50 protein-coding genes (1 of these 50 only partly in view) are annotated in these 55,686 nt (G+C 73.6%); 23 read left to right on the top strand and 27 right to left on the bottom strand.

Translation table 11 applies throughout. From position 1 onward, the window contains the following. The 3 genes in view from iolD to iolC are tightly spaced (at most 9 nt apart) and all read right to left on the bottom strand, a layout consistent with a single transcriptional unit that may run on beyond the window. Positions 1-1,370, bottom strand: partial view of a 3D-(3,5/4)-trihydroxycyclohexane-1,2-dione acylhydrolase (decyclizing) gene (gene iolD / locus ACFYZY_RS13345; protein WP_388692970.1) — the 5' portion only. Its footprint begins 484 nt before the window's first position; 1,370 of the gene's 1,854 nt are visible here — the first part of the coding sequence; the start codon lies at positions 1,368-1,370; its stop codon lies off the left edge, out of view. Next, positions 1,367-2,224, bottom strand: a complete 858-nt coding sequence (iolB, locus tag ACFYZY_RS13340; RefSeq protein WP_388692969.1) for a 5-deoxy-glucuronate isomerase — start codon at positions 2,222-2,224, stop codon at positions 1,367-1,369. Before iolB ends, iolD begins: the two co-directional genes overlap by 4 nt. Before the next feature lie 9 nt (positions 2,225-2,233). Further along, on the bottom strand, positions 2,234-3,187 hold the full coding sequence (iolC, locus tag ACFYZY_RS13335; RefSeq protein ID WP_388693210.1) for a 5-dehydro-2-deoxygluconokinase: 954 nt from the start codon (positions 3,185-3,187) through the stop codon (positions 2,234-2,236). 482 nt (positions 3,188-3,669) lie between these two features. On the opposite strand from iolC, the gene ACFYZY_RS13330 reads away from it, so the two are divergent. After that, on the top strand, positions 3,670-3,867 hold the full coding sequence (locus ACFYZY_RS13330; RefSeq protein WP_388692967.1) for a helix-turn-helix transcriptional regulator: 198 nt from the start codon (positions 3,670-3,672) through the stop codon (positions 3,865-3,867). Between the two features lie 157 nt (positions 3,868-4,024). Then, positions 4,025-4,249, top strand: a complete 225-nt coding sequence (locus ACFYZY_RS13325) for a heavy-metal-associated domain-containing protein (protein WP_388692965.1) — start codon at positions 4,025-4,027, stop codon at positions 4,247-4,249. 862 nt (positions 4,250-5,111) lie between these two features. On the opposite strand, the gene ACFYZY_RS13320 is transcribed toward ACFYZY_RS13325, so the two are convergent. The 4 genes from ACFYZY_RS13320 to ACFYZY_RS13305 form a co-directional block, all read right to left on the bottom strand. Beyond that, positions 5,112-6,401, bottom strand: coding sequence for a citrate synthase (locus tag ACFYZY_RS13320; RefSeq protein ID WP_388692963.1), 1,290 nt, complete (start codon positions 6,399-6,401; stop codon positions 5,112-5,114). 179 nt (positions 6,402-6,580) lie between these two features. Further along, positions 6,581-8,806 (bottom strand): ATP-dependent RecD-like DNA helicase, encoded by a 2,226-nt coding sequence (locus ACFYZY_RS13315; protein ID WP_388692961.1) that lies wholly within the window; start codon positions 8,804-8,806, stop codon positions 6,581-6,583. Positions 8,807-8,874: 68 nt separating this feature from the next. Next, entirely contained in the window at positions 8,875-9,624 is a 750-nt protein-coding gene (locus tag ACFYZY_RS13310; RefSeq protein WP_388692959.1) for an HNH endonuclease, read from the bottom strand. Next, positions 9,621-11,009: an AAA family ATPase gene (locus tag ACFYZY_RS13305; RefSeq protein WP_388692957.1), complete on the bottom strand. Its 1,389-nt coding sequence runs from the start codon at positions 11,007-11,009 to the stop codon at positions 9,621-9,623. The genes ACFYZY_RS13310 and ACFYZY_RS13305 overlap by 4 nt, the downstream gene beginning before the upstream one ends. Positions 11,010-11,206: 197 nt before the next feature. On the opposite strand from ACFYZY_RS13305, the gene ACFYZY_RS13300 reads away from it, so the two are divergent. Next, positions 11,207-11,671 (top strand): DUF937 domain-containing protein, encoded by a 465-nt coding sequence (locus ACFYZY_RS13300; protein WP_388692956.1) that lies wholly within the window; start codon positions 11,207-11,209, stop codon positions 11,669-11,671. A 38-nt stretch (positions 11,672-11,709) separates the two neighbouring features. Here the strand turns inward: ACFYZY_RS13300 and ACFYZY_RS13295 are convergent, their stop codons facing one another. The 3 genes from ACFYZY_RS13295 to ACFYZY_RS13285 are packed head-to-tail and all read right to left on the bottom strand — an operon-like array spanning position 11,710 to position 14,806. Beyond that, the gene (locus ACFYZY_RS13295) at positions 11,710-12,483 is read right to left on the bottom strand and encodes a sugar phosphate isomerase/epimerase family protein (protein ID WP_388693208.1); all 774 of its coding nucleotides are present in this window, start codon (positions 12,481-12,483) and stop codon (positions 11,710-11,712) included. A 26-nt stretch (positions 12,484-12,509) separates the two neighbouring features. Beyond that, on the bottom strand, positions 12,510-13,658 hold the full coding sequence (locus ACFYZY_RS13290; RefSeq protein ID WP_388692955.1) for a dihydrodipicolinate synthase family protein: 1,149 nt from the start codon (positions 13,656-13,658) through the stop codon (positions 12,510-12,512). Continuing rightward, positions 13,655-14,806, bottom strand: coding sequence for a Gfo/Idh/MocA family protein (locus ACFYZY_RS13285; protein WP_388692953.1), 1,152 nt, complete (start codon positions 14,804-14,806; stop codon positions 13,655-13,657). Before ACFYZY_RS13285 ends, ACFYZY_RS13290 begins: the two co-directional genes overlap by 4 nt. A 120-nt stretch (positions 14,807-14,926) precedes the next feature. On the opposite strand from ACFYZY_RS13285, the gene ACFYZY_RS13280 reads away from it, so the two are divergent. Together ACFYZY_RS13280 and ACFYZY_RS13275 are read left to right on the top strand one after the other, a co-directional pair. Further along, positions 14,927-15,973 (top strand): LacI family DNA-binding transcriptional regulator, encoded by a 1,047-nt coding sequence (locus ACFYZY_RS13280; protein ID WP_388692951.1) that lies wholly within the window; start codon positions 14,927-14,929, stop codon positions 15,971-15,973. A gap of 41 nt (positions 15,974-16,014) precedes the next feature. After that, on the top strand, positions 16,015-16,581 hold the full coding sequence (locus ACFYZY_RS13275; protein WP_388692949.1) for a Uma2 family endonuclease: 567 nt from the start codon (positions 16,015-16,017) through the stop codon (positions 16,579-16,581). A gap of 83 nt (positions 16,582-16,664) precedes the next feature. Here the strand turns inward: ACFYZY_RS13275 and ACFYZY_RS13270 are convergent, their stop codons facing one another. The 3 genes from ACFYZY_RS13270 to ACFYZY_RS13260 all read right to left on the bottom strand — a co-directional run bounded on the left by ACFYZY_RS13270 (position 16,665) and on the right by ACFYZY_RS13260 (position 19,106). Beyond that, entirely contained in the window at positions 16,665-17,273 is a 609-nt protein-coding gene (locus tag ACFYZY_RS13270; RefSeq protein WP_388692947.1) for a phosphotransferase, read from the bottom strand. Between the two features lie 31 nt (positions 17,274-17,304). Continuing rightward, complete coding sequence (locus tag ACFYZY_RS13265; RefSeq protein ID WP_388692945.1) at positions 17,305-17,886, bottom strand: hypothetical protein; 582 nt, start codon at positions 17,884-17,886, stop codon at positions 17,305-17,307. A gap of 260 nt (positions 17,887-18,146) precedes the next feature. Beyond that, complete coding sequence (locus tag ACFYZY_RS13260; protein WP_388692943.1) at positions 18,147-19,106, bottom strand: EamA family transporter; 960 nt, start codon at positions 19,104-19,106, stop codon at positions 18,147-18,149. Positions 19,107-19,208: 102 nt separating this feature from the next. Here ACFYZY_RS13260 and ACFYZY_RS13255 point away from each other — a divergent pair, with 102 nt between their 5' ends. Next, positions 19,209-20,120 (top strand): LysR family transcriptional regulator, encoded by a 912-nt coding sequence (locus ACFYZY_RS13255; protein ID WP_388693206.1) that lies wholly within the window; start codon positions 19,209-19,211, stop codon positions 20,118-20,120. A gap of 254 nt (positions 20,121-20,374) precedes the next feature. Next, positions 20,375-22,228, top strand: a complete 1,854-nt coding sequence (locus tag ACFYZY_RS13250) for a glycoside hydrolase family 3 protein (protein WP_388692942.1) — start codon at positions 20,375-20,377, stop codon at positions 22,226-22,228. Positions 22,229-22,286: 58 nt separating this feature from the next. Here the strand turns inward: ACFYZY_RS13250 and ACFYZY_RS13245 are convergent, their stop codons facing one another. From ACFYZY_RS13245 to ACFYZY_RS13235, 3 genes are all read right to left on the bottom strand, one after another. Then, positions 22,287-23,744 (bottom strand): aminopeptidase, encoded by a 1,458-nt coding sequence (locus ACFYZY_RS13245; protein ID WP_388692941.1) that lies wholly within the window; start codon positions 23,742-23,744, stop codon positions 22,287-22,289. A 99-nt stretch (positions 23,745-23,843) separates the two neighbouring features. Then, positions 23,844-24,260 carry a hypothetical protein gene (locus ACFYZY_RS13240; protein ID WP_388692939.1) on the bottom strand — a complete coding sequence of 139 codons (417 nt, stop codon included), beginning with the start codon at positions 24,258-24,260 and terminating at the stop codon, positions 23,844-23,846. Between the two features lie 199 nt (positions 24,261-24,459). Continuing rightward, positions 24,460-28,233 (bottom strand): ABC transporter ATP-binding protein, encoded by a 3,774-nt coding sequence (locus ACFYZY_RS13235; protein ID WP_388692937.1) that lies wholly within the window; start codon positions 28,231-28,233, stop codon positions 24,460-24,462. Between the two features lie 212 nt (positions 28,234-28,445). Here ACFYZY_RS13235 and ACFYZY_RS13230 point away from each other — a divergent pair, with 212 nt between their 5' ends. Then, the gene (locus ACFYZY_RS13230) at positions 28,446-28,817 is read left to right on the top strand and encodes a hypothetical protein (RefSeq protein WP_388692935.1); all 372 of its coding nucleotides are present in this window, start codon (positions 28,446-28,448) and stop codon (positions 28,815-28,817) included. Between the two features lie 33 nt (positions 28,818-28,850). Here the strand turns inward: ACFYZY_RS13230 and ACFYZY_RS13225 are convergent, their stop codons facing one another. From ACFYZY_RS13225 to speB, 4 genes are all read right to left on the bottom strand, one after another. After that, positions 28,851-29,273: a PIN domain nuclease gene (locus ACFYZY_RS13225; protein ID WP_388692933.1), complete on the bottom strand. Its 423-nt coding sequence runs from the start codon at positions 29,271-29,273 to the stop codon at positions 28,851-28,853. Further along, complete coding sequence (locus ACFYZY_RS13220) at positions 29,270-29,479, bottom strand: type II toxin-antitoxin system VapB family antitoxin (RefSeq protein ID WP_388692932.1); 210 nt, start codon at positions 29,477-29,479, stop codon at positions 29,270-29,272. The genes ACFYZY_RS13225 and ACFYZY_RS13220 overlap by 4 nt, the downstream gene beginning before the upstream one ends. A 72-nt stretch (positions 29,480-29,551) precedes the next feature. Then, positions 29,552-31,234 (bottom strand): thiamine pyrophosphate-binding protein, encoded by a 1,683-nt coding sequence (locus ACFYZY_RS13215; RefSeq protein WP_388692930.1) that lies wholly within the window; start codon positions 31,232-31,234, stop codon positions 29,552-29,554. Positions 31,235-31,333: 99 nt separating this feature from the next. Next, positions 31,334-32,311, bottom strand: a complete 978-nt coding sequence (speB, locus tag ACFYZY_RS13210; RefSeq protein ID WP_388692928.1) for an agmatinase — start codon at positions 32,309-32,311, stop codon at positions 31,334-31,336. A 141-nt stretch (positions 32,312-32,452) separates the two neighbouring features. On the opposite strand from speB, the gene ACFYZY_RS13205 reads away from it, so the two are divergent. Beyond that, entirely contained in the window at positions 32,453-33,964 is a 1,512-nt protein-coding gene (locus ACFYZY_RS13205; RefSeq protein WP_388692926.1) for a PucR family transcriptional regulator ligand-binding domain-containing protein, read from the top strand. 25 nt (positions 33,965-33,989) lie between these two features. On the opposite strand, the gene ACFYZY_RS13200 is transcribed toward ACFYZY_RS13205, so the two are convergent. After that, positions 33,990-34,595, bottom strand: coding sequence for a hypothetical protein (locus ACFYZY_RS13200; protein WP_388692924.1), 606 nt, complete (start codon positions 34,593-34,595; stop codon positions 33,990-33,992). Positions 34,596-34,759: 164 nt separating this feature from the next. Between ACFYZY_RS13200 and ACFYZY_RS13195 the strand changes: the two genes are divergently transcribed. The 4 genes from ACFYZY_RS13195 to ACFYZY_RS13180 all read left to right on the top strand — a co-directional run bounded on the left by ACFYZY_RS13195 (position 34,760) and on the right by ACFYZY_RS13180 (position 39,033). Then, the gene (locus tag ACFYZY_RS13195; RefSeq protein WP_388692922.1) at positions 34,760-35,890 is read left to right on the top strand and encodes a helix-turn-helix domain-containing protein; all 1,131 of its coding nucleotides are present in this window, start codon (positions 34,760-34,762) and stop codon (positions 35,888-35,890) included. A gap of 76 nt (positions 35,891-35,966) precedes the next feature. Further along, positions 35,967-37,124, top strand: coding sequence for an acyl-CoA dehydrogenase family protein (locus tag ACFYZY_RS13190; RefSeq protein ID WP_388692920.1), 1,158 nt, complete (start codon positions 35,967-35,969; stop codon positions 37,122-37,124). An 84-nt stretch (positions 37,125-37,208) separates the two neighbouring features. Then, positions 37,209-38,060, top strand: a complete 852-nt coding sequence (locus ACFYZY_RS13185; protein WP_388693204.1) for an acyl-CoA thioesterase — start codon at positions 37,209-37,211, stop codon at positions 38,058-38,060. Between the two features lie 19 nt (positions 38,061-38,079). Beyond that, a complete protein-coding gene (locus ACFYZY_RS13180; RefSeq protein WP_388692918.1) occupies positions 38,080-39,033 on the top strand; it encodes a cation diffusion facilitator family transporter in 954 nt (317 codons plus the stop codon). A 16-nt stretch (positions 39,034-39,049) separates the two neighbouring features. On the opposite strand, the gene ACFYZY_RS13175 is transcribed toward ACFYZY_RS13180, so the two are convergent. Both ACFYZY_RS13175 and ACFYZY_RS13170 read right to left on the bottom strand, forming a co-directional pair. After that, a complete protein-coding gene (locus tag ACFYZY_RS13175) occupies positions 39,050-39,829 on the bottom strand; it encodes a phosphatase (RefSeq protein ID WP_388692917.1) in 780 nt (259 codons plus the stop codon). Positions 39,830-40,000: 171 nt separating this feature from the next. Then, positions 40,001-40,597: a TetR/AcrR family transcriptional regulator gene (locus ACFYZY_RS13170; protein WP_388692916.1), complete on the bottom strand. Its 597-nt coding sequence runs from the start codon at positions 40,595-40,597 to the stop codon at positions 40,001-40,003. A 103-nt stretch (positions 40,598-40,700) separates the two neighbouring features. Here ACFYZY_RS13170 and ACFYZY_RS13165 point away from each other — a divergent pair, with 103 nt between their 5' ends. From ACFYZY_RS13165 to ACFYZY_RS13150, 4 genes are all read left to right on the top strand, one after another. Next, positions 40,701-42,308, top strand: a complete 1,608-nt coding sequence (locus ACFYZY_RS13165) for a carboxyl transferase domain-containing protein (protein WP_388692914.1) — start codon at positions 40,701-40,703, stop codon at positions 42,306-42,308. Positions 42,309-42,376: 68 nt separating this feature from the next. After that, the gene (locus tag ACFYZY_RS13160) at positions 42,377-44,305 is read left to right on the top strand and encodes a biotin carboxylase N-terminal domain-containing protein (RefSeq protein WP_388693202.1); all 1,929 of its coding nucleotides are present in this window, start codon (positions 42,377-42,379) and stop codon (positions 44,303-44,305) included. 14 nt (positions 44,306-44,319) lie between these two features. Next, a complete protein-coding gene (locus ACFYZY_RS13155) occupies positions 44,320-45,237 on the top strand; it encodes a hydroxymethylglutaryl-CoA lyase (RefSeq protein ID WP_388693200.1) in 918 nt (305 codons plus the stop codon). 8 nt (positions 45,238-45,245) lie between these two features. Beyond that, positions 45,246-46,406, top strand: a complete 1,161-nt coding sequence (locus ACFYZY_RS13150; RefSeq protein ID WP_388692912.1) for an acyl-CoA dehydrogenase family protein — start codon at positions 45,246-45,248, stop codon at positions 46,404-46,406. A gap of 158 nt (positions 46,407-46,564) precedes the next feature. Here the strand turns inward: ACFYZY_RS13150 and ACFYZY_RS13145 are convergent, their stop codons facing one another. Together ACFYZY_RS13145 and ACFYZY_RS13140 are read right to left on the bottom strand one after the other, a co-directional pair. Then, positions 46,565-46,840, bottom strand: coding sequence for a hypothetical protein (locus ACFYZY_RS13145; RefSeq protein ID WP_388692910.1), 276 nt, complete (start codon positions 46,838-46,840; stop codon positions 46,565-46,567). Next, positions 46,837-47,304: a hypothetical protein gene (locus ACFYZY_RS13140; protein ID WP_388692908.1), complete on the bottom strand. Its 468-nt coding sequence runs from the start codon at positions 47,302-47,304 to the stop codon at positions 46,837-46,839. Before ACFYZY_RS13140 ends, ACFYZY_RS13145 begins: the two co-directional genes overlap by 4 nt. Before the next feature lie 95 nt (positions 47,305-47,399). On the opposite strand from ACFYZY_RS13140, the gene ACFYZY_RS13135 reads away from it, so the two are divergent. The 3 genes from ACFYZY_RS13135 to ACFYZY_RS13125 are packed head-to-tail and all read left to right on the top strand — an operon-like array spanning position 47,400 to position 48,692. Further along, a complete protein-coding gene (locus ACFYZY_RS13135) occupies positions 47,400-48,239 on the top strand; it encodes a Scr1 family TA system antitoxin-like transcriptional regulator (RefSeq protein WP_388692906.1) in 840 nt (279 codons plus the stop codon). Further along, complete coding sequence (locus tag ACFYZY_RS13130) at positions 48,236-48,445, top strand: DUF397 domain-containing protein (RefSeq protein ID WP_388692905.1); 210 nt, start codon at positions 48,236-48,238, stop codon at positions 48,443-48,445. The genes ACFYZY_RS13135 and ACFYZY_RS13130 overlap by 4 nt, the downstream gene beginning before the upstream one ends. A gap of 34 nt (positions 48,446-48,479) precedes the next feature. Continuing rightward, positions 48,480-48,692 (top strand): DUF397 domain-containing protein, encoded by a 213-nt coding sequence (locus ACFYZY_RS13125; protein WP_388692904.1) that lies wholly within the window; start codon positions 48,480-48,482, stop codon positions 48,690-48,692. A gap of 70 nt (positions 48,693-48,762) precedes the next feature. On the opposite strand, the gene ACFYZY_RS13120 is transcribed toward ACFYZY_RS13125, so the two are convergent. Continuing rightward, the gene (locus tag ACFYZY_RS13120) at positions 48,763-50,448 is read right to left on the bottom strand and encodes a beta-N-acetylhexosaminidase (RefSeq protein ID WP_388692902.1); all 1,686 of its coding nucleotides are present in this window, start codon (positions 50,446-50,448) and stop codon (positions 48,763-48,765) included. Between the two features lie 194 nt (positions 50,449-50,642). On the opposite strand from ACFYZY_RS13120, the gene ACFYZY_RS13115 reads away from it, so the two are divergent. After that, complete coding sequence (locus ACFYZY_RS13115) at positions 50,643-50,918, top strand: hypothetical protein (RefSeq protein ID WP_388692900.1); 276 nt, start codon at positions 50,643-50,645, stop codon at positions 50,916-50,918. A 75-nt stretch (positions 50,919-50,993) separates the two neighbouring features. Continuing rightward, positions 50,994-52,811 (top strand): glutamine--fructose-6-phosphate transaminase (isomerizing), encoded by a 1,818-nt coding sequence (glmS, locus tag ACFYZY_RS13110; protein WP_388692898.1) that lies wholly within the window; start codon positions 50,994-50,996, stop codon positions 52,809-52,811. 189 nt (positions 52,812-53,000) lie between these two features. Here glmS and ACFYZY_RS13105 read toward each other — a convergent pair whose 3' ends face one another. Beyond that, positions 53,001-53,522, bottom strand: coding sequence for a universal stress protein (locus ACFYZY_RS13105; RefSeq protein ID WP_388692896.1), 522 nt, complete (start codon positions 53,520-53,522; stop codon positions 53,001-53,003). A gap of 881 nt (positions 53,523-54,403) precedes the next feature. Between ACFYZY_RS13105 and ACFYZY_RS13100 the strand changes: the two genes are divergently transcribed. After that, the gene (locus ACFYZY_RS13100) at positions 54,404-55,570 is read left to right on the top strand and encodes a helix-turn-helix domain-containing protein (RefSeq protein WP_388692894.1); all 1,167 of its coding nucleotides are present in this window, start codon (positions 54,404-54,406) and stop codon (positions 55,568-55,570) included. The last annotated feature ends 116 nt before the right edge of the window (positions 55,571-55,686 follow it).

Here is a 55,686-nt window from a genome sequence, read left to right as displayed (position 1 = left end):
ACGGGCCGGCCGGGGGCGGCGAGGAGGACGCCGATCGCGGCGGGGATCTCGTATCCCATGCAGGAGTAGCCGTACTCGACGTGGTACTGGTCGGACGACCGGGTCCGCCACAGCCGGTGGAGGTCGCCGGGGAGCGAGCCGGCGGCGTTGACCAGGATGTCGCTCCCGTCCACCAGGGTGTCGAGCACGCCGAGGACCTGGGTCTGGGTGGGGCGGGCGTCCTCGTCGGGGACGGCGTAGGCGGCGTCGACGTGCTCCTGCCACTCCCGCTTGGAGAAGATCCACTGCGCCGCGTCCTGCCGGTGGCCGCCGAGCGCCCCGGTGAGGGCGGTCAGGCCCTCGCGGGCGTCGGCGACGAGCGGCAGCGCGTTCTGCTTGTGGGCGTCGAAGGCGGTGATGTTGAGGTTGAGGAAGCGGGTGTCCGCCGGGAAGAGGGTGCCGGAGGCGGTGGTGAAGTCGGTGTAGCGGGTGCCGACGCCGATGACCAGGTCGCTGGTGCGGGCCAGGGCGTTGCCGGTGGAGCTGCCCGTGTGGCCGACGCCGCCGGCCTCGCAGCGGTGGTCGTACGGCAGGACTCCCTTGCCGGCCTGGGTGGTGACGACGGGGATGCCGGTGCTTTCGGCGAAGGCGCGCAGGGCGTCCTCGGCGCCGCTGAACCGGACCCCGCCGCCCGCGACGACCAGCGGGCGGACGGCGGACCTCACCGCCCGTGCGGCCGCGTCGAGTTCGGCCGTGTCGGGGCGGGGGCGGCGGACGTGCCAGGTCCGGTCGGCGAAGAACTCCTCGGGCCAGTCGTACGCCTCCGCCTGGACGTCCTGGGGCAGGGCGAGGGTCACGGCGCCGGTCGCGGCGGGGTCGGCCAGGACCCGTACGGCTTCGAGGGCGGCCGGGACCAGGGCCTCGGGGCGGGTGATCCGGTCGAAGTACACCGAGACGGGGCGCAGGCAGTCGTTGACCGACACGTCCCCCGCGCGGGGAAGTTGCAGCTGCTGGAGGACGGGGTCGGCGGGGCGGCCGGCGAAGGTGTCGCCGGGGAGGAGCAGGACCGGCAGGTGGTTGATCGTGGCGAGGGCGGCGCCGGTGACGAGGTTGGTGGCGCCGGGGCCGATGGAGGTGGTGACGGCGTGCGCGGAGAGCCGGTTGGTCTGCCGGGCGTAGCCGACGGCGGCGTGCACCATGGCCTGCTCGTTGCGGCCCTGGTGGAAGGGCATGCGCGGGGCGTCCTCGACCAGGGCCTGGCCGATCCCGGCCACGTTGCCGTGGCCGAAGACGCCCCAGGTGGCGGCGATCAGGCGGTGCCGTTCGCCGTCGCGTTCCGCGTACTGGGCGGCGAGGAAGCGGACGAGGGCCTGGGCGACGGTGAGTCTCATGCGTACCCCTCCGGGTGCTCCGGGTGGAAGCGGATCTTCCACTCCCGTTCGGGCCCGGGACCCGCCATGACGTTGAGGTAGTAGAGGTCGTGGCCCGGCTGGGCGACCGAGGGGCCGTGCCAGCCGTCGGGGACGAGGACGGCGTCGCCGTCGCGGACCTCGGCGAGCAGGTCCGCGCCGCCGGGCCGGGAGGGGGTGATCCGCTGGTAGGCCAGGCCGTGCGGGCCGGCGACCTCGTAGTAGTAGATCTCCTCCAGGACCGACTCGGCGCCGGGGCGGTACTCGTCGTGCTTGTGCGGCGGATAGGAGGACCAGTTGCCGCCGGGAGTGACGACCTCGACGGCGATGAGCCGGTCGCAGGCGAAGGCGTCGGCGGAGGCGAAGTTCCGCACCTCGCGGGCGCGGTTGCCGCTGCCCCGGGTCTCGACGGGAACCTCCGGCGCGGGGCCGTAGCGGGCGGGGAGTCGTCGCTCGCACTTCGCTCCTGCCAAAGCGAAGCGGCCTCCCGCGCCGGAGGCGATCTGGGCGTGGGCGTCACGCGGTACGTAGGCGAAATCGCTCGCCCCGTCGAACACGCCCGCGCGGCCCCGGAGTTCGAAGGTCTCCCCGTCGACGCGCACGCTACAGGCACCGGCGAGGGGAAGCACCGTCCATTCGGAATCCCCGCTCCCGAAGGAGTGGGTCTCCCCCGGTCCGAGGACGAGGACCCGGAGCGCGGAGTACGTCCATCCGGCGCGCCCGGGGTCGATGTCCACCGAGTACGGGCCCCGGGCGGCGGTCCCGGCGGGGAGGTGGAGGGCGGCGGGCCCCTCCGGGGTGGAGGGGCGCTCGGGGTGCGGGTTCGTGCCGGACATCCCTCTCCCCTACCCCTTCTCCGGGATCGTGCCCGTGCCCCGGGCCAGCGCCTCCGTGATCTCCGCCGGGTCCGGCATCGCGGAGGAACAGGCCAGCCGGCCCGCGACGATCGCCCCGGCGGCGTTGGCGCGGCGCAGGGTCCGTTCCAGGTCCCCGCCGGCGAGGAGGCCGTCGACGAGCGCCCCGCCGAACGCGTCGCCCGCCCCCAGGCCGTTGACGACCTCCACCGGCAGCGGCGGCACCTCGGCGCGGGTCCCGTCGGCGGCGAGCGCGAGGACGCCCTTCGGGCCCCGTTTGACGACGGCCAGCCGGACGGTGCCGCCGGGGGAGGCGAGCAGGGCGCGGGCGGCGGCCTCCGGGTCCCGCTCCCCCGTGGCGACCTCGCACTCGTCGAGGTTGCCGACGGCGACGGTGGCGTGGCGCAGGGCCTCGGCGTAGTACGGGCGGGCCTCCGCCGGGTCGGTCCAGAACACCGGCCGCCAGTCCAGGTCGAGGACGGTCGTCCCCCGGCCGGACCTGGCCCGCAGGGCCTCCAGGGTCGCGGTGCGGCTCGGCTCGGCGCACAGGCCGGTGCCGGTGGCCCAGAAGACCCGGGCGGCCCGGATCGCGTCGAGGTCCAGTTCGTGCGGGTGGATCTCCAGGTCCGGGGCCTTGGGCAGCCGGTAGAAGTGGAGGGGGAAGTCGTCGGGCGGGAAGACCTCGCAGAAGGTGAGGGGGGTGGGGTACGCGGCGACCTCGGTCACCCAGCGGGCGTCCACGCCGAACTCCCCGAGCGCCCGGCGCAGGAAGGCGCCGAAGGGGTCGGCGCCGGTGCGGGAGACGAGCGCGACGCGGCGGCCGAGTCGGGCGGCGGCGACGGCGACGTTGGCCGGGGAGCCGCCGAGGAACCTGCCGAAGGTCTCGACCCGGTCGAGCCCGACCCCCGCCTGGAGCGGGTACAGGTCCACGCCGAGGCGCCCCATGGTGATCAGGTCGTACGGTTCGGTCTCCACGCGTCACCTTCCGCCCTCGGGCCCGCCCCAGGTCCGACCGTCCGGTCTAACCGTCCACCGGGAGGCGTGTCAACGACATGTTCGGACATCCGGACGACCGGACCGATCGCGCCACGCCCGGCGCCCCTCCCGCTCCCCGGCGCGCGGGCTCCCCCGGACGGCGCGTACGTACCGCCGACGCGTCCGCACCGCCGGCGCATACCCTCCCGGACCGTGACGGCACACGCGGACACGCCGGAGTCGTACCGCTCCCCTTCTGTCACGTTCCTCTCCCTTCCGTCACCCGTGTCTCCGTTGCGCGGGTTTCCCGTCACGGGTGCTCGACAACCGCTCCCCTCCCGTCTGAAGGGGCCGCCGCGAGGGGCAGGGGGCCTGTGATCACCGACGCCCGCCCGCAGCGCCCCCGAACGGCACCCCGCCGCCGCTGCGCGGTGCGCAGGGAGGCTCCAGGCATGACGGACAGAAGACTCTGGTCGTACAAGGACATCGCGGCGCACATCCAGGTGCGGCCGGACACGGTCCGCTCCTACCGGAAGCACGGGCTGCTCCCGCCGCCCGACCACGTCGAGTCGGGCAGGCCCTTCTGGTACGCGGGCACGATCCGCGCCTGGGTGGCGAGCCGTCCGGGCAACCGGGCCCGGCGCGACTGATCCCGTCCCGCCCGGTGCCGGGGTCCCGCGCCCCCTCGGGGCCCGGCACCCCGGCGGCGGATCTTCCGCGCGACAGGAACCGTCCCGAGTGGAATTCATACCCCCTAGGGGTATAACCTGATCCGGTACGGCCCGAACCCCCAGAAGGAGCAGCGCCATGACCGCAGAGACGAAGAACGAAGTCACCACCGTCTACCGGGTCAAGGGCATGACCTGCGGGCACTGCGAGGGCGCCGTCTCCGCCGAGATCTCCGCCCTCCCCGGCGTCACCTCCGTCACGGCCGTCGCCGCGACCGGCGAGGTCACCGTCGTCTCCGGCGCGCCGCTCGACCGCGAGGCCGTGGGCGCCGCCGTGGACGAGGCCGGTTACGAGCTGGTCTGACCGTCCGGACGGGCATGCCGCGCGGGGTCGTACCGTCGTCCGGGTACGACCCCGTTCCCGTAGGGGCCCTCAGGTTCCCGTAGGGGCTCCCGGGGGAGGCGCCCCGAGGCCCACGCCCGCCACCGCACCGGCGGCGGATCGCCCGCCCCCGACGGGCGCGGGGCGCGACGACCCTTTCGTCCGCCTTCGTCGCGTCCGGCGGCCCGCGACCCCGGCGGTTCACGTGAATTCACCTCGGCGTGACGCACAGAACCTTCACACCGAGATCTAGATCACAGATATTGTGGGGTAACCATCTGGGCTGTTCGTGGGTCTAAGTGGACGACGCCGAAGAACGTCTTGGGGGACGTTCGTGGGATGTCTTGGGGGACGTTCCAGGCAAGCGTCGGCCGGGGCACGTGCACCGGGGAGCTTTGAGCGGCCCTCCCGTACGTACCCCGGCGGACCGCGTCGCGCCCGACCGCGCGGCCTCCGGCCGACGCCGGCAGACGCCCGGCCCGGATCCCGTGGGGGGAATCCGCACCGGGGATATGGAAAGCGCCCCGCTCGCCGACCCGTGGGGGGATCGGCGGCGGGGCGCTTTCTCTTTCGCTTCCGCGAGGCTGCCGGGACTACCGGACGGCCGGTGCCACCGGACTACCGGAGACCGCCGGACCAGGGCGCGTGTCGAAAGGGGCGTCGTCCGCCCGGAGGGCGGGCCCGGCGGTGTCCGGTGCGTGCGAGCGCACGGCGGAGGGTCGCCCCGATACCGGATGTATCGGGGCGAGCCCGACAACGCCGCCGGGGGCACCCCCGTGCCCGAAGGGCCACGGGGGAGTGCGTGCCGGGCGCCGCCGGGCGGACGGGACTTTCGACACGCGCCCTAGCGGCCCTCGACCGGCACGAAGTCGCGCAGGACCTCGCCCGTGTAGATCTGGCGCGGGCGGCCGATGCGGGAACCCGGCTCCTTGATCATCTCGTGCCACTGGGCGATCCAGCCGGGAAGGCGGCCGAGCGCGAAGAGCACGGTGAACATCTCGGTCGGGAAGCCCATGGCGCGGTAGATCAGGCCCGTGTAGAAGTCCACGTTCGGGTAGAGGTTGCGCGAGACGAAGTACTCGTCGGAGAGCGCGTGCTCCTCCAGCTTGAGCGCGATGTCCAGCAGCTCGTCGGACTTGCCGAGCGCCGAGAGGACGTCGTGCGCCGCCGCCTTGATGATCTTGGCGCGGGGGTCGAAGGACTTGTACACCCGGTGGCCGAAGCCCATCAGGCGGACGCCGTCCTCCTTGTTCTTCACCTTGCGGATGAAGGAGTCGACGTCGCCGCCGTTGGCCTTGATGCCTTCCAGCATCTCCAGGACCGACTGGTTGGCGCCGCCGTGCAGGGGGCCCCAGAGGGCCGAGATCCCGGCGGAGATCGAGGCGAACATGTTCGCCTGCGACGAGCCGACCAGGCGCACGGTGGAGGTCGAACAGTTCTGCTCGTGGTCCGCGTGCAGGATGAGCAGCTTGTCGAGCGCCGAGACGACGACCGGGTCGAGCTCGTACTCCTGCGCCGGGACCGAGAAGGTCATGCGCAGGAAGTTCTCGACGTACCCGAGGTCGTTGCGCGGGTAGACGAACGGGTGACCGATCGACTTCTTGTACGCGTACGCCGCGATCGTCGGCAGCTTGGCCAGCAGCCGGATCGTGGAGAGGTGGCGCTGCTCCTCGTCGAACGGGTTGTGGCTGTCCTGGTAGAAGGTGGACAGCGCGGAGACCACCGAGGACAGCATCGCCATCGGGTGGGCGTCCCGCGGGAAGCCGCGGAAGAAGTTCTTGACGTCCTCGTGGACCAGCGTGTGCTGCGTGATCTCGTTCTTGAAGGTCGCCAGCTCGTCGACCTTGGGCAGCTCACCGTTGATCAGCAGGTACGCCACCTCGAGGAAGGTGGAGCGCTCGGCCAGCTGTTCGATGGGGTAGCCGCGGTACCGCAGGATGCCCTGCTCACCGTCGAGGTAGGTGATCGCGGATTTGTAGGCGGCGGTGTTGCCGTATCCGCTGTCGAGGGTGACCAGTCCGGTCTGGGCCCGGAGTTTTCCGATGTCGAAGCCCTTGTCGCCGACGGTGCTCTCGACCACCGGGTAGGTGTATTCACCGTCCGCGTACCGCAGTACTACAGAGTTGTCGCTCACGTCATCCCTCACCGACGTAGTGCCTCTTCTTCGAGGTGCCCTGACTGTCTCTACCATCCCCCATTTGGCTCAGGAGAGTGCACTCGGGGTCGACCATTGGGCCAATCGGCGGCACTCAGTGCCGCCAACCTTCACATCCTGCCCCGTTCGCCCCGGTTCCGGTACCCCTCCGTGATCTTTCACACGAGGGCGGGTCCTGTGAGCCGGTGGGCGAGTGCGGTAAAGCGGCGGCCCGCCGAGACCGTGCGCACCGCCTGGGCGATCGCCCGGCGGGACCCGACGAGGACGACCAGCTTCCGGGCCCGGGTGACGGCCGTGTAGAGCAGGTTCCGCTGGAGCATCATCCAGGCGCTCGTGGTGACCGGGATCACCACCGCCGGGTACTCGCTGCCCTGCGAGCGGTGGATGGTGACCGCGTACGCGTGGGCCAGCTCGTCCAGCTCGTCGAAGTCGTACGGCACCTCCTCGTCCTCGTCCGTCCGCACGGTCAGGCGCTGCTCGACGGGGTCCAGGGCGGTGACGACGCCGACGGTGCCGTTGAAGACCCCGTTCTCCCCCTTGTCGTAGTTGTTCCTGATCTGGGTGACCTTGTCGCCGACGCGGAAGACACGGCCGCCGAACCGCTTCTCCGGGAGGTCGGGGCGGGCCGGGGTGATGGCCTGCTGGAGGAGGCCGTTGAGCGCGCCCGCGCCCGCCGGGCCCCGGTGCATGGGGGCGAGGACCTGCACGTCCCGGCGGGGGTCGAGGCCGAACCTGGCCGGGATGCGGCGGGCCGCGACCTCCACGGCGACCCGGGCCGCGTCCTCGGTCTCCTCCTCCGCGAAGAGGAAGAAGTCGGGCAGGCCCTCGGTGCGCGGGGGCGTGCCGGAGTTGATCCGGTGCGCGTTGGTGACCACGCCGGACTGCTGGGCCTGCCGGAAGATCCGGGTCAGCCGGACGGCCGGCACGGGACTGCCGGGGGCGAGCAGGTCGCCCAGGACCTCGCCCGCGCCGACCGAGGGGAGCTGGTCCACGTCCCCCACGAGCAGCAGGTGGGCGCCCGGGGCCACCGCCTTGACCAGCTTGTTCGCCAGGAGCAGGTCGAGCATGGACGCCTCGTCCACGACGACCAGGTCCGCGTCCAGGGGCCGGTCCCGGTCGTAGGCGGCGTCCCCGCCGGGCTTGAGCTCCAGGAGCCGGTGGACGGTGGACGCCTCGGCGCCGGTCAGCTCCGCGAGCCGCTTGGCGGCCCGCCCGGTGGGCGCGGCGAGCACCACCTTGGCCTTCTTGGCGCGGGCCAGCTCCACGATGGAGCGGACCGTGAAGGACTTGCCGCAGCCGGGGCCGCCGGTCAGGACCGCGACCTTGCGGGTCAGGGCGAGCCGTACGGCCTCCTCCTGCTCGGGCGCGAGCGAGGCCCCGGTACGGGTCGCGAGCCAGGCCAGGGCCTTGTCCCAGGGCACGTCCCGGAAGGCGGGCATCCGGTCCTCCTCGGCCCGCAGCAGCCGCCGGAGCTGCCCGGCGAGGGACAGCTCGGCCCGGTGGAAGGGGATCAGGTACACGGCGGTGACGGGCGTCCCCTCGGGGCCGGGCACGGTCTCCCGCACGACCCCCTCGGGGTCCTCGGCCAGCTCGCCCAGGCACTCGATGACCAGCCCGGTGTCGACCTGGAGGAGCTTCACCGAGTCGGCGATCAGCCGCTCCTCGGGCAGGAAGCAGTGCCCCTGGTCGCCGGACTGCGACAGGGCGTACTGGAGGCCGGCCTTCACCCGGTCGGGACTGTCGTGCGGGATGCCGACGGCCTGCGCGATCCGGTCGGCGGTGAGGAAGCCGATGCCCCACACGTCGGCGGCGAGCCGGTACGGCCGGTTCCTCACGACGGAGATCGAGGCGTCCCCGTACTGCTTGTAGATCCGCACCGCGACGGAGGTGGAGACGCCGACCTCCTGGAGGAAGACCATCACCTCCTTGATCGCCTTCTGCTCCTCCCAGGCCGCGGTGATGTTCCTGGTCCGCTTGGGGCCGAGGCCCGGGACCTCGATGAGGCGGCCCGGGGCCTCTTCGAGGATGTCGAGGGTGTCGAGCCCGAAGTGCCGGGTGATGCGGTCGGCGAAGACGGGGCCGATGCCCTTGACCAGGCCGGAGCCGAGGTAGCGGCGGATGCCCTGGACGGTGGCGGGCAGGACGGTCGTGTAGTTCTCGACGGTGAACTGCTTGCCGTACTGCGGGTGGGACCCCCAGCGGCCCTCCATCCGCAGCGACTCCCCCGGCTGGGCGCCGAGCAGCGCGCCGACGACCGTGAGGAGGTCCCCGGCGCCGCGCCCGGTGTCGACCCGGGCGACCGTGTACCCCGTCTCCTCGTTGGCGTAGGTGATCCGCTCCAGGACCCCTTCGACCACTGCCGGACCGCGGCCTTCGTTGGACATGCGACGACCGTAGCGAAGGGGACGGACAGTGCGGGCGGCGGCGGGGGCCCCTCGGACGGCGGGCGGGGTCACGGCTCCCGCAGGAAGCCCTTCCGGAGTTCCGGGTCGTTCAGGAGCGCCAGGACGTCTTCCTCTCCGGCGAAGAGCGCCCCGGCCGCGGGAAGCCCGGACTGGTGGAACATCGCGACGAGCACGTCGGCGAGGGGCCGGTTCCAGGAGACCCGGACGATCTCCCCCGCCTTGTCGTGCTGCCCCCTGTCCGTGGCGATGCGCCACAGCTCCAGGGAGTGCCGGGCCGTCGCGTAGGCGTCCACGCGTCCCTTGACCAGGACCGGCCTGCGGTTCAGGCCGAACACGTCGATGCACGCCTGGCCCTGCGGCGTCCTCGCCCTGTACTCCCCGAGGGGGAGCACCAGGCGCAGATGGTCCAGCGGCTCCCGCAGGGTCGGGTCGACCAGGAGCGGGGCGCCGTCGCCGTCGGTCGGGAACAGGCTCCGCTTCTGGTTGCTGTTGCAGTACGAGCAGGCGAGCAGGTGGTTGAGCCAGTCGAAGGTCCGGAGCGGGGTACGGCTCTTCGGGTCGAAGTGGTCGATGTCCGTGCCCTGGCTGTCACCGCAGTACATGCAGCGGGCGTGGCCGGGGGCCATCTCGGACAGGGCGTCGAGAAGCGCGGGGCGCACGCTCCGCCGGGCGCCCCAGAGTTCCCTGGCCCTGGTCTTCCGGGCCTTCTCCGTGGTCTGCCTCGCGATCTCTCCGGTGTACTCCTCCAGCTTCGTCACCGTCCCCCGCGGCAGCGCGGCACGCCGGAGCCGGATCATTCCGCCCCGCCGTCCGCGATCTCGTCGGAGAGCCGCCGGAGATGGGCGGACATCTCGTCGAGGCGGGCCGTCGGCGAACTGGTGAGCCTGCTCTTCAGCTCCTTGTAGCGGGTGAGGGTCCTCGCCGACGTGTCGCCGTCGTAGACGCTCGCCTCCAGCTCCACGAATTCGGCCCGGAGCCGTTCGGCCCGTTCGGAGTACGGCGTGTCCAGGCCGAACAGCTCCGAGAGGACCGCGTCGTCCCCGCTGCCGAAGACCACCCTTTCGTACAGGTCCTCCGTCACCACTTCCGGCGCCGCCTCCTCGTCGACCCCGGGGAGACGGACCAGGCCGCCGGGATCGGCCGCCTGGCAGATGTACGGGCTGTGCGTGGTGACGATGAACTGGATGCGGGGGAAGCGCGAGGTCAGCCACGGGCCGATGCGACGCTGCCAGGTGACGTGGAGGTGGGCGTCGATCTCGTCGATGATCACGACTCCGGGAACGCGGATCGGCCGGGGGCCCTCGCCGTCCCCGGAGAACGCCGCGTCGCCGAAGGCGTCGTGGATCTGCTTGAGCAGGTCGACGACGAGGGAGGCGACCGTACGGAAGCCGTCGCTCATCTCCCGCAGGGGAAAGCGCTGTCCGTCGCGGGTGACCCAGAGTCCTTCGGAATCCACGTCGTCCACGCGGTATCCGTCCGGCAGGAGCCCGTCACCCAGGATGGACAGAGCCACTCTCTTCAGGGCTTCGGCGCCCTCCTTGCCCTCCAGCGCGCGCAGGTGCTGCTCGATCAGCCAGGCGACGCCCTCGGCCAGCGAGGCGTCCTCGTGGAACAGGCTGGCCTGGCGGGCGACCGGACCGGAGGCCAGCATCAGCCGCTGCACGTCTCCGGAGCCGCCGGCCATACGCCGGAACGGCCCGTACGCGGCACAGAACCAGCCCGCGGGGTTGTCGGCCCACGGGCCGCGCCGGGCCGGGGTGGCACTGGTCGGCCGCGCCTTTCCGTACCGGATCTCGTCCAGCGCGGGTTGCGTGCCCCGGCGACCACCGCCGGTTTCGCCCGGTGCGGTCCACCGGAGGCCGGTCCAGAACCGGTTGACGGTCCTCCCTCCGGCGGTGAACTTGTCGAACTTCTCGTCCCTCACGATCTCGGCCTCGGCGCTGCCCGCCTCCGCCCCCCGCGCAATCCAGTTCTCGAAGCCCTGGACGAGCCCGCGCGCGGCCACCGGCCCGCTCAGGGCCAGGGCCAGCGCGCGCAGCAGGGTCGTCTTGCCCGACCCGTTGCGGCCCGCGAGCACCGTCCAGCCGGCATGGCTGCCGTCGGGCCGGGTCAGCGTCAGGTCGACCGTGCGAGAACCGTGGAACGACTTGACGTCCTCGACGTGGATCCTGCTGATGTACATGGAGTCGCGTCCGTTCGCTCGGTCCTGGGGCGGAACCGGGGCAGGAGACGGCCTGCCGACCCGGGCGGCCGATTCTACGGAAGGCGGTACGGGCCACTCGTGCCCGCGCGTGCGCGCCGGGTCTCCGGGTCCGTCCCGCCCGGTGTCCCCGCCTTCCCGGCGTGCCGACGCACGGCGTCCCGCATAGCGTTGTCCGCATGAGCGACGGAACCTTCCGGGACGACGTCCTGAACGAACTCGGTCCCGACCGGCTCCACGAGATCGCCGGGCTGCTCGGTACGGACGCCGCCGGGGCGCAGGAGATCGTGGGCGGCTCGGTCGCGGAGCTGTCCGGCGAACTGCGGCGGGCCGCGGCCGAGCCCGGCAGCGCGGACGAGGTGCGCGCCGCCGTGGACGAGGTGGCCTCGCCCGAGCCGCCCCTGCGGGGCGTCGCCGCGCTCGGCGGGCTGATGAGCGGCGGCCTGATGGCCGGGGTGCTCACCAGGCTGGCGAAGCCGGCGGCGAACGCCGTCGCGAAACGCACCGGCATCCCGCCGGCCACGGCGCACCGCGCGGTCGAACTCCTCGTCCCGGCCGTCCTGGCGGTCCTCACCCGGCGCGCGGGGAAGCGCGGCGCGACGGGCGGCCTCGGCTGCCCGCTGGGCGGCGGGACGAAGGGATGACCGGCGGCGGGGCCCCCGCCGGGTCCCGGGCGGGGGTCTCAGACCGCCAGGAAGTCCTCCAGCGTCTCCTCCAGGACCTCCACCCCGTCGCGGGCCCACAGGTCGTCGTTGAAGAGTTCGACCTCCACCGGGCCCGTGTACCCGGCCCGCTCCATCAGGCCGGCCCAGGCCCGGAGGTCGATGGCGCCCGTGCCCAGGCGGCCCCGGCCGTTGAGGACCCCGGCGGGCAGCGGGGTCGTCCAGTCCGCGAGCTGGAAGGCGTGGAGGCGGCCCGCCGCGCCCGCCCGTTCCACCGCCGCCGGGGCCCGGTCGTCCCACCAGAGGTGGTACGTGTCGACCACCACGCCCACCCGGTCGGCGGGGAACCGTTCCGCGATGTCCAGGGCCTGGTCGAGGGTGGAGACGGCGCAGCGGTCGGAGGCGTACATCGGGTGCAGCGGCTCGATGGCGAGGCGCACGCCCCGTTCCGCCGCGTACGGGGCGAGCGCGCCGATCGCTTCGGCGATGCGGGCGCGGGCGGAGGGGAGGTCCGGGAAGGCGGGGGTCAGGCCGCCGGAGACCAGGACCAGGGTGCCGGTGCCGAGCGCCACGGCCTCGTCGACCGCCGCGCGGTTGGCCGCCTCCCAGCCGTCCGAGGTGAAGAAGCCGCCCCGGCAGAGGGTGGTGACCTCCAGGCCCGCCTCCCGCACGAGGCGGGCCGCCGCCTCCACGCCGTACTCCCGGACGGGTTCGCGCCAGAGGCCGACGCCCGGGACGCCGAGCCGGACGCACTCCGCGACCAGTTCGGGCAGGGAGAGCTGCTTGACCGTCATCTGGTTGACGCTGAGCCGGTCGAGGTTCACTGCGGGACTCCGTGGACCGTGAGGAGGGACCTCATGCGGGACTCCGCCAGGGACGGGTCGGGGAACAGGCCGAGGCCGTCGGCCAGTTCGTACGCGCGCGCGAGGTGCGGGAGGGAGCGTGCGGACTGCAGGCCGCCGACCATCGTGAAGTGGTCCTGGTGGCCGGCGAGCCAGGCGAGGAGGACGACGCCCGTCTTGTAGAAGCGGGTCGGCGGGTGGAAAAGATGGCGGGAGAGCGCGACCGTGGGGTCGAGGAGCTTCCGGAAGGCCGCCGTGTCGCCCGTGTCGAGGGTGCGGACCGCCTGCGCGGCCAGCGGGCCCAGGGGGTCGAAGATGCCGAGCAGGGCGTGGCTGAAGCCCTGGTCGTCTCCCTCGATCAGCTCCGGGTAGTGGAAGTCGTCGCCCGTGTAGCAGCGGACGCCCTCCGGGAGGCGGCGGCGCAGCGCGACCTCGCGCCGGGCGTCGAGGAGGGAGACCTTGACGCCGTCGACCTTGTCGGGGTGGGCCGCGATCACGTCGAGGAAGGTCTCCGTGGCCTCGTCCAGGTCGGCCGAGCCCCAGTACCCCTCCAGGGCCGGGTCGAACATCGGGCCGAGCCAGTGCAGGATCACCGGCTCGCCCGCCTGGCGCAGGAGGTGGCCGTAGACGTCGAGGTAGTCGTCGGGGCCGGTCGCGGCGGCCGCGAGGGCGCGGGAGGCCATGAGGACGGCCCGGGCGCCCGCCTCCTCGGCCACCGCGAGCTGTTCCTCGTAGGCGGCGCGGATCTCGGCCGGGGTGCCGCCGGTGATCTGGTCGGTGCCGACGCCGCAGGCGATCCGTCCGCCGGCGGCGCGGGCCTCCGCGGCGCTGCGGCGGATCAGCTCGGCGGCCCCGGCCCAGTCGAGGCCCATGCCGCGCTGGGCGGTGTCCATGGCCTCCGCGACCCCGAGGCCGTGGGACCAGAGGTGGCGGCGGAAGGCGAGGGTGGCGTCCCAGTCGACGGCGGCGGGGCCGTCGGGAGTGGTGTCGGCGTACGGGTCGGCGACGACGTGCGCGGCGGAGAAGACCGTACGGGAGGCGGGCGGGGCGGCCGGGGCGAACGCGAGCGGTTCGGCGCGGGGCGCGTACTCCCGTACGCCGCCGCCGGTTCCGGGGAGCCGGATCACAGGGTCACCTCGGGGACGTCCAGGCGGCGGCCCTCGGCGGCGGAGCGCAGGCCCAGTTCGGCGAGCTGGACGCCGCGGGCGCCGGCGAGGAGGTCCCAGCGGTACGGCTCGTCGAGCACCACGTGGCGCAGGAAGAGTTCCCACTGGGCCTTGAAGCCGTTGTCGAACACGGCGTTGTCGGGGACTTCCTGCCACTGGTCGCGGAAGGGTTCGGTGACGGGGATGTCGGGGTTCCAGACGGGCTTCGGGGTGGCCGAGCGGTGCTGGACGCGGCAGCCGCGCAGGCCGGCGACGGCGGAGCCGTGCGTACCGTCCACCTGGAACTCCACCAGTTCGTCGCGGTGGACGCGGACGGCCCAGGAGGAGTTGATCTGGGCGACGGCGCCGCCCTCCAGCTGGAAGATGCCGTACGCGGCGTCGTCGGCGGTGGCCGCGTAGGGCTTTCCGTGCTCGTCCCAGCGGCGCGGGACGTGGGTGGCGACGTGGGCGGTGACGGCGGTGACCCGGCCGAAGAGCTCGTGGAGCACGTACTCCCAGTGCGGGAACATGTCGACGACGATGCCGCCGCCGTCCTCGGCGCGGTAGTTCCAGCTGGGGCGCTGGGCGTCCTGCCAGTCGCCCTCGAAGACCCAGTAGCCGAACTCGCCACGCACGGACAGGATCTCGCCGAAGAACCCGCCGTCGATCAGGCGCTTGAGCTTGAGCAGGCCCGGGAGGAAGAGCTTGTCCTGGACGACGCCGTGCTTGATGCCCTTCTCCCGTGCCAGACGGGCGAGTTCGAGGGCCCCGGCGAGGTCGGCGGCGGTGGGCTTCTCGGTGTAGACGTGCTTGCCGGCGGCGATGGCCCGGGTGAGCGCGTCGACGCGGGCGGAGGTGACCTGGGCGTCGAAGTAGACGTCGATCGTGTCGTCCGCGAGGACGGCGTCGAGGTCGGTGGACCACTCGGTGAGGCCGTGGCGTTCGGCGAGGGCGCGCAGGGCGTGCTCCCGGCGGCCGACGAGGACGGGCTCGGGCCAGAGGGCGTCGCCGTTGCCGAGGTCGAGGCCGCCCTGTTCGCGCAGGGCGAGGATCGAGCGGACGAGGTGCTGGCGGTGTCCCATCCGTCCGGTGACGCCGTTCATGGCGATGCGGACTGTCCTGCGTGTCACGAAACGTTCCTCTCCGGGGTGCTCCGCGCCTCCGATCCTCGGATAGAAAGCGCTTTCCATCGGCGATGACGCTAGCCTGCCGACATCACCGCCGACAAGGGCCCCGGAGGTACGCACACGATGACCGTCACCCTGGCGGACGTGGCCGCCCGCGCACGGGTCTCCCCCGCCACCGTCTCCCGCGTCCTGAACGGCAACTACCCGGTCGCCGCCTCGACCCGCGCGCGGGTGCTGCGGGCCGTGGACGAACTGGACTACGTGCTCAACGGCCCCGCCAGCTCCCTCGCCGCCGCCACCTCCGACCTGGTCGGCGTGCTCGTCAACGACATCGCCGACCCGTTCTTCGGGATCATGGCGAGCGCGGCGCAGGGCGCGATCGGGGAGAGCGCCACCGGGCGCGGCGGGGGCGGGAAGCTCGCCGTCGTCTGCAACACCGGCGGCTCCCCCGAGCGCGAACTGACCTACCTCACCCTGCTCCAGCGGCAGCGGGCCGCGGCCGTGATCCTCATGGGCGGTTCCCTGGAGGACCCGGACCACCTCGCGGCGACGGCCGGGAAGCTGGCGAAGCTGACGGAGGCCGGGACGCGGATCGTGCTGTGCGGGCGGCCCCCGGCACCGGGCGACACCGGCGCGGCGGCGCTCGTCTTCGGCAACCGGGCCGGGGCTCGGCAGCTCACCGAGCACCTGCTCGGCCTCGGCCACCGGCGGATCGGGTACGTGGCGGGCCCGGCCGACCGCACCACCACCCGGCACCGCCTGGAGGGTCACCGGGAAGCGCTCGCGGCGGCCGGGGTCGCCGAGGGGCCGACGGTCCACGGGCCGTACGACCGCCGTTCCGGCCACGGGGCGGTCGCCGAACTCCTCGCCCGCGACCCGGACCTCACGGCCGTCGTCGCGGCCAACGACACGGTGGCGCTCGGCGTCTGCGCGGCCCTGCGGGAGCGTGGCCTGTCCGTCCCCGGCGACGTGTCGGTCGCGGGCTTCGACGACCTCCCGTTCTCGGTGGACGCGGTCCCGGCCCTGACGACCGTACGGCTGCCCCTGCACGGGGCGGGGGCCCGCGCGGGCCGCCTGGCGGTGGGCACGGAGGAGCCTCCGGCCGGGGGCGAGGAGACGGTCCCGGGAGAGCTGGTGGTGCGGGCGTCGACGGGGGCGCCTCGGGAGTAGGGGGCCGTTAGCGTGGTGACGAGCGCCACATGGAGGATCGCATGACGACCATGCTGATGGACCTTTCCAGCGCCTGGGACGTCCTGGACGACGTCTCCCTGCCCAAGGGCTACCGCGTAGAGAGCACGGACGGAAAGATCATCATGACGCCCCGGGGCGAGAGTCGGCCCGACGTCCTCATCGAGGCTGCCCCTCAGATCAAGAAGCAGCTCGCGGGCCACGGCAAGGCGCTGTCCGACGTCATGATCGATTTCCCGTCGAGCCTTTACGGCTACGCTCCCCACCTGGCCATCATCGCCCCGGGCTCCGAGCGGAACAGGCGCGGGCGCTTCGAGTGGCACAGCCTGGAGGCCGTGCTGGAGATCATCTCGCTCAGCACGCGAGACAACGACTTCGAAAAGAAGCTCCGGATGTACGCGGAGTGCGCGATCCCGCTCTACGTGATCATCGACCCGTCCGAGAACGTCTGCACCGTGCACAGCGGGCCCGCCCGCACCGGCGTCTACGCCGGGCGGGAGACGATCCCCTTCGGCGAGGACCTCGTCCTGCCCCTCGAAGGGCGCGAAATCATCGTGAGGACCGACGGCTTCCCCCGCTCCGGGGACTGAGCGCGCCGCACCCACCGGTGGGTGCGGCGCAGGGGCGTCCGGGGCGTCCGGGGCGTCCGGGGCGTCCGGGGCGTCCGGGGATGCTACGGGCCGGCAGGGACGTTCGGCTTTGCGTCGCCCTGAGGAGCGTTCGCCGCGCCGGTCGGGCCCGTCGCCGCGAGGACCGCGTCGACCGTCTCCCCGACCGTCCGGTCCGCGTTGTCGATCCAGACGCCCTCGCCGGAGAGTTCGGCGCGCATGGCCTCGTCCAGGAAGGCCCAGTTCGTCGTGAGCCTCTTGTGGCGGGCGTTGTTGCGCTCCCACGCCTTGTCCGGGCCCGGGGCCGGGATCACCACGTGGAGCGGGACCGTCCCGGCGTGGGCGCGGTAGAAGTCCAGGTGGGAGCGGCGTACGACCACGTCGTCGAGGACCGGCGGGAAGCCCGCCGCGGCGAAGCCGCCCGCGAGCAGGCAGGCGTTGCGGGCGCGCAGCAGGACCTGGCGGTCCGCCTCCGGGTCGCCGTCCGGGACCGGCCAGTGGCAGCCCCGGACGATCAGTTCCTGGAGGCGGTCCACCTCGATGTGCGCGGCGCGGGCGAAGCGGGCCGCCAGGGCCGCCGCGACGGTGGACCTCCCGCTCCCGGGGATGCCTGCCGGCAGGACGGCGCCGGGGGCGGGCGCGGCGCCGTCGACGGTGACGTTCTCGAAGGTCACGCGGAGGGATGCCCCTCTCGGCGGCGTGCGGTCACAGGGGCTTGACGCAGTGGCCCGGCCTCCCCGGGGAGCCGGTCACGTACTCGGGGCGCAGGAGGTAGTCCCCCGGTCCGCAGGAGGGTCCGTCCTCGACGCGGTACTCGGCGGACGCCGAACCGCAGTCCACCTTCCGGAGCGCCTGGTCGGGCCAGTCGACCGTGTTCTCGACGCAGTCGCCGACGGAGAGCCCCGGCCGGCCGGCGTCGTCGTCGGAGCCCGCGAGCAGTCCGATGAGGGCGAGCACCGGAACGGCCGCCACGAGGAGCGTGAGCGGGACGAGCACCAGCAGGGCGGGCGCGCGGAGCAGCACCCGCCGGCCCGGGTCCAGGGGCGGCCGCAGGGCGCCGTACGGCTCGGGCAGGCGCCGGAACGCGGCGCGGGCGCCGAAGACGTTCCCGAGGACGACGAACGGCGTGAAGAAGAACGACAGGAGGCCCCACCAGCCGGTCACCAGGGTGTTCGAGGTCATCCGCCGGTAGACGGCGAGGCCGCAGGTGCGGCAGAAGACGCCGCGCCGGGTGACCGTGCGCATGATGATGATCATGCCCTGGTGGGAGCGGACGGTCGCCGCCACCGCGGGCCCCGCACCGCACACCTCGCACCCTCCCGGGGCGGCCGCGCCGTGGGGCGGGTACCCCTGTCCGTGAGGTCCCGGCGGCGCGTAGGGGCCCGGTGGCACGTGAGGTCCCGACGGCGCGTAGGACTGCGGCGGCTGCCCGTACGGATGGGGCGGCTGCCCGTACGGCTGCTGCGGTTGCCCGTACGGCTGCTGCGGCGGGTACGGAGATCCGTGGGGCCCCGGCCGCCCGTACGGCTGCGGTGGCTGCGGATGGGTCATGGTGTCGCTCCCCCGTTCGGCATCGGCACCAGCACCTTAGCCTCCGGTCCCCGAACGGCCTTCCTCCGTACGGACGTCAGCGCCACCCCTCCCACGAGCAGGACGGCCGCGCACCAGCGGAGCGGGCTCATGCCCTCCCCCAGGAACAGCGCCGCCGAGGACATGCCGAAGACGGGGACGAGGAGGGAGAAGGGGGCGACGGAGGAGGCCGGGTGGCGGCGGAGGAGCCAGCCCCAGGCGCCGAAGCCGAAGACGGTCGTGATCCAGGCGACGTAGACGATGACGCCCGCGCCGGCCCAGTCCAGGTTCCGCAGGGCTTCGAGGTCCCGCTCGGGTCCCTCCAGGAGGAGGGAGAGGGCCAGCAGCGGCAGGACCGGCACCGTGCTGACCCAGACCATGAAGTTGAGCGCGTCGGGCGGGGCGGCCCTGCGGGTCAGGACGTTGGAGACGCCCCAGCAGGCCGCCGCGGCGATCACCAGGGCGAAGCCGGTCGTGGAGGCCGCCGCCCCCTCGTCGACGGCGGCGACGCCGATGCCGGCCAGGGCGACCGCCATACCGGCGAGCTGGAGCCGCCCCGGGCGTTCGCCGAGGACGGCGAAGGCGAAGAGGGCGGTGAAGACGGCCTGGACCTGGAGGACGAGGGAGGAGAGCCCGGCCGGGGCGCCGAGGTCCATGCCGGTGAAGAGCAGGCCGAACTTGGCGACGCCGAGGGCGAGTCCGACGCCCACGATCCACTTCCACGCGACCTTCGGACGGCCGACGAGGAAGACCGCCGGCAGGGCGGCGACGAGGAAGCGGAGGGCGGAGAAGAGCAGCGGCGGGAAGTGGTCGAGGCCGATCTCGATGACGACGAAGTTGACGCCCCAGACGGCGGCGACCAGGACGGCGAGGACGACGTGGGAGGGGGCGAAGCGGTCCGGGCCGGAACCGGCCGGAGCGGTGGGTGCGGGGTGCATGCGGTCGAGCATGGCCGCCGCCGACCGTGTAGCACCAGCACGGGTTCCTTCATGGTGGAATGAAGCGTTCCTTCATCCACCTCCTCCGTCCGGGAGATGTCCGTGCTGGACCTCGGCCGCCTTCGCGCCCTGCACGCCGTCGCCGTCCACGGCAGCGTCGGCGCCGCCGCGACCGCCCTCGGCTACACCCCGTCCGCCGTCTCGCAGCAGATCGCGAAGCTGGAACGGGAGACCCGTACGACCCTGCTCGAACGCAGCGGACGCGGTGTCCGTCTCACCGACGAGGCCAACCAACTCGCCGACACGGCAAGGAAGTTGCTCATACTCGTCGAGGAGGCCGAGGTACGGCTCGAAGAGCGGCGCGACCGGCCCGCCGGACGGCTCGCGATCGGCTGCTTCGCGAGCGCGGCGCGCGGTCTGATGCCCCGGGCGCTCGCGGAGCTGGCCGGGCTCCACCCCGAGCTCGACGCCCGCCTCTCGGAGGTGGAGCCGCACCTCTCGGTCGACCTGGTGGCGCGGGGCGTGCTCGACCTGGCGGTGGCGCACGACTGGGACATCGCGCCGCTCCCGGCGCCCCCGGGGGTCGAGCAGGCGGTCATCGGGGACGACCTGTGCGACCTCCTCGTCCACCGGGACCACCCGCTGGCGGCGCGGGGACCGGTGCGCCGGGAGGAGCTGGCGGCGGAGCGGTGGATCGCGCAGCCGCCGGGGACGGTCTGCCACGACTGGCTGGTGCGGACGCTGCGGGCGACGGGGTACGAGCCGCTGATCGTCCACCGGGCGGAGGAGAACCACACGCAGGTGGCCCTGGTGGCGGCCGGTCTGGGCATCGCCCTGGTGCCGCGCCTGGGCCGGGGGGCGCTGCCGCCGGAGGTGGTGCCGGTGCGGCTCGACCCGGTGCCGACGCGGCGGCTGTACGCGGTGTGGCGGACGGGCGCGGCCCGGCGCCCGGCGATCCGGGAGACGGTCCGCACGCTCCGGGAGCTGTGGCCCGCGATCACCGCCGCCGGGTGAACCCGGCCCGCGCCGGGAGCCCGCCGGGACCCCGCCGGACGGCCCCGGCCCGTGCGCCGGACCCGTCTCCGGGATGACCCGGCCCGCCCGCCGGGCTCGCTCCCCGGGACGGCCCCGGTCCCCGCGCCGGGCGTACGCCGGGTGAGGTGCGCGCGGGCGATTCCTGCGCGGATCCTTGACCTGGCAGTTACTTTCGGGCTATCCGTGACTCCTTGGAAGTTTCCTTCAACCTCGCACGGCCGGAAGGAGCACCAGTGCACCACCGCGCCACCGCACCCTCCCCCTCCCCTTCCTGCTCTCCCTCCCGACGCACCCTCCTCACGGTGACCGCCGCGGCGGCCGCGGCCGCCGTCACCGGCGCCACCGCCCCCGCGGCCCACGCGGCCCGCGCGGAGACGAGCGACCGCGGGCTCCGCCGGATCATCGACCGCATGTCACTGGAGGAGAAGGTCGGCCAGCTCTTCGTGACGCGGGTGTACGGGCACTCCGCGACCGACCCCGACCCGTCCGACGCCGACGCCAACCTCGCCGAGTTCGGGGTCCGTACGGCCGCCGAGCTGGTCGAGCGCTACCACGTCGGCGGGATCATCTACTTCGCCTGGGCCCACAACACCCGCGACCCGCACCAGATCGCCGCCCTCTCCAACGGCATCCAGCGGGCCGCCCTCGCCCGGCCCCGTCCCGTCCCGGTGCTCATCTCCACCGACCAGGAGCACGGCATCGTCTGCCGGGTCGGCAAGCCGGCCACCCTGCTGCCCGGCGCGATGGCCCTCGGCGCCGGCGGCTCGCGCGCCCACGCCCGCGAGGCCGCCCGGATCGCGGGCGCCGAACTCGCCGCCCTCGGCATCCGCCAGAACTACGCCCCGGACGCCGACGTGAACGTCAACCCGGCCAACCCGGTCATCGGCGTCCGCTCCTTCGGCTCCGAACCCGGCGCGGTCGCCGGTCTCGTCGCCGCCCAGGTCGGGGGGTACCAGGGCGCCGGGGTCGCGGCCACCGCCAAGCACTTCCCGGGCCACGGCGACACCGCCGTGGACAGCCACTACGGGCTGCCGACCATCACCCACACCCGGGAGCAGTGGGAGGAGCTGGACGCCCCGCCGTTCCGGGCCGCGATCGCGGCCGGCATCGACTCGATCATGACCGCCCACATCGTGGTCCCCGCGCTCGACCCGAGCGGGGACCCGGCGACCCTGTCCCGGCCCGTCCTCACCGGCATCCTGCGCGAACGGCTGGGCTACGACGGCGTGGTGGTGACCGACGCGCTCGGCATGGAGGGCGTGCGCACCAAGTACGGCGACGAGCGGGTCCCGGTGCTCGCCCTGAAGGCCGGGGTGGACCAGCTCCTCAACCCGCCGAGGCTGGACGTGGCCTGGAACGCCGTCCTGAAGGCCGTACGGGACGGCGAACTGGCGGAGGCCCGGCTCGACGAATCGATCCTGCGCATCCTGCGCCTGAAGGCGAGGCTGGGCCTGTTCCGGCAGGCGTACGTGGCGCCGGAGGGCGTCGACCGGACGGTCGGCACCCGTTCCCACCTGGCGCGGGCCGACCGGATCGCCGAGGCGACCACGACCCTGCTCCGCAACGAGGGCGGTTTCCTGCCCCTGCGGCCCTCCCGCCACGGCTCGGTCCTGGTCGTCGGCGCCGATCCGGCCTCGCCCTCCGGCACCACCGGGCCGCCCACCACCACCCTGGCGACGGCCCTGGGCGAACTGGGGTTCACCGCGACCGCGCTCTCCACCGGGACCGCGCCGACGGCCGCGCGGATCGAGGAGGCGGTGGCGGCGGCGGCCGGCCGGGACGTGGTGGTCGTCGCCACGTACAACGTCACCGCGACCGGCACCCAGCGCACCCTGGTGGCGCGGCTGGTGGCGACCGGGGTGCCCGTGGTGACGATCGCGATCCGCAACCCGTACGACGTCGCCCGTCTGACGGGCCAGCGGGCGACCCTGGCCACGTACTCCTGGACCGACGTGGAGCTCCGGGCCGCCGCGAGGGTCCTGGCCGGGCGGGCGGAGCCCCGGGGCCGCCTCCCGGTGCCGGTGCGGAGCGCGGACGATCCGGAGCGGACGCTGTACCCGGTCGGGTACGGCCTCTCGTACCGCTGACGGACGAGGAGGGGGTGCGCCCGGACGGGCGCACCCCCTCACTCCGTTCCGGTGGGGATCACGGCCTCAGGCCGTGCTCCCGCGTCGCCTCCTCGTCGACCGCCCGGTCGAGGCGGGCGTCGAAGCGGGCCAGCGGCTGCGCCGCCCGGACGGCCGGGGCGGGGACGCCGGCCCAGGCCAGGATGCGGGCGGTGGCGTTCTCGCGCTCGGCGTCGACGAGCCCGGCCACGTTCGCGCCGTGGTTCGCGCCCGGCGCGGTGTAGACGTAGCTGTCGCGCGCGCCCTTGCCGAGGTGGAACGGCTCGGAGCCCCACGGGTCGTTGCCGCCGTAGACGAACAGCATCTGGTGCGCGTTGTTGCGGACCCAGTTGTCGACGTCCCGCATGGCCTGCGGCTGGAACTTCATGGGGATCTCGCGCGGCACGAAGTTGCGGGCCGGCTGGTAGCCGTAGCGGCTGAGGCCGTCGAGGTGCGGCTGCCGGATGCTGGGCGAGCCGAGCTGGGTCGCCGCCTGGTAGTAGTACGGCGTGTAGCCCTCCAGCCCCTGGTCGGTGTAGGCGGCCCAGCCGGAGTAGGCGTCGATCGTGTCGTAGACGACGTCGTCGCTCGCGGTCCTCGCGTCCGGGATCCGGTCGCAGACGTCCTCGCCGTAGTACTGCCAGAAGCCCCAGACGAAGTCGAGGACGACGGCCTCGTACGCCTTGTCGAGGGTGCCGATCGTGTTGAAGGTGGCGCCCTCGGTCGCGGCCCACTCCTTGTACTTCTTCTCCAGCGGCGCGCGGCGGACGAGGGCCTCGCGCTGCAGGGCGTTCAGGCGGTCGCGGCACTCCTTGGTGCCGACGTTCGCGAAGAACCGGTCGTAGGCCGAGTCCTCCTTCTCCACCACGTCGTTCGGGGCGACGTAGGCGACGACGCCGTCCATGTCGCGCGGGTAGAAGCGCTCGTAGTAGGTGGCGGTCATGCCGCCCTTGGAGGCGCCGGTGGAGAGCCACTTCTTGCCGTAGATCTTCTTCAGGGCGGTGAAGATCCGGTGCTGGTCGCTGGCGGCCTGCCAGATGGTGAGCTTCGACCAGTCGGCCGGCTGCGGCCGGGACGGGGTGAAGAAGCGGTACTCCATGGAGATCTGGTTGCCGTCGACGATGCGGGTCGGCTCGGCCCGGCTCGGCGTGGTGCTCAGCCCGTAGCCGCTGGTGCGGAAGACGGTGGGGCGGTCCGTGTCCTTGTGGAGGACCGAGATCCGCTGCTGGAACGTGCCCTTCCACGGGCGCGCGTGATCGATCGGCTGTTCGTAGTTCAGGACGAAGAAGCGGTACCCGGCGTACGGCTTCTCCTCGATCAGGGTCATCCCGGGGATCGCCAGGATGCGGTCCTTGATGTCCTCGGCGGTCTCCCCGCTCTGCGGGCCGGTGACGGACGTGCTGCCGGTGTCCGTGTCCGCGGCGGTGGCCACGCCGGCCGGGCCCACGGTGCCTATGAGCACCGAAAGCGACAGCAGCAACCTGAGCGACTTGCGCATGCACCCTCCCCTTGGTTCACAACGGTGACGTGAACCTAGCGGGGGCAACGTGGGGACCGCCAGCCCCAGTTGGTCCTTACGGCGGGACGTTCCCGCACATCAGCACAGAATCCACCCGGTGGACGTCCCCTTCCCGGCCACCGAACCCGACGCCCGGACGCAGCGGTGCAGGGCGTGGACGGTGACGGGCCCGGTCTGCCGGTCGAACCGCCCGCTCCGGACGGCGGCGCGCCCGCCGCGCGGCTGGAGCGAGACGGCCATCGGCACCCGGGGGCCGGGGCGCCGGGCGACGGTGACGGCGCACACGTACTGCCGGGTCCGGTAGAGGCGCAGCTCCCCGGTGGGGAAGGCGACCGTCCGGCTGGGCCGCCCCTGGCAGACGGAGACGGCCTCGGCGGTGCCGGAGCCGGGGCCGGGCACGGGGAGCAGGATCAGGGCGAGGGCCGCGAGGAGGGGCGCGAGGGCTCTGGCGGCGGACCGCCGGACAGGCCGTGCGGTCGTGTCGTCCATGGCCATGCGGGTCCCCTCCCGTGCGAAACGCCGTACAGGCGTACGGTTCTACGACGCCCCCGGTCCCCGAACGGTTGCCCCGGGGCCGGGCGCCCGGCCCCCGAACGGTCGCCCCGGGACCGGGCGGACCCGCCCGGTCCCGGGCCTCGGACCGCTCACCGCCGGGTCCGGACCCGTCCGCCGTCGGGCCCGGACCCGTCCGTCGTCAGGCCCGGACCCGCTCCGGCTCCGCCTCCCCCGCGAAGGTCTTCCAGAGCTCCGCGTACCGTCCGCCCAGGGCGAGGAGTTCGCCGTGGGTGCCGTCCTCCACGACCCGGCCGTGGTCCATGACGACCACCCGGTCCGCGCGGGCCGCCGTGGTCAGGCGGTGGGCGACGACGAGGGTCGTGCGCGACCCCGCGCCCGGCGCGGAACCGGAGGCGCGGCGGCCCGCGAGCCGGTCGGTGGCCCGGTTGACCTGGGCCTCGGTCGCCAGGTCCAGGGCCGCCGTGGCCTCGTCCAGGAGCAGGATGTCGGGGTCGACCAGTTCCGCGCGGGCGAGGGCGATGAGCTGGCGCTGCCCGGCGGAGAGGTTCCGGCCGCGCTCGGCCACCTCGTGGAGGTAGCCGCCGTCCAGCGTGGCGATCATGTCGTGCGCGCCGACCGCGCGGGCCGCCGCCTCCACCTCGGCGTCGGTCGCCCCGGGACGCCCGTAGGCGATGGCGTCGCGGACCGTCCCGGCGAAGAGGTACGCCTCCTGGGGGACGACGCCGAGCCGGTGCCGGTACCCGGCGAGGTCGAGGTCCCGCAGGTCGGTGCCGTCGACGGTGACCCGGCCGCCCGTCGGGTCGTAGAACCGCGCGACCAGCTTGACCAGGGTGGACTTCCCGGCGCCGGTCTCGCCGACGAAGGCGACGGTCTGCCCGGCGGGGATGCGGAGGTCGACGCCGGTGAGGGCGGTCTCCTTCTTCGTGGTCCCGTCCTCTCCCCCGTACGCGAAGGAGACGTCCTCGAAGGCGATCTCGCCGCGCAGCGGGGGCACCTCCAGGGGCGCGTCGGCGGCGGCCGTCGAGGTCGGCTCCTGGAGGAGTTCCCGCATCCGCCCGAGCGAGACGGTGGCCTGCTGGTAGCCGTCGAAGACCTGGGAGAGCTGCTGCACGGGGGCGAAGAACAGGTCGATGTAGAGGAGGTAGGCGACGAGCGCGCCGGTGGTGAGCGTGCCCGCCTCGATCCGGTGCGCGCCGACGATCATGACGGCGGCGGCGGCGACCGAGGACAGCAGCGTCACGAACGGGAAGTAGACCGAGATCAGCCACTGGCCCCGGACGCGCGCCTCGCGGTAGGAGTCGCTGCGCCCGGCGAACCGGGCCGCGCCCGCCCGCTCGCGGCGGAACGCCTGCACGATCCGGAGCCCGGAGACCGACTCCTGGAGGTCGCCGTTGACGACGCTGATCCGCTCGCGCGCCAGCTCGTACGCCTTCACGCTGGAGCGGCGGAAGAAGTACGTGGCGACGGCGAGGACCGGCAGGGTCGCGAAGACGACCAGGGCGAGCTGGAGGTCGAGCACGAGCAGCGCGACCATGATCCCGAAGAAGGTCACGACGGAGACGAAGGCGGTGACCAGGCCCGTCTGGAGGAAGGTGGACAGGGCGTCCACGTCCGTCGTCATCCGGGTCATGATCCGGCCGGTGAGCTCGCGCTCGTAGTAGTCCAGGCCGAGCCGCTGGAGCTGGGCGAAGAGCTTCAGGCGCAGCGCGTAGAGCACCCGCTCGCCGGTGCGGCCGGTCATCCGGATCTCGGCGGTCTGCGCGGCCCACTGCACGAGCACGGTGACCAGGGCGAGCGCGGAGGCCGCCCAGACGGCGCCGATCGCGAGCCGGTTCACGCCCTCGTCGATGCCGTGCCGGATGAGGACGGGGAGCAGCAGGCCCGCGCCGGCGTCGAGGGCGACCAGGCCGAGGCTGACGAGCAGCGGGAGCCCGAAGCCCCGGAGCAGCCGGCGCAGTCCGTACGACTCCTCGGGGGCCACGGCCCGCGCCTCGTCCACGTCCGGGGTGTCGGTGGCGGGCGGCAGGGCCTCGACGGCGGCGAGCAGTTCGGGGGTGGCCCCGGGCGGGGCGCTCTCCCGGTCCGCGGCCCCGTTCCGTTCCCACAGGGCGGGGGTGACGCCCCGCTCGGCGTCGAACTCGGCGTCCAGCTCGTCCCGCAGCGCGTGGTCGTCCTCGGCGGGCCCGGTCGGCGCGGGGTGGCCGGGCGAGGCGGCGCCCAGCTCCTCGGGGTCGGTGAGCAGGCGGCGGAAGAGCGGGGAGCGCTCCTCCAGCTCGGCCTGGGTGCCGATGTCCGCGAGGCGCCCGCCGTCGAGGACGGCGATGCGGTCCGCGAGGTGGAGGGTGGAGCGGCGGTGCGCGATCAGCAGGGTGGTGCGGCCCGCCATCACCGACTTCAGGGCCTCGTGGATCTCGTGCTCGACCTTGGCGTCCACGGCCGAGGTGGCGTCGTCGAGGAGGAGCAGCCGGGGGTCGGTGAGGATCGCGCGGGCGAGCGCGACGCGCTGGCGCTGGCCGCCGGAGAGGGTGAGGCCGTGCTCGCCGACCTTGGTGTCGTACCCCTCGGGCAGCTCGGCGATGAACCGGTCGGCCCGGGCGGCGCGGGCGGCGGCCTCGACCTGCTCCTGGGTGGCCTCCGGGAATCCGTACGCGATGTTGGCGCGGACGGTGTCGGAGAAGAGGAAGGAGTCCTCGGGGACGAGCCCGACGGCGGCGCGCAGGGAGTCCAGGGTGAGGTCGCGGACGTCGTGGCCGCCGACGAGGACGGCGCCGCGGGAGACGTCGTAGAAGCGGGGCAGGAGGAGCGAGACGGTGGACTTGCCGGAGCCGGAGGCGCCGACGACGGCGACGGTCTCGCCGGGGCGGATCTCCAGGGAGAAGCCGTCGAGGACGGGGGTGCCGCCCTCGTACGCGAAGGACACGTCGTCGAACTCGACGGTGGCGGGGGCGTCGGCCGGCAGCTCCTCCGTGCCGTCCCGGATGACCGGCTCGGTGTCGATGAGGTCGAGGACCCGGTCCACGCCGGCGCGGGCCTGCTGGCCGACGGTGAGGACCATGGCGAGCATGCGGACCGGGCCGACGAGGGAGGCCAGGTAGGCGGAGAAGGCGACGAAGGTGCCGAGGGTGATCTCGCCGCGGTAGGCGAGCCAGCCGCCGAGGGCGAGGACGGCGACCTGGCCGAGGGCGGGCACGGCCTGGAGGGCCGGGGTGTACCTCGCGTTCAGCCGGATCGTCCGCAGCCGGCCGGCGAACAGCTTCCGCCCGGCCTCGCGGATCTTGCCGGTCTCCTGGTCCTCCTGGCCGAAGCCCTTGACGACCCGGACGCCGGTCACGGCCCCGTCGACGACGCCGGCGACGACGCCGGCCTGCTGCTGCGCGTGCCAGGTGGCGGGGTGGAGGCGGGCCCGGCTGCGCTTGGCGATGTACCAGAGCGCGGGGGCGACGGCGAGCGCGACGAGGGTGAGCGGGACCGACAACCAGGCCATGACGGCCAGCGAGATGAGGAAGAGCAGCACGTTCCCGACCGTCATCGGGAGCATGAAGAGGAGCCCCTGGATGAGCTGGAGGTCGCTGGTGGCCCGCCCGACGACCTGCCCGGTGGACAGTTCGTCCTGCCGCCGCCCGTCGAGCCGGGTGATGGTGGCGTACATGTCGGTGCGCAGGTCGTGCTGAACGTCGAGGGCGAGCCGTCCGCCGTAGTAGCGGCGGACGTAGGTGAGGAGGTAGACGAGGACGGCGGCGCCGATCAGGAACCCGGTCCAGGTGGCGAGGGACCGGGTCCTCGTCCCGATGACGTCGTCGATGATCACCTTGGTGACGAGCGGCACGAGGGCGAGCACCGCCATGCCGAGGAGGGACGACCCGAGCGCGAGGATCACGTTCGCCCTGTACCGCCAGGCGTAGCCCGCGAGCCGCCGGGCCCAGCCCTGTTGTTTCTCCCCGACCGCCGCCACGTGGTGCCTCCCGTTCGTCCTGTTCTGCCGGAAGGCCCAACACGGCCGACGTGCGATTTCATCCCGCCGTCACGAAGCCGGGACGGAAGTCGGAGGAGGACTCGGTCTCCGGTCCCGGTCCCTCCGGGCGGACGGGTGGCGGCGGCGCGGGATGGGTAGGGAGGCCCGGAGCCGCCGGCCGGCGGCCTCGCGGACGGACCGGAGGGGAGCACGTGGGACGGGTCGAGGACGGCAGGCCGTACGGATGGGGGCGGCTGCACGCGGCGCTCCAGGTCCTGGAGGGGCTGGGGGAGGGGCGGACGGCCCTGGGCCTGTCCCCGGAGCTGAGGAAGACGACGAACACCCCCCGGAACAACTTCGAGCTCCTCCTGCAAAAAGCGGGGCGTCATCTCCTCCTCGCCCGGGAGAGGGGCGGCCCCCATGCCGAGGCCGCCGCGGTGGTCTTCGGGGACGTGGCCGGGCTGGTGGCCCCGGAGCGGATGTCCCGCGACGGCCTGAAGCAGCGGGAGGTCGCCGAGTTCCACCAGGGGTACGCGCACCAGCTCGGCCTGTACCGCGAGAAGTGGGGCGCGCTGGTGCCCTGAGGGCGCGACGCGGCGGGCGGCGGGCCTTCCGGATCAGGCCGTCCCCGGTGGGGCGACCCACTGGGTCGGCTGGCCCGTGACGCGGGCGACGGTCTCGAAGTCCTTGTCGTAGTGGAGGAGCGTGAGGCCGGTCAGTTCGGCGGTGGCGGCCACGAGGAGGTCGACCGGGCCGGCGCTGCGGTGCTCGCCCTGGTTGGTCAGCATCTGCTGGACGCGGCGGGCGCGGGGGCAGACGCCGTCGGGGACGGGGGTCCAGTTGAAGAGCTGGGCGAGGAGGTCTTCCTTCGCGAGCCGGTCGTTGGCGGACCGGGCCGAGTAGAGGATCTCCAGCTCGGTGAGGTCGCAGAGGCCGACGGTGCCTTCCGTCAGGTGCTTGACCCACTCCTCCTGGACATGCTTCCTGGCCAGGATCCTGACAGCGGCGGACGTGTCCACGAGGTGGGTGACCGGGCTCACCGGCGGTAGTTCCTCTTGTCCATGAGGATGTCGAAGTCCCCGCGATCCGCCATCGCCGTCAGTCGCTCCAGCGCCCGCAGCCGCTTGTGCCGCCGCGCGACCTCCAGCAGAGCCGCGTTGACCGTGTCCTTCTTCGTCTTCGTCCCCAGTATTTCGGCGGCCTCGGCCAGAGCCTCGTCGTCGACCTCGACGTAAAGATTCGACATGGCACATCCTCCCTATGCTGGCGACACAAAGAGGATATGCACCACGGAAACGACGCGGCAAACGCCGTTCACTCACAGGTGCGTCGGCTCGAACATCCTCAGGAGCGCCGGGAGGACGACCACCGAGGGGCCCGGGGTCGCGAGGGCCTTCGCCAGGTCGGCGGCCAGGGTGTCGGGGGTGGTGAGGACGCCGGGGACGCCGAAGGATTCCGCGAGGGCGACGAAGTCCGGGCGGGTCAGCTCGGTGCCGGTGGCCTCGCCGTACGCGTCGGTCATGTACGCGCGCAGGATGCCGTACCCCCCGTCGTCCACGATCAGCCACGTCACGTCGATCCCGTGCTGCTTCGCCGTGGCCAGCTCCGCGAGCGAGTACATCGCGCCGCCGTCGCCGGAGACCGCCAGGACCGGCCGGGAGGGGTCGGCGACGGCCGCGCCGAGGGCGGCGGGGAAGGCGTAGCCGAGGCCGCCGGCGCCCTGGGCGGAGTGCATGGTGTTCGGGTGCCGGGCGTCGAAGGCCGACCACGCCCAGTACGCGAGGATCGTCATGTCCCAGAAGCTCGGGGACCGGTCCGGAAGCGCCTCGCGCACGGCGGCGACGACCCGCTGCTCCAGGTCGAGGTCCTGCGCGGCGATCCGGTCCCGGACCTTGCCGAGGACGGCCGCGACCCGCTCGGGGGCGGTCGGGTCGGTGCGCTCCCCGACCGTCTCCAGGAGGGCCTGGAGCGCGAGCCGGGCGTCGGCGTGGATGCCGAGCGCCGGGTGGTTGGACTCCAGCTTCCCGGCGTCCGCCTCGATCTGGATCACCCGGCCGCGCGGGGCGAAGGTGTGGTAGTTCGAGGACAGCTCCCCGAGCCCCGAGCCGACCACGAGGAGGACGTCGGCGTCCTCCAGGAAGTCGGTGGTGTGCCGGTCCTCCAGCCAGGACTGGAGGGACAGCGGGTGCGTCCAGGGGAAGGCGCCCTTGCCGCCGAAGGTGGTGACCACGGGCGCGTCGATCCGCTCGGCCAGGGCCCGCAGCTTCCCCGACGCGTCGGAGCGGACGACCCCGCCGCCCGCGATGATCACGGGCCGTTCGGCGCCCGTGAGCAGATGGGCCGCAAGGGCCGTCAGCTCGGGGCGCGGGACGACGTCCTCGGGGGTCGCGTCCATCGCGGTGACCACCGGCAGGACCGTCTCCGCCGCGAGCACGTCCTGCGGGACCTCCACCCAGACGGGCCCGTGCGGGGCGGTGAGCGCCGACTCCCAGGCGGCGGCGATCGCGGAGGGGATCTGGGAGGGCGTGCGGGCCGTGTGGACGGACTTCACGACGTCCCGGAAGGACGCCCGCTGGTCGCGCAGCTCGTGCAGGTGGCCGTGCCGGCCGCCGCCGAGCCCGGCCGCCGGGACCTGGGCGGCGATCGCGACGACGGGGGCGGAGGCGGCGGCCGCCTCCTGGAGCGCGGGGAGCGACATGAGGGCGCCGGGTCCGGCGGAGAGCAGCAGCGGGGCCGCCTCGCCGGTGATCCGCCCGTACGCGTCGGCGGCGAAGCCCGCGTTGTTCTCGGCGCGCAGGCCGACGTACCGCAGGGAGGAGCGGCGCAGCGCGTCGAACATCCCGAGCGCGTGCTGCCCCGGCAGGCCGAAGACGGTGGTCGCGCCGAGCCCGGCCAGGGTCTCGATCACCAGGTCGCCGCCGGTCCGCCCCGGGGGCGGGTTCAGGGCCGCCTCGGTCTGGGCGGGCGTGGGGCGCAGGACCAGGTCGTGGTCGTGGGTCATGGCGGGTCCCTCGGGGCGGTGGTGTGGTGGGGCGGGTACGGCCGACAGCCACAAGTGTCGCGCGGGACGGGATCGCGCCCCGCCCCGCGCGTCCGTCGGCTACTGCACCGCGCGGCCCGCCGCGATCTGCCGGGCCATGATCGTCGTCAGCTCGTACGCCGTGTGGGAGGCGGCGACGGCGGTGATCTCGGCGTGGTCGTAGGCCGGGGCGACCTCGACGACGTCGGCGGAGACCAGGTTGCAGGAGGAGAGGCCGCGCAGGATCTCCAGGAGCTCGCGGGAGGTCATGCCGCCCGCCTCGGGGGTGCCGGTGCCGGGCGCGTGGGCCGGGTCGAGGCAGTCGATGTCGATGGAGATGTACAGCGGGCGGTCCCCGATGCGCTGGCGGAGCTGGTCCGCGACCTCGTCGGCGCCGCGCCGGTAGACGTCGGCGGAGGTGACGATGCCGAAGCCCATCTTCTCGTCGTCGGTGAGGTCCTGCTTGCCGTAGAGCGGGCCGCGCGTGCCGACGTGCGACAGCGCCTCGGTGTCGAGGATGCCCTCCTCGACGGCCCGGCGGAACGGGGTGCCGTGGGTGTACTCGGCGCCGAAGTACGTGTCCCAGGTGTCGAGGTGCGCGTCGAAGTGGAGCAGGGCGACCGGGCCGTGCTTCTTGGCGACCGAGCGGAGCAGCGGGAGCGCGATGGTGTGGTCGCCGCCGAGGGTCATCATGCGGGCGCCGGTGCCGAGGAGTTCGTCGGCGGCGGCCTCGACGGTCTCGACGGCCTCGTTGATGTTGAACGGGTTGGCGGCGATGTCACCGGCGTCCGCGACCTGCGCGAGGGCGAACGGGGAGGCGTCCTGCGCCGGGTTGTACGGGCGGAGCAGGCGGGACGCCTCGCGGATGGCGTTGCCGCCGAAGCGGGCGCCGGGGCGGTAGGAGACGCCGCTGTCGAAGGGGACGCCGACCACGGCGACGTCGGCGGTGCCGACCTCGTCCAGGCGCGGCAGCCGGGCGAACGTCGCGGGACCGGCGTACCGCGGGACGCGGGACGAGTCGATCGGGCCGCGGAAGGCGTTCTGGTCGCTGCTGCTCATGGTCGGGTCCTCCGGGGGGGCGAGGGGGTTGTCCGGACGGGTTCTCCGGCTTGGTTCTCCGGCACGACGGTAGGCGCCGGGAAAGCGGCGCAGAAGTGTGCGTTTCCTCCACTGTACGAGCGTCTGGTGTACGAAGGGTCCATGAGCACCCGCCCCGCCGACCCCGGCTCCCCGCCCGCTCCCCCGGTCCCGCTCACCGCGCTGCTCGCCCGCCGGGACCTGGGCCTGCGGCTGCTCGCCGGACCCGGGGACGCCTCCCTGCACTGGGTGCACACCTCGGAGATGGCCGATCCGTACCCGTACCTGCTCGGCGGCGAGCTCCTGATGACGGCGGGCGTGCAGCTCGCCGATCCGGCGCGGTACGTGGAACGGGTGGTGGAGGCCGGGGCGGCGGCGCTCGCCTTCGGGGTGACACCGGTGTACGACACGGTCCCGGCGGAGCTGGTCGACGCCTGCGCCCGCGCGGGGCTCCCCCTGCTCGAAGTCCCGCCGCGCACCCCGTTCACGGCGGTGGCGCGGGCGGTGTGGCGGCTGATGGCGGAGGCCCGGCTGCGCGAGCTGCGCCGGGTGACGGAGGCGCAGCAGTCCCTGGCGACGGCGGCGGCCCGGCCGGCCCCGGTCCCGGCGGTCCTCGGCGCGCTCGCCTCGCGGCTGGGCGGCCGGGCGGTCCTGTTCGGGACGGACGGCGCGGTGGCGGCGGCCGGCCCGGAGGTTCCGGCGGAGGCGGCGGGGGGACTCGCGGAGCTGGCGGGGCTGGTCTCCGGCGGGCCGGGCGGACCGGCCTCGGCGAGCGGGGAGGCGGAGGGGCTGCGGCTCGCCGCCTACGCGCTGGGCGGCGGGGACGGCCCGGCGCTCGGCGTGGCGACGGAACGGCTCGGCCCCGGCGACCACACGATCGCGGGCGTCGCGGCGGTCCTGCTCTCCCTCCTGACGGCCCCGCACCGGGGCGCGGACGCGGCGGCGCGGGACGGGGCCCTGGTCCGGCTGCTCCTGGGCGCCTCCCCGGCGGAGGCGGCGGCCGCCTTGGGTCCGGGCCCGTGGACGGTGGTCCACGCGCGGGGCGGCGACGGCACCCCGTTCGCGGCGGCGGACCTGGCGGCGTCGCTGGGGACGGGACTGGTGGAGACGGAGGGCGCCCCCGGGGCCGGGGAGGGGAACGCGACGGCAGCCCTGGCAGAGGCCCTTGGGGAGGCAGGAGCGGCCCGTGTCTCCGGGGCGGCCCCCGCCTCCGTACGACTCCTCCTGCCCGCTTCCGTCCCCGTCACCGCCCGGCCCGGCTGGTTTCTGGGCGTCTCCGCCCCGGTCGCGGCCGGGGACCTCCCCGCCGCCGACCGGCAGGCGGCGCGGGCCCTGCGCCGGGCGGAGGCCACCCGGTCGGCGCTCGTGCGCCACCGGCCGGGCGGCCTCGCGGCCCTCGTGGACCCGGACGAGGCCGCCGCCCACGCCCGGACCCTCCTCGCCCCCCTGGACGAACCACTGAGGGAGACCCTGCGCGCCTGGCTCTCCCTGCACGGCAACTGGGACCGCACGGCGACCGCCCTGGGGATCCACCGCAACACCGTCCGCCAGCGCATCACCCGCTGTACGGCGCTCCTCGACCGGGACCTGGACGACCCGGACGTACGGATGGAGCTGTGGTTCGCGCTCGGATGAGGCTGTGAACCAGCGGACCAGCGGATCAGTGGAGCTTGTTCACGGCCGTCTTCGTCGTCGTGCGGAAGGCGGTCAGCGGGGCGTCCGCGAGGTCGCCCATCTGCCCCCAGCGGACCAGGGTGACGGTGCGGCCGTCGCGGCCGACGGAGAAGAGGTGGATGTCGGTGGTGCCGATCTGCGGGTCGGCGGTGTCCAGGCTGTAGACCCAGGCGCCCTCCTCCACGGCGAGCTTGCCGTGGTACGCGCTGACGGCGTCCAGGCCCGGGTTCTGCTGTTCCAGCAGGGGCCCGCAGCCCGCGAGGGACTTGCGGAGGGTGTCGACCAGCTTCACGGCGTCGACCTCGGTGGGGGCGACGGTGGTGATCTGGACGCCGTTGGTGTCGAGTTCGGTGGTGAACTCGCGGTAGCGGGTGTTCCGCGCCGGGATCTTGTACGGGGCGCAGAGGGCGCCGCCGTTCTCCGGGACGCCGGTGAAGACCTGGGTGGCGGTCCACGGCGTCGACGCCGGCGGCATCTGGGAGGCGGCCAGGAAGGCGGGCTGGGCGGCTGCCTGCGCCGGGGCCGTGGCGAGGGCCGCGAGGCCCAGGGCGGCCGCGGCGGCGGTGGCGAGTGCGGTACGGATCTTGTGCATGGTGGTGGGTCCCCCGTCGGGTGGTGCGGTCAGTGCTCCACCAGCGTCGGGCCGGCGGCCCGTCGCCCGCAACGGTGACGCGTCCTCCGCCCGTCCCGGAACCATCCCACCCCGGCTGACGTGCAAGGACGTGAGGCGTGGGACGCGGGGTCGAGGGGGATGGAATGCCGGAGGACGACAGGGTCGGGGAGTTCGCGCGGCGCGTGCGCGCGCTGAAGACGCGGGACGGGAGGAGTTACGAGGCGCTGGGCCGGCGCCTGGGCGTCGGCGCGTCCACCCTCCACCGCTACTGCTCGGGCGCGACCGTCCCGGAGGGGTTCGCCGTGGTCGACCGCCTCGCCCTGCTGTGCGGGGCGGACGAGGAGGAGCGGCGGGCCCTGGAGGCGGCCTGGACCCGCGCGGACGCCGCCCGCCGCCCGGCGGCACCGGAACCCGGCACGGGGCCGGCGCCCGGGACCGGACCGGAGCCCGCGCCGGTCCCGGAGCCCGCACCGGAACCCGCGCACGCGCCCGTACCGGGCCTCCCGCCCGAGCGGCGGAGGCGCCGGTGGGCAGGGGCGGGCCTGGTCGGCGGGGCGCTGGCCGTCGTGGGGGCGGTGACCCTCGGAGCCGTACTCCTGCCCGGGAAGGCCCGGGAGCGGGCCGCCGGACCGGCGGCGCCGCTGACCTGGACGGTCGCCTCGGACCTCTGGAAGAACGGGTGCGGGCACACCTACCTCGTGGAGCGGACGCCCCCTCCCCCGCCGGAGGCGGCCGACGCGCGGAGCTGGGCGGCGGCGCGGGGGGCCGTGGACGGCGGGGAGACCCTGGTGCGGGTGTCGGTGCAGGGGAAGGGCGCGGCGGCGGTGGTGCTCCAGGCGCTGCACGTGCGGGTGGTGGAGCGGGGGGCGCCGCTGCCGTGGGCGGCGTACCGGATGGACGAGGGGTGCGGCGGGGCGGTGACGCCGCGTCGTTTCGAGGTGGATCTGGACCGGCCCCGGCCGGTGGCGCGGGCGGTGGACGGGTACGACGCCTCCGGGCGGGAGGGCCGGACGCTCCCGGCGGTCTCCTTCCCGTACGCGGTCGACGCCGCCGAACCGGAGGAGCTGCTGGTCTCGGCGGGGACGACGGGGTGCGACTGCCGCTGGTACCTGGAGCTGGAGTGGAGTGCGGAGGGGCGCCGGGGCACGGTCCGGATCGGGGACGAGGACGGCGCACCCTTTCGGACGAGCGGGGCGGAGGGGCGGCCCGTGTTCGGGTACGACTCCGTGGGGCGTGCCTGGATCACAGGCGGGGAGTCTGGACAGGGCGGGTGACCGCTGGGTAACTTCGTTGACGACAGACTGAGCAAGCGCTTAGGCATTTGGGCCCGCACACCGGAGGAGTCGCACCGTGCGCCGTACCGTATTCAACGAGGACCACGAGGCGTTCCGGGAGACCATCCGGGCCTTCATCGAGGCCGAGGTCGTCCCCGTCTACGACGAGTGGTTCGCGGCCGGCCAGGCGCCCCGCGACTTCTACTACAAGCTCGGCGAGCTGGGCGTCTTCGGCATCAACGTGCCCGAGGAGTTCGGCGGCGCGGGTCTGGACACCCACAAGTTCGAGGCGGTCCTCTACGAGGAGACCGCCCGCGCGGGCGTCCAGTTCGGCGGCTCCGGCGTCCACGTCCTGCTCGCCCTGCCGTACATCAAGATGCTGGCCACCGAGGACCAGAAGAAGCGCTACCTGCCGAAGTTCGTCAGCGGCGAGGAGATGTGGGCGCTCGCCATGACCGAGCCGGGCACCGGCTCCGACGTCGCGGGCATGAAGACCACCGCCAAGCTCTCCGAGGACGGCACCCACTACGTCCTCAACGGCGCCAAGACCTTCATCACCGGCGGCGTCCACGCCGACCGCGTGATCGTCTGCGCCCGCACCTCCGCCCCGAGCGCCGAGGACCGCCGCTTCGGCATCTCCCTCTTCGCCGTGGACACCAAGTCCGAGGGCTACTCCATCGGCCGCAAGCTCGACAAGCTGGGCCTGCGCACCTCCGACACCGCCGAGCTGGCGTTCGTCGACGTGAAGGTGCCCGTCGAGGACCTGCTCGGCGAGGAGGGCAAGGGCTTCTCCTACCTCGGCCACAACCTGGCCTCCGAGCGCTGGGGCATCGCCTTCGGCGCCTACGCCCAGGCCAAGGCCGCGATCCGCTTCGCGCAGCAGTACGTCACGGACCGCACGGTCTTCGGCAAGCCGGTCGCCTCCTTCCAGAACACCAAGTTCGAGCTGGCCGCCTGCCAGGCCGAGGTCGACGCCGCCGAGGCCGTCGCGGACCGCGCCCTGGAGGCGCTGGACGCGGGCGAGCTGACCCCGGCCGAGGCCGCGAGCGCCAAGCTGTTCTGCACCGAGGTCGCCCACCGCGTCATCGACCGCTGCCTCCAGCTCCACGGCGGCTACGGCTACATGAACGAGTACCCGATCGCCCGCCTGTACGCCGACAACCGCGTCAACCGCATCTACGGCGGCACCAGCGAGATCATGAAGTCGATCATCGCGAAGTCGATGGGCCTGTAGGTCCACGTGCCCGAAGCGCACGACGTCCGGGGCGCCCGGGGCGGCCCGGACGCCCCCGGCGGCGCCCCGGACACCCCCGGCGCCCTGGACGCCCTGCTCGATCTGCTCGACCTGGAGCGGATCGACCGGGACATCTTCCGGGGGCGCTCCCGGTCCTCGCTCGTCCCCCGCGTCTTCGGCGGCCAGGTGGCCGCCCAGGCGCTGGTGGCGGCGGGCCGCACCGTGCCCGCCGACCGCCTCGCCCACTCCCTGCACGCGTACTTCCTGCGCCCCGGGGACCCGGGCGCGCCGATCGTGTACGCGGTCGACCGCATCCGCGACGGCCGCTCCTTCACCACCCGCCGGGTCGTCGCCGTCCAGCACGGGCAGCCGGTCTTCCACCTCTCCGCCTCCTTCCAGGCGTACGAGGAGGGGCTGGACCACCAGGCGGACATGCCGGCCGCGCCGGACCCGGAGTCGCTGCCGACGGCCGGGGAGACGCTGCCCCGGCACCTGCCGGCGGAGGTCGCGGAGCGCCTTCTGGAGGCACGGGCGGCCGTCGACCTGCGGTACGCGGACACCCCGCCGTGGGGTTCGGTCGGGGAGCCGCGCGAACCGCGCTCGCAGGTGTGGTTCCGCACCCGCGGCAAGCTGGCCGACGGCCCCCTGCTGCACGTCTGCCTGGCGACGTACGTCTCCGACATGACGCTGCTCGACTCCGTCCTGCTCGCGCACGGGCGGGGCGGCTGGGCCGTCGGGGACGTGGTGGGGGCCTCCCTCGACCACGCGATGTGGTTCCACCGGCCCTTCCGGGCCGACGAATGGCTCCTCTACGACCAGGAGTCCCCCACCTCGTCCGGCGGGCGCGGCCTCGGTCAGGCCCGGATCTGGACGCGGGACGGAAAGCTGGCGATCTCGGTCATCCAGGAGGGTGTCGTTCGCGTACCGCGCCGATGACCGGGCATACGTTCCGACCATGGCGCAGAAGGCGAAGGACGGGAACGGCGAGAGCACCTTCACCGTGATCGTGGCGGCGGCGGCGAACCTCGGGATCGCCGTAGCCAAGGCCGTGGCGGGGCTCATCAGCGGATCGAGCGCGATGATGTCGGAGGCGGCCCACTCGCTCGCGGACACCGTCACCGAGGTCATGCTGCTCACGGCGCTCAGACGGAGCGGGAAGCCGGCCGACGAGGACCATCCGGTCGGGTACGCGGGCGAGCGGTACGTCTGGGCGATGCTGGCGGCCGTCGCGACCTTCGTCGGCGGCGCGGTCTTCTCCGTGTACGACGGGATCCACACCCTCACCCAGGGCGAGGAGCTGGGCGATCCGCTCGTCTCGTACATCGTCCTCGCGGTCGCCTTCCTCCTGGAGGGCTTCTCGCTGCGGACCGGGATCAGGCAGGTCGCGGCCGAGGCGAAGGAGCGGGGGACGCCCTTCCTCACCTATCTGCGGCACACCCCCGACACCACCGTGAAGGCCGTCGTCATGGAGGACTCGGCCGCCCTCGCCGGACTGCTGCTGGCGGCGGGCGGCCTGCTCGGCGGGCAGCTGACCGGTTCCGGCGTCTGGGACGGCGTCGCCTCGGTCCTCATCGGCCTCCTGCTGGTGTACGTGGCCTGGGTCCTCGGGCGCTCCAACGCCGAACTCCTCGTCGGCCGCCCGCTGCCGGAGGAGATGCGGGACGCGGTGCGCGAGGAGCTGCTGTCCGTCCCGCAGGTCGCGGACGTCGTGGACCTGCTGACCCTCATCCAGGGGCCGGGCGAGGTCCTGGTCGCCGCGAAGATCGACTTCCGGGACGGCGTCCCGGCCGAGGAGGTCGAGCGGGCCTGCGAGGAGGCCGAGCACCGGCTCCGCGCGCGCGTGCCCGCCGTCCGCCGGGTCTACCTGGACCCGACGCCCGGCCGGGGGGAGCGCCGGGCGGTCCGCTGAACCCGGCGCGCCGCCGTCAGTCCAGGCCGGCCGCGTGGAGCAGGTACGCGGTCAGCGGCTCGTAGGAGCGGGGGTCCACGACGTGGTCGTCGAGGGGGATCGTGACCTGCATCGTGCCCTCGGCCTCGCCCAGGAAGAGGGCGGGGTCGTTGCAGTCCGCGTAGCCGAGGGAGTCGATGCCGCGCTGGCCCGCGCGCCCGGCCCAGCCGTGGTCCGCGACCACCAGGTCGGGCGCGGGCTCGCCCAGGACCTCCAGGCCGTCCAGGATCGCGTTCATCGGCTCCGGGGAGTGGGTGTGCCAGAGGCTGGCGCCCCGTTCGAAGACGGCGACGTCCGCGAACTGCACGACGTACCCCTCGTCCGCGGTCAGGCCGCCGGGGATGCGGACGATGTCGCAGCCCCGGGCGCGCAGGGCCGACGCGACCCGGCTGTGGACGTCGATGAGGGAGCCGGGGTGGCCGGTCGCGAAGAGGACCCGCTCGCCTCCCCCGGCGGCCTTGCGCAGCCGGGCGGCCATCCGGTCGAGGGCGTCCACGGTCAGCTCGGGGTCGATGGTGTCCTGGCCGCTGCGGTGGGCGGGGTCGTCCACGACGCCGCACCGCTCGGCCATCACGGCGAGCACGTCCTGCTCGTCGGTCCAGCGGTCGCCCAGCTCCAGGCCGAGCCAGTAGTGCCGGTCGCCGTTGGCGAGTTTCCGGTAGTGGGAGAGGTTGTTGTCGCGCGGGGTGGCGACGTCTCCCGCGATCCGGGTGCGGACGAGGTGCTCGACGAGGGCTTCACGGCTGAGTATCGGCATGGGGCTCATTCTGCCGGTCGGAGGCCCCGGCGTGCCGGACGACCGGATCACCGGAAGGCCGGAAGGCCGGAAGGCCGGGCCGCCGGACTCCCGGCCCCGGACCACCGGCCCCGGACCACCGGCCCCCGGACCGTCGGCTCCTGGACCACCGGGCCCCGCCCGTCCTCCCCCTCAGCCCGCCAGCGCCCCGAAGGCCCCGTGCGCCAGCCGCCGCAGCAGCTCCTCCACGGGCCGGCGGCCGGCCGCCGCCAGGTGCGGGGTGGAGTTCAGGAGCCCGAAGACCGCGTGGACCGCCGTACGGGCCTCGCCCTCGGAGACGTCCGGGTACAGCTCCCGCACCGCCGTCACCCACAGCTCCGCGTACTGCCGCTGGAGCTTGCGCACCCGCTTGCGGTCCTCGTCCCTGAGCCGGTCCAGCTCCCGGTCGTGGAGGATGATCAGCGGCCGGTCGTCCAGGGCGAAGTCGATGTGCCCGTCGATGAGGGACCCGAGCAGGGCCTCCGGGTCGCCGCCCGCCTCCCCCACCCGCAGCCGGCCGCCGTCGAGGAGCCGCTCGCTGATGCCGACGAGCAGTTCGGCGAGCATCGCGTCCTTGCCGGGGAAGTGCCGGTAGAGCCCGGGGCCGCTGATGCCGACGGCGGCCCCTATCTCGTCCACGCCCACGCCGTGGAACCCGCGCTCGGCGAAGAGACGGGCAGCCTCCTTGAGGATCTGCTCGCGCCGCGTGGGGGCGTCGGTCCTGACGCCGGCGGTCGTAGTCGTGGCCATGTACACCATCCTAGACAAGCCGGTTAGCGGTCGTTAACCTGTGCGCCAGACGTTAACGCTCACTAACCGGGCGGCCCGTTAACCGGACAAGGGAGATCGGTCGATGCAGCAGGCACCCGTGCTGTCGAGTGCGGCGGACCCCGCCTCGCCGGCCTGGCGGGCGAACGAGGCCGCGCACCACGAGCTGGTCGCGGCGCTGCGCGCCAAGCTCGCGGCGGCCGCGCTGGGCGGGGGTGAGAAGTCCCGGGCCCGGCACACCGCACGCGGCAAGCTGCTGCCCCGGGACCGGGTGGACACCCTCCTCGACCCGGGCTCGCCGTTCCTGGAGCTGGCCCCGCTCGCGGCGAACGGCATGTACGGCGACCAGGCCCCGGCCGCCGGCGTCATCGCGGGCATCGGCCGGGTCTCCGGCCGCGAGTGCGTGATCGTCGCCAACGACGCCACCGTCAAGGGCGGCACGTACTACCCGATGACGGTGAAGAAGCACCTACGGGCCCAGGAGGTGGCCCTGGAGAACCGTCTCCCCTGCCTCTACCTGGTGGATTCCGGCGGCGCCTTCCTGCCCCTGCAGGACGAGGTCTTCCCCGACCGGGAGCACTTCGGCCGGATCTTCTACAACCAGGCCCGGATGTCCGGCGCGGGCATCCCGCAGATCGCGGCCGTCCTCGGCTCGTGCACGGCGGGCGGCGCGTACGTGCCCGCGATGAGCGACGAGGCCGTGATCGTGCGGAACCAGGGCACGATCTTCCTCGGCGGCCCGCCGCTGGTGAAGGCCGCGACCGGCGAGGTCGTCACGGCCGAGGAGCTGGGCGGCGGCGAGGTCCACTCGCGGATCTCCGGCGTCACGGACCACCTCGCGGAGGACGACGCCCACGCCCTGCGGATCGTCCGGAACATCGTGGCCACGCTCCCGGAGCGCGGCCCGCTCCCCTGGTCGGTCGAGCCGGCCGAGGAGCCGAAGGTGGACCCGTACGGCCTCTACGGCGCGGTCCCGGTCGACTCCCGCACCCCGTACGACGTGCGCGAGGTGATCGCCCGGGTGGTGGACGGCTCCCGCTTCCAGGAGTTCAAGTCCGAGTACGGGCAGACCCTGGTCACCGGCTTCGCCCGGATCCACGGCCACCCGGTCGGGATCGTCGCCAACAACGGCATCCTGTTCGCGGAGTCCGCGCAGAAGGGCGCGCACTTCATCGAGCTGTGCGACCAGCGCGGCATCCCGCTGGTCTTCCTCCAGAACATCACCGGCTTCATGGTCGGCAAGGCGTACGAGCACGGCGGCATCGCCAAGCACGGCGCCAAGATGGTCACGGCCGTGGCCACCACCCGGGTGCCGAAGCTGACCGTGGTCGTCGGCGGCTCGTACGGCGCGGGCAACTACTCGATGTGCGGCCGGGCGTACTCCCCCCGCTTCCTGTGGATGTGGCCCAACGCCAAGATCTCCGTCATGGGCGGCGAGCAGGCCGCCTCGGTCCTCGCGACCGTCAAGCGCGACCAGCTCGGCGACGGGTGGAGCGCGGAGGAGGAAGAGGCGTTCAAGGCCCCGATCCGCGAGCAGTACGAGACCCAGGGCAACGCCTACTACGCGACCGCCCGGCTCTGGGACGACGGGGTCATCGACCCGCTGGAGACCCGGCAGGTCCTCGGACTCGCCCTGACCGCCTGTGCCAACGCGCCGCTGGGGGAGCCCCGGTTCGGCGTCTTCCGGATGTGAGAGGGCCCCAGGAGATGCAGTCCACGGATGTGAGGGGAGCCCAGGAGAGCGTGAGGGGATCCCAGGAGATGCCGTCCATGTTCGACACCGTCCTCGTCGCCAACCGGGGCGAGATCGCGGTCCGCGTCATCCGCACCCTGCGGGAGCTCGGCGTGCGCTCGGTGGCCGTGTACAGCGACGCGGACGCCGGCGCCCGGCACGTGCGGGAGGCGGACACGGCGGTGCGGATCGGCCCGCCGCCGGCCTCCGAGTCGTACCTGTCCGTGCCCGCCCTGCTCGACGCCGCCCGCCGCACCGGCGCGCGGGCCGTGCACCCCGGGTACGGCTTCCTCGCGGAGAACGCGGAGTTCGCACGGGCCTGCGCGGAGGCGGGGCTCGTCTTCATCGGTCCGCCCGCCGGGGCGATCGCCCTGATGGGCGACAAGATCCGGGCGAAGGAGACCGTGGCGGCGGCGGGCGTCCCCGTCGTCCCGGGCGCCTCCGGCCCCGGACTGGCCGACGCGGCCCGGGAGCTGGGCGCGCCCGTGCTGCTCAAGCCGAGCGCGGGCGGCGGCGGCAAGGGCATGCGGCTCGTGCGGGACCTGGCGGTCCTGGACGAGGAGATCGCGGCGGCCCGGCGCGAGGCCCGCTCCTCCTTCGGCGACGACACGCTCCTGGTGGAGCGGTGGATCGACCGGCCCCGGCACATCGAGATCCAGGTCCTCGCGGACGCCCACGGGAACGTGGTGCACCTCGGGGAGCGCGAGTGCTCGCTCCAGCGCCGCCACCAGAAGATCGTCGAGGAGGCGCCGAGCGTCCTGCTGACCCCGGAGATCCGGGCGGCCATGGGCGCGGCGGCGGTGGAGGCGGCCCGGTCCTGCGGCTACGTGGGTGCGGGCACGGTCGAGTTCATCGTCCCGGGCGGCGACCCGGCCTCGTACTACTTCATGGAGATGAACACCCGGCTCCAGGTCGAGCACCCGGTGACGGAGCTGATCACGGGCCTGGACCTGGTGGAGTGGCAGCTGCGGGTGGCGGCGGGCGAGCCGCTGTCCTTCGCGCAGGAGGACGTCCGCCTGGACGGCTGGGCGATCGAGGCCCGCCTCTGCGCCGAGGACCCGGCCCGGGGCTTCCTGCCGTCGGGCGGCACGGTCCTGTCGCTGCGCGAGCCGCGGGGGAACGGCGTCCGCACGGACTCGGGCCTGAGCGAGGGCACGGAGGTCGGCAGCCTGTACGACCCGATGCTGTCGAAGGTCGTCGTGCACGCCCCGGACCGCCCCACGGCCCTGCGCCGTCTGCGCGCGGCCCTCGCGGAGACGGTGACCCTCGGCGTTCCGACGAACGCGGGCTTCCTGCGCCGCCTCCTCGCCCACCCGGACGTCGTCTCCGGCGCCCTGGACACGGGCCTGGTGGAGCGCGAGGCGGAGGGGCTCGTCCCGAAGGAGGTGCCGGAGGAGGTGTACGCGGCGGCGGCGGCCGTACGGCTCGCGGAGCTGGACCCGGTGCCCCGGGACGGCTGGACGGACCCCTTCTCGGTGCCGAACGGCTGGCGCCTGGGCGGCGCTCCGGCCCCGCTCGCCTTCTCGCTGCGCGTACCGGGCCTGGAGCCCGTCACGGTCGGGGCGCCGCCCGGCGCCCGGGTCACGGACGGTTCGGTGACGGTCGTCGTGGACGGGGTCTCCCACACCTTCCACCGGGCCGGTGCCTGGCTCGGCCGCGACGGCGACTCCTGGCACGTCCTCGACCACGACCCCGTCGAGGCCGCGCTCTCCGGCGCCCGGCACGGTGGGGCCGACACGCTGGCCGCGCCGATGCCCGGCACCGTGACCGTGGTGAAGGTGGCCGTCGGGGACGAGGTGGAGGCCGGGCAGAGCCTGCTGGTGGTGGAGGCGATGAAGATGGAGCACGTCATCTCCGCCCCGCACGCCGGCACCGTCACCGAACTGGACGTCACCCCCGGCACCGCCGTCGCCATGGACCAGGTGCTCGCCGTCGTCGCCCCCCGGGAGGAAGCGTGACCACCGGTCTGCCCATGACCGTCCCCTCCGCCGGGCTCCCCGCGCGGGTCCGCGTCCACGAGGTCGGGGCCCGGGACGGCCTCCAGAACGAGAGGACGGCCGTCCCGACGGAGGTGAAGGCGGAGTTCGTCCGGCGCCTCGCCGCCGCCGGGCTGGACACCGTCGAGGCGACCAGCTTCGTCCACCCCAAGTGGGTGCCCCAGCTGGCCGACGCCGAGGAGCTGTTCCCGCTCGTCCGCAACCTCCCGGTCCGCCTCCCGGTGCTCGTCCCGAACGAGCGCGGCCTCGACCGGGCCCTCGCGCTCGGCGCCCGGGAGATCGCCGTCTTCGCCTCGGTCACCGAGTCCTTCGCGAAGGCCAACCTGAACCGGACCGTGGACGAGTCCCTCGCCCTCTTCGCGCCGGTCGTCGTCCGGGCCGTGGAGGCCGGTCTGAAGGTCCGCGGCTACCTGTCGATGTGCTTCGGGGACCCCTGGGAGGGTCCCGTCCCGGTCGGGCAGGTCGTCCGGGTCGCCAAGGCGCTCGCCGACATGGGCTGCGACGAGCTGAGCCTGGGCGACACCATCGGCGTCGCCACCCCCGGCCACGTGGAGGCGCTGCTCACCGCGCTGAACGAGACGGGCGTCCCCACCTCCCGCCTCGCCGTGCACTTCCACGACACCTACGGACAGGCCCTGTCCAACACCCTGGCCGCGCTGCGGCACGGGGTGACCACGGTCGACGCCTCCGCCGGCGGCCTCGGCGGCTGCCCGTACGCGAAGAGCGCGACCGGCAACCTCGCCACCGAGGACCTCGTGTGGATGCTCGACGGTCTCGGCATCGAGACCGGGGTCGATCTGGCCGCCCTCACCGCCACGAGCGTGTGGATGGCCGGACAACTGGGCCGACCCAGCCCGTCCCGCACCGTCCGCGCCCTCTCCCACCAGGAGTGACGACAGCCATGTCCCTCGATCACCGGCTCTCCGCCGAGCACCAGGAACTCCGCCGCACCGTCGAGGCGTTCGCCCACGACGTGATCGCGCCGAAGATCGGCGACTACTACGAGCGGCACGAGTTCCCGTACGAGATCGTCCGCGAGATGGGCCGCATGGGCCTCTTCGGGCTGCCGTTCCCCGAGGAGTACGGCGGCATGGGCGGCGACTACCTGGCCCTCGGGGTCGTCCTGGAGGAGCTGGCCCGGGTCGACTCCTCGGTGGCCATCACCCTGGAGGCGGGCGTCTCGCTGGGCGCGATGCCCCTGTACCTGTTCGGCACCGAGGAGCAGAAGCGGGAGTGGCTGCCGAGGCTGTGCGCCGGGGAGCTCCTGGGCGCGTTCGGCCTGACCGAGCCGGGCGCGGGCTCGGACGCGGGCGGCACCCGGACGACGGCCGTGCGCGACGGCGACCACTGGGTCATCAACGGGTCCAAGTGTTTCATCACCAATTCGGGTACGGACATCACCGGCCTGGTGACGGTCACGGCGGTCACCGGCCGCAAGCCCGACGGCCGCCCGCTGATCTCCTCGATCATCGTCCCGTCCGGCACCCCCGGCTTCACCGTCGCCGCCCCGTACTCCAAGGTCGGCTGGAACGCCTCGGACACCCGCGAGCTGTCCTTCGACGACGTCCGGGTCCCGGTGGAGAACCTGCTCGGCCAGGAGGGCCGGGGATACGCGCAGTTCCTCCGCATCCTGGACGAGGGCCGGGTCGCCATCGCGGCGCTCGCGACGGGCCTCGCGCAGGGCTGTGTGGACGAGTCCGTGAAGTACGCGAAGGAACGTCACGCCTTCGGTCGCCCGATCGGGGACAACCAGGCCGTCCAGTTCAAGATCGCGGACATGGAGACCCGGGCGCACATGGCCCGGATCGGCTGGCGGGACGCGGCCTCCCGCCTGGTCCTGGGCGAGCCGTTCAAGAAGGAGGCGGCCATCGCGAAGCTGTACTCCTCCACGGTGGCGGTGGACAACGCCCGGGAGGCGACCCAGATCCACGGCGGCTACGGCTTCATGAACGAGTATCCGGTGGCCCGGATGTGGCGCGACTCGAAGATCCTGGAGATCGGTGAGGGCACCAGCGAGGTCCAGCGGATGCTGATCGCCCGGGAGCTGGGCCTGCCGGCCTGACCCGGCCCCGGACCCGGAAGCCCTGAAGGCCCCGGACACCCCGGGCGCCCGGACTCCCCGCGGCCGTCCGCCGCCCCCCGGCCGGGGCGGTGGGCGGCCGCGGGCGTTCCGGGCCCCCGCCCCGCACCGCCCTCGTCCGGTCACGCCGCCGTGTCCGGTCACGCCGCCGTGTCCGGGTCCCGCCCCGCGCCGCCCGCGTCCGTCACCAGGGCCACGTACTCGACCGTCACGGCGAAGGTGTCGTGGCCGGTCGCCGTCGCGTGCGCCAGGCACTCGACGTTCACGCCCGGCGGCACGGCCGTGGGCGGCGTCCCCCAGCCGCACCCGCCGTCCAGGCAGTGGGCCGTGGCGACGGTCTCGCCGCGCGGGTGCGGCCCGATCCGGCGCGTCGGGGGCGCCGCCTCCACGGCCGCCCCGGGCACCGGCGCGCTCACGGCCGCCCCTCCGGCGGCGCGGAGTCCCTGAGCGTCATCTTCGGCGGGTCGTGCGGGTGGTTGCGGATCTCCACCACGCAGTCCACGGCCGCCGACTCGTCGTGCTGCGGCCCCCGCCGCATGTAGTGGTCGAACCAGCTCACCAGGTGCGCGCAGGGCGTGCACCCCGGGGCCGGTTCCGGCCGGGGGCGGAGGCCGTGGTCGGCGGAGAGCACGACCGGGGGCACGCGCGTGGTGAGGATGCGGATGCTCGCCCACTCCCCCTCGGTCGGCGCCCGCAGGTCCTCGGGCGTCGCGGCCCACTCGGCCCCGCCACCCGGCGGACGTACGTACACCCGCCCGTCCTCCCTGCGCGTGACCTCGCCGAGGCGGACCGTTCCCCGGCCGGCGTCGGCCACGAAGGCGCCGGTGGAGGGGAAGGGCGGGGACTGGCCAGGGGGTGGGGGGACGTCCTGCACGGGCACGTTCGCTCCTCTCCGTAGTGAATCCACTACCAGGGGTGCCCAGCGTGGACTAGAGTCGGCCTCCTCTTCAACTAGGCAGCCCCGAAGGACAAGTCGTGGTCAATCGCAAGGAGTTGCGGCCGGAGTCCAGCCCGCAGGCGGCCTACGGGGCCCATCTGCGCAGGCTGCGCGAGGAACGGGTCTGGACCCAGGAGGACCTGGCCGGACCCATGGGGTGCTCCAGTCAGCACATCTCCGCGGTCGAAACCGGCCGTAAACCGCCGACCCTGCCGTTCTCACGCCGCGCCGACCAGGTCTTCGGCCTGGTCGGCAGCAAGGAGTCGTTCGAGCGCGAGTGGCGCGAGATGCGGCACGGCGTGCTGCTGGAGGGCTTCCCGGAGTTCGTCGGGTACGAGGGCCGGGCGGTCGAGATCCGCCTGTTCGAGATCGGCATCGTCCCGGGTCTGCTGCAGACCCCGGAGTACGCGCGCGTCCTGGCGAACAGCGCGGTGAAGCGGGGGTCCATCACCCCCGAGCAGGCCGACGAACGCGTCGCGGTCCTGGCCACACGCCAGGCGGCACTGGATCGGCCCCAGTCCCCCATGGTCTTCCTGGTGATGGACGAGAGCTGCATCCGGAGGCCCATCGGGGGCCACAAGGTGATGGACGCCCAGTTGGAACGGCTCGTGGAGTTCGCGGAGAGCCCCAACTCACTGCTTCAGATCGCCCCGTACGCCATAGGGGAGCGCCGCACGTTCGACCTGCCGGTCACCCTGCTCACCCTCGCCGACCGGTCGGTGGTCTGCTACGCCGAGTCACAGGCGCAGGGGCACCTCGACCGCGAAATGACGTCCGTGGTCCCCATGTTGACGGCCTACCATCAGCTTCAGGCCGCATCGCTCTCCCAGGCGGAATCCGTGGCCATGATCCAAGAAGCGCGAAAGGGCACCCCGTGACGACCGCATCCCCCCAGTGGTTCAAGTCCTCGTACAGCAACAACGGCGGCCAGTGCGTCGAGGTCGCCGTCAACCTCGTCCCCTCGCGCGGCACCGTCCCCGTCCGTGACTCCAAGGACCTGAACGGACCGGTTCTGGGCTTCCGCGCCGACGCCTTCTCCTCTTTCGTGGGAAGCGTCAAGACCGGAGAGTTCGGCGCCGTCTGATCGCCGGGCGGCCCCGCCGACCGAAAGGACGCCCATGACGACCGACGAGACCCCCCGCTGGTTCACGTCCTCGTACAGCGACAACGGCGGCAACTGCGTCGAGGTCGCCGTCAACCTCGTCCCCTCGCGCGGCACCGTCCCCGTCCGTGACTCCAAGGTCCCGGGCGGGCCGGTCCTGGTCCTCGGCGCCGCCGCCTTCGCCGCCTTCGTGGAGGGCGTGGGGCGCGAGGGATCCGGCGCCGCCTGACGGGCCGCCCCCAGCACGCCAGACGCCCGGCCGGGAAGTTCCGGCCGGGCGTCTCGCGTGCGCGTACGGGTCACTCCGCCGGCCAGGGCACCTCGGGCGAGCGGTACCAGTCGATGCCCAGCGCCTCGAAGCGCGGCGCCTGCTCCGCGAGGCGGACCTTGTACGTCTCCCAGTCGTGGGTCGCGGCCGGGGACCAGCCCAGTTCCGCGATGCCCGGCAGGCGCGGGAAGGCCATGACGTCGAGGTCGCCGGTGGTGGCCAGGGTCTCCGTCCACAGCGGGGACTCGACGCCCCGGACGGCGCTCTCGGGGACGCCGGGCAGATAGGACGCCGGGTCCCAGTCGTACGACCTGCGGACCTCGACGTACCCGGCCCAGGAGAGCCCGAGGCGGGTCTCCTTCGTGTACTTCATGTCGAGGTAGGTGCGGTCGGCGGGCGAGAGGATCAGGCCGGTGCCGTTCCGCGCGGCGGCGGCGACCCGCTCCTTCTCGGCGGCCGGGGTGCGGTCGAGGCCCCAGTACTGGACGAGGGCGCCCTTCGCGGGGGTCGTCCCGGTGAGCTGGTGCCAGCCGACGACGGTCTTGCCGTACTTGGCGACGACCGGCTGCACCCGGTCCATGAAGGCCACGTAGTCGGCGTGGCTGGTGGAATGGGCCTCGTCGCCGCCGATGTGGAGGTAGCGGCCGGGGGTGAGCGCGGCGATCTCCCGGACCACGTCGTCCACGAAGTCGTACGTGACGTCCTTGGGCACGCACAGGGAGCTGAAGCCGACCTTGGTGCCGGTGTAGAGGGGCGGGGCGACGCCGTCGCAGTTGAGTTCGGCGTAGGAGGAGAGGGCCGCGTTGGTGTGGCCCGGCATGTCGATCTCCGGGATCACCTCCTGGTAGCGGGAGGCGGCGTACCGGACGATCTCCTGGTACTGCTCCTTGGTGTAGAAGCCGCCGGGGCCGCCGCCGACCTCGGTGGAGCCGCCGTGGGTGGTGAGCCGGGGCCAGGAGTCGACGGCGATGCGCCAGCCCTGGTCGTCGGAGAGGTGCAGGTGGAGGGTGTTCACCTTGTAGAGGGCGAGCTGGTCGATGTACCGCTTCACCTCGTCCACGGTGAAGAAGTGGCGGGCGACGTCGAGCATGGCGCCCCGGTAGGCGTAGCGCGGGGTGTCGGTGACGGTGCCGCCCGCGACCTTCCACGGCCCGGCCTGGACGCTGTCGCGCTCGACGGCGGAGGGGAGCTGCTGACGCAGGGTCTGGATGCCCCGGAAGAGCCCGGCGTGGCGGCGGGCGGTGACGGTGAGGCCCTCGGGCGCGGAGCTGAGCCGGTACCCCTCGTCGCCGAGGGCGGTGTCGGTGGGACTGATCCGGAGCCGGATGCCGCCCCGGGCCGCCTGGTCGTCCACGACGGGCAGCGGGAGGCCGGTGGCGGGGCGGAGCAGTCCGGCGAGGTAGCGGCCGAGGTCCTGGGACTCCCGGGAGCGCGTGTCCACCCCGATGCGGGTGGTGGTGGTGAGCGTGTAGGGCTCGCCCCGGGGGGAGACGGAGGCGGGCACGGGGACGATCCGGCCGAGCGGGCGGACCTCGGGCTCGGCGGCGGCCCGCCGGCCGGCCGCCTTGCCGTCGTCCCCGCCGTCGGCGGCGGCCTCGCCGCACCCGACGCCGGCGGTCGCCAGCAGGAGGAGGGAACCGATCAGGCGCGGAATCCTTCGGCGCGGGATCCGTCGGTACGAGGTCCTTCGGTGCGGAGTGGTCAGGCGCTGTCTCACGGGCGGGCTCCCCTTCGGGTGAACGACGCGTCTGTCGTCTTCTTATATCCGAACCGGCTCTTTGCGTACCGCACCGGTCACCAGGAGGTGCGGTCTAGGCCAATCGCCGCAATCGGCGGTGTGATCTTCCCGTCCCTGCCCGATTCCGGGCAGGAATCTTGCGTAAAGCGACGAGGACCCCTCAATATTCACGGGTGCTCGAACGCCGTCCGTCGCACGACGACCTCATCGACCATCTGGTCCGCAGCACCGCGCTCCAGCGCGGTGAGGCCGCCCGGGTGGTGCTCGACGTGCTGGCGTACTTCGACGAGACGACCGAGGCGTTCGTCCGCCGCCGCCACCGCGAACTGCAGGCCGGCGGCGCGGTGAACGCCGAGATCTTCGAACGGATCGCGGCGGAACTGCCGCACCGGGCCGTGTCCCCGCCGGAACTCTCGCTCCGGCAGCTCCGCCGGATCGTCTACGGCTGAGCACGGAACGAGCGGAACGACCGGAACGGCCCGGACGGCCGAGTACGTCCACTGACTTGGAGGGGTTTCACCTTTATGTGCGGAATCGTCGGTTACATCGGTAAGCGTGACGTGGCCCCGCTGCTGCTCGAGGGCCTGCAGCGCCTGGAGTACCGCGGGTACGACTCGGCCGGCATGGTCGTCACCAGCCCGAAGGCCGGCGGCCTGAAGATGGTGAAGGCCAAGGGCCGCGTCCGCGACCTGGAGGCCCGCGTCCCCAAGCGCTTCACCGGCACCACCGGCATCGCCCACACCCGCTGGGCGACCCACGGCGCCCCCAGCGACGTCAACTCGCACCCGCACATGGACCCCGAGAACAAGGTCGCCGTCGTCCACAACGGCATCGTGGACAACGCCGCCGAGCTGCGCGCCAAGCTGGAGGCCGAGGGCGTCGTCTTCGCCTCCGAGACCGACACCGAGGTCATCACCCACCTCGTCGCGCGCTCCGAGGCCGAGACCCTCGAGGAGAAGGTCCGCGAGGCCCTGAAGGTCATCGAGGGCACCTACGGCATCGCCGTGATGCACGCCGACTTCAACGACCGCATCGTGGTCGCCCGCAACGGCTCCCCGGTCATCCTCGGCATCGGCGAGAAGGAGATGCTCGTCGCCTCCGACGTCGCCGCCCTGATCGCCCACACCCGCCAGGTCGTCACCCTGGACGACGGCGAGATGGCCACCCTCAAGGCCGACGACTTCCGCACGTACACCACCTCCGGCGCCACCACCACCGCCACCCCGGAGACCGTCGAGTGGGAGGCCGCCTCCTACGACATGGGCGGCCACGACACCTTCATGCACAAGGAGATCTCCGAGCAGCCCGACGCGGTCGACCGCGTGCTGCGCGGCCGGATCGACGACCGCTTCTCCACCGTGCACCTGGGCGGCCTGAACCTGGACCCGCGCGAGGCCCGCACCATCCGCCGCATCAAGATCCTCGGCTGCGGCACCTCGTACCACGCCGGCCTCATCGGCGCCGGGCTCATCGAGTCCATGGCCCGCATCCCCGCCGACGCCGAGCCGGCCTCGGAGTTCCGCTACCGCAACCCGGTCGTGGACCCCGACACCCTCTACATCGCCGTCTCCCAGTCCGGCGAGACCTACGACGTGCTCGCCGCCGTCCAGGAGCTCAAGCGGAAGGGCGCCCGCGTCCTCGGCGTCGTCAACGTCGTCGGCTCCGCCATCGCCCGCGAGGCCGACGGCGGCGTGTACGTCCACGCCGGTCCCGAGGTCTGCGTCGTCTCCACCAAGTGCTTCACCAACACGGTGACCGCCTTCGCCCTGCTCGCCCTGCACCTCGGCCGCATCCGCGACCTGTCCGTCACCGACGGCAAGCGGATCATCGAGGGCCTGCGCCGCCTCCCCGCCCAGATCGAGGAGATCCTCAAGGGCGAGGACGAGATCAAGCGGCTCGCCGCGGAGTACGCGGGCGCCCAGTCGATGATGTTCATCGGGCGCGTGCGCGGCTACCCGGTCGCCCTGGAGGCCTCCCTGAAGCTCAAGGAGATCTCCTACATCCACGCCGAGGCGTACCCCGCCTCCGAGCTGAAGCACGGCCCGCTCGCCCTCATCGAGCCCGCCCTGCCGACGGTCGCGATCGTCCCCGACGACGACCTCCTGGAGAAGAACCGCGCCGCCCTGGAGGAGATCAAGGCCCGCAGCGGCCGCATCCTCGCGGTCGCCCACCAGCCGCAGGAGAAGGCCGACCACACCATCGTGGTCCCGAAGAACGAGGACGAGCTGGACCCGATCCTCATGGGCATCCCGCTCCAGCTCTTCGCGTACCACACCGCCCTCGCCATGGGCCGCGACATCGACAAGCCGCGCAACCTGGCCAAGTCCGTCACGGTCGAGTAGCGGGACCCCGGGCCTGTCCCCCGGACCCGCCGCCGGGCCTGTCCCCCGGCGCCGCCCGACCTGACACACGACGGTCCCCGTGCACACACCTCCCGTGCACGGGGACCGTCGTGCTTCCCGGAACAGCCGGAACCACCGGGGCTACGGGGCTACGGGGCTACGGGGCTACGGGGCTACGGGGCTACGGGGCTACGGGATGACGATGACGGGCCGGCGGGCGCGGCGCGCCAGGCGCCCGGCCACCGAGCCGAAGATCCGCCCGACGATCCCGTGCGTGGAGCCGACCACGATCGCGTCGGCCGAGTACTCGCGGCCGACCTCCTCCAGCTCGTGGCAGATGTCCCCGCCGCGCTCGACCAGGATCCACGGCACCTCGGCGAGGTAGTCGGCGCAGGCCAGCTCCAGGCCCAGGACCTCGGTGCGGTGGTCGGGCACGTCGACGAAGACGGGGGGCTCGCAGCCCGCCCACACCGTGGTGGGCAGCCGGTTGGCCACGTGCACGATGATCAGGCCCGAGCCGGAGCGGCGGGCCATGCCGATGGCGTACGCGAGGGCGCGCTCACTGGACGTGGAGCCGTCGAAGCCGACGACGACCCCGTGCCGGAAGGCCGGGTCGCAGGCGTGACGTGGCTGTTCTACCGCCAGGGGGTCGACCGTGGAGTCGGCGACGCGCTCGCGGTCCGCGGGTTCGAAGAATTCGTGACCGGCCATCGGTGTCTCGGCGAAGAGGGTCCTCGTGAGAAGGGACGGGAAAGGGGTGAGGGACGGCGGGAGAGCGGAGCCGTGTCCGGGAATGGTCTTCCCCTCCTCATACCCCCAAGGGTACGGCGCCACTCCTCTCCTGCCCAGGGGCCGCCGCGCGGTGCCCGGCGCGCACACCGCTCGCGCGGCGTTCCAGGGAGCATGCACGAGCGGTTCGGGATCTGGCAATGCCGCTTGTGTCCTACAGGCGTCCGGTCGCGCCCCGCGGCCGTCCGTACGCGGACCGGACGGGGGCCGGACGGGGCCCGAGGGGGTGCGGGGGCGGTGCGACCGGGAGTGACCGGAGCGCTCCCTTCCTCGTTGCCACGGGACCGCCCCGCCGCGGGGAGGCCGTCCGCGACCGCGCCGCCGACCGCCGCCGGCCGCCGCCGTCCGGTGCCGGACCCGCCCCGACGGGCCTCCGGGAGGGGCCGGGGAGGGCTCCGAGCCGGCCCGGAGCCCCTTCGAGTTGACAGGCTCGCACACCCGCTCCCATACGTTTTCAGCCAACTTCCACCGCCTGGCGCGTCCTTGGCGTAACGATTGGCCAACCCCGGCGCCCGTAGCGGGGAAACCCCTGCCCCGAGGGGGCACACCCCCCGCCGACCGGGGCGTTCGCCGCCCGGGCCGACACGGCGCGGCGCCCCGGAGGCGACGGTTCCCGATCGATCGCTTCGCGCCAAGTTGCCTTGTCGACAATCCACCGGTTCGAGAACGTGGCACGCCGGCGTCACGGGACGCAGTAGATTCGATCATGGGTACCGAGGACTGGGGTCTCGTGCAGAACCGAGGGGAAACGTGCAGGTGCGACACGACCAGGGAGACGCGAACACCGAGGGGGGCTTAGCGTCATGAGCCAGGACTCCGCAGTACCGGAGGCCGCACGGAGACTGTCCGGACGGCGCCGTCGCGAAGTCGTCGCGGTGCTGCTGTTCAGCGGCGGCCCCATCTTCGAGAGCTCCATCCCGCTCTCCGTGTTCGGCATCGACCGCCAGGACGCCGGAGTGCCACGTTACCGGCTGCTCGTCTGCGCCGGTGAGGAGGGCCCGCTGCGGACCACCGGCGGACTCGAACTCACCGCGCCGTACGGCCTGGAGGCCATCGGCCGGGCGGGCACCGTCGTCGTCCCGGCCTGGCGGTCGATCACCTCGCCGCCGCCGCCGGAGGCGCTCGACGCGCTCCGTCGCGCGCACGAGGAGGGGGCCAGGATCGTCGGGCTGTGCACCGGGGCGTTCGTCCTCGCGGCGGCCGGACTGCTCGACGGCCGGCCGGCGACCACGCACTGGATGTACGCGCCGACGCTCGCCAAGCGCTACCCGTCGGTCCACGTGGACCCCCGGGAGCTCTTCGTGGACGACGGGGACGTCCTGACCTCCGCCGGCACCGCGGCCGGAATCGACCTGTGCCTGCACATCGTGCGGACCGACCACGGCACCGAGGCCGCGGGCGCGCTCGCGCGCCGGCTGGTCGTCCCGCCGCGGCGCAGCGGCGGTCAGGAGCGCTACCTCGACAGGTCTTTACCCGAGGAGATCGGCGCCGACCCGCTGGCCGAGGTCGTCGCCTGGGCCCTGGAGCACCTCCACGAGCAGTTCGACGTGGAGACCCTGGCCGCGCGCGCCTACATGTCGCGGCGGACCTTCGACCGCCGGTTCCGCTCGCTCACGGGCTCGGCCCCGCTCCAGTGGCTGATCACCCAGCGGGTGCTCCAGGCGCAGCGGCTCCTCGAAACCTCCGACTACTCGGTGGACGAGGTGGCGGGCCGGTGCGGCTTCCGCTCCCCCGTGGCGCTGCGCGGCCACTTCCGGCGCCAGCTCGGCTCCTCCCCGGCGGCCTACCGGGCGGCGTACCGCGCCCGCCGGCCGCAGGGCGACATCGGCACGGCGGTGCTCGACCCGGTCGTGCCCGCCCAGGTCCCGGCCGGCGTCCGGCGCCCGGCCCCGCAGGAGCAGGGGAAGCCGGGGGCCGACGTCTACGCCCCCGGGCGCGCCTCGCTCCCGGGCCAGCGCAGCGCTCCGTAACGAGGACCCGCGCGGTCACGAGCCGCGCACCGCGGGGGGGGGGGGGGGGGGGGGGGGGGGGCGCGCGGCCGCCCCCCCCGCCGCCCCCCCCCCCCCCCCCACCCCCCCCCGCCCCC

It is taken from the genome of Streptomyces sp. NPDC001744 (assembly GCF_042892575.1).
In the GTDB taxonomy this organism is placed as follows: Bacteria; Actinomycetota; Actinomycetes; order Streptomycetales; family Streptomycetaceae; genus Streptomyces.
The sequence above is the reverse complement of the archived record's forward strand: the minus strand, read 5'-3'. Positions and strand labels throughout refer to the sequence as shown.

What these genes read in the sequence shown, in the direction of transcription:
- iolB (WP_388692969.1), bottom strand. Translation starts at nt 2,224, where the DNA reads ATGTCCGGCACGAACCCGCACCCCGAGCGCCCCTCCACCCCGGAGGGG.
- iolC (WP_388693210.1), bottom strand. Translation starts at nt 3,187, where the DNA reads ATGGGGCGCCTCGGCGTGGACCTGTACCCGCTCCAGGCGGGGGTCGGG.
- ACFYZY_RS13330 (WP_388692967.1), top strand. Translation starts at nt 3,670, where the DNA reads ATGACGGACAGAAGACTCTGGTCGTACAAGGACATCGCGGCGCACATC.
- ACFYZY_RS13325 (WP_388692965.1), top strand. Translation starts at nt 4,025, where the DNA reads ATGACCGCAGAGACGAAGAACGAAGTCACCACCGTCTACCGGGTCAAG.
- ACFYZY_RS13315 (WP_388692961.1), bottom strand. Translation starts at nt 8,806, where the DNA reads ATGTCCAACGAAGGCCGCGGTCCGGCAGTGGTCGAAGGGGTCCTGGAG.
- ACFYZY_RS13310 (WP_388692959.1), bottom strand. Translation starts at nt 9,624, where the DNA reads ATGATCCGGCTCCGGCGTGCCGCGCTGCCGCGGGGGACGGTGACGAAG.
- ACFYZY_RS13305 (WP_388692957.1), bottom strand. Translation starts at nt 11,009, where the DNA reads ATGTACATCAGCAGGATCCACGTCGAGGACGTCAAGTCGTTCCACGGT.
- ACFYZY_RS13300 (WP_388692956.1), top strand. Translation starts at nt 11,207, where the DNA reads ATGAGCGACGGAACCTTCCGGGACGACGTCCTGAACGAACTCGGTCCC.
- ACFYZY_RS13295 (WP_388693208.1), bottom strand. Translation starts at nt 12,483, where the DNA reads ATGACGGTCAAGCAGCTCTCCCTGCCCGAACTGGTCGCGGAGTGCGTC.
- ACFYZY_RS13280 (WP_388692951.1), top strand. Translation starts at nt 14,927, where the DNA reads ATGACCGTCACCCTGGCGGACGTGGCCGCCCGCGCACGGGTCTCCCCC.
- ACFYZY_RS13275 (WP_388692949.1), top strand. Translation starts at nt 16,015, where the DNA reads ATGACGACCATGCTGATGGACCTTTCCAGCGCCTGGGACGTCCTGGAC.
- ACFYZY_RS13260 (WP_388692943.1), bottom strand. Translation starts at nt 19,106, where the DNA reads ATGCACCCCGCACCCACCGCTCCGGCCGGTTCCGGCCCGGACCGCTTC.
- ACFYZY_RS13245 (WP_388692941.1), bottom strand. Translation starts at nt 23,744, where the DNA reads ATGCGCAAGTCGCTCAGGTTGCTGCTGTCGCTTTCGGTGCTCATAGGC.
- ACFYZY_RS13240 (WP_388692939.1), bottom strand. Translation starts at nt 24,260, where the DNA reads ATGGCCATGGACGACACGACCGCACGGCCTGTCCGGCGGTCCGCCGCC.
- ACFYZY_RS13220 (WP_388692932.1), bottom strand. Translation starts at nt 29,479, where the DNA reads ATGTCGAATCTTTACGTCGAGGTCGACGACGAGGCTCTGGCCGAGGCC.
- ACFYZY_RS13215 (WP_388692930.1), bottom strand. Translation starts at nt 31,234, where the DNA reads ATGACCCACGACCACGACCTGGTCCTGCGCCCCACGCCCGCCCAGACC.
- speB (WP_388692928.1), bottom strand. Translation starts at nt 32,311, where the DNA reads ATGAGCAGCAGCGACCAGAACGCCTTCCGCGGCCCGATCGACTCGTCC.
- ACFYZY_RS13205 (WP_388692926.1), top strand. Translation starts at nt 32,453, where the DNA reads ATGAGCACCCGCCCCGCCGACCCCGGCTCCCCGCCCGCTCCCCCGGTC.
- ACFYZY_RS13200 (WP_388692924.1), bottom strand. Translation starts at nt 34,595, where the DNA reads ATGCACAAGATCCGTACCGCACTCGCCACCGCCGCCGCGGCCGCCCTG.
- ACFYZY_RS13195 (WP_388692922.1), top strand. Translation starts at nt 34,760, where the DNA reads ATGCCGGAGGACGACAGGGTCGGGGAGTTCGCGCGGCGCGTGCGCGCG.
- ACFYZY_RS13180 (WP_388692918.1), top strand. Translation starts at nt 38,080, where the DNA reads ATGGCGCAGAAGGCGAAGGACGGGAACGGCGAGAGCACCTTCACCGTG.
- ACFYZY_RS13175 (WP_388692917.1), bottom strand. Translation starts at nt 39,829, where the DNA reads ATGCCGATACTCAGCCGTGAAGCCCTCGTCGAGCACCTCGTCCGCACC.
- ACFYZY_RS13170 (WP_388692916.1), bottom strand. Translation starts at nt 40,597, where the DNA reads ATGGCCACGACTACGACCGCCGGCGTCAGGACCGACGCCCCCACGCGG.
- ACFYZY_RS13165 (WP_388692914.1), top strand. Translation starts at nt 40,701, where the DNA reads ATGCAGCAGGCACCCGTGCTGTCGAGTGCGGCGGACCCCGCCTCGCCG.
- ACFYZY_RS13160 (WP_388693202.1), top strand. Translation starts at nt 42,377, where the DNA reads ATGCCGTCCATGTTCGACACCGTCCTCGTCGCCAACCGGGGCGAGATC.
- ACFYZY_RS13155 (WP_388693200.1), top strand. Translation starts at nt 44,320, where the DNA reads ATGACCGTCCCCTCCGCCGGGCTCCCCGCGCGGGTCCGCGTCCACGAG.
- ACFYZY_RS13150 (WP_388692912.1), top strand. Translation starts at nt 45,246, where the DNA reads ATGTCCCTCGATCACCGGCTCTCCGCCGAGCACCAGGAACTCCGCCGC.
- ACFYZY_RS13125 (WP_388692904.1), top strand. Translation starts at nt 48,480, where the DNA reads ATGACGACCGACGAGACCCCCCGCTGGTTCACGTCCTCGTACAGCGAC.
- glmS (WP_388692898.1), top strand. Translation starts at nt 50,994, where the DNA reads ATGTGCGGAATCGTCGGTTACATCGGTAAGCGTGACGTGGCCCCGCTG.
- ACFYZY_RS13105 (WP_388692896.1), bottom strand. Translation starts at nt 53,522, where the DNA reads ATGGCCGGTCACGAATTCTTCGAACCCGCGGACCGCGAGCGCGTCGCC.
- ACFYZY_RS13100 (WP_388692894.1), top strand. Translation starts at nt 54,404, where the DNA reads ATGAGCCAGGACTCCGCAGTACCGGAGGCCGCACGGAGACTGTCCGGA.